Below are 56,736 nucleotides of genomic sequence, written 5' to 3'. Positions count from 1 at the left end.
TTCACTACCAGAGCTCGCGCCTCCGCCCCGTACACGGCCATGCTGCGCAGCTCCTCGAACGCGGCCAGGTACAGAGCGATCTCGCTGGGCTGGGTGACACGGACCTGAGCAGAGAGGAGCTCCACCGAGACGAGGGTGTCGTCGTACATGTGGAACAGCTCCTGCGGCCACAGCCGGCGCTCCTGGGTCGCGCTCGGGATGATGCCCAGCGACACTGCCGGAAGCGCACCAGCGGTCAGCAAGTGCCCGAGCTGGGCGGCCATCGCGTCGGAGTCGCCGAGTTGGAAGCGAAGTACGCCCTCTTCGATCAGCAGGACGAACCGGTGCCCGGGCTCATGGATGATCTTCGACCGTTCCAGTCGGGCCGCTGCAGCCTGCTCGGCGTCGTCGGGAATGTCGAGGAGCCGGGCGTTCGTGGACAGCAGGGCCCGCGCGTAGCCCTCGGTCTGGAGCAAGCCGGGGACGAGGGTGGGCGAGTAGACCCGGAACAGGCTGGTCGACTGGTACAGCTGCACGTAGCTGCCCTGGAGGCGAGCGAGCCCGGCACGGACCTTGCGTTGCCACTCAACGTACTGCGACTCGGCCTCGCGTGACTGCACGATGATGTCCGCGGCGTCACCCTCGGCATCGCAGGCACGGCACCAGCGGCGGACGTCCTCGGGCGTGGGCGGGGTGCGCGCATTCTCGATGCGCGAAGTCTTCGGGTGCGTCCACCCGCAGCGCTTGGCCAGCTCAGTGCCTGTGATGCCCGCGTCGGCGCGAAGGTCACGCAGCCGTGCTGCGACCCGCTCGCGCGCAGCCTGGGCGGAGGATGACGGGGAGATTGGCATGAGCTGGCCAGGGTGCCTTTCGTACTAGCTGATCTCGTAGTGCTCGTGCGGGATCGCCCGATCCCACACCGTCTCGAATGCGTCCGCGCACAGCTTCGCCGTGGCCGGATCACTGCTCATCTCGCCGCCGCCCGATGCTCCGGCTCCGGTGAAGTGGTTCCACCGGATGAGCTGTCCGTCGATGAGCCAGAAGTCGTTGCCGGGCAGCGCAATGTCCGAGGCTCGGCGGCGGGGCAGCCAGCGGACTTGTTCGCCGGCCTGGACGTTGACGTCGGTGGCGGCGTGCTCGTAGCGGATGTAGTCGTTGACGGGCTCGGACACGATGCGGGCCCGGCGGACCACGACTCCGCGGCCGACGGTCCGTCGGATGAGTTCCACCCAGGGCCCCCAGTAGGGCGAGGCCGGATCGGTGTCCCGCTCGCCCGTGCGCCGCCAGTGCTCGAGGTCGTCGGCCTCGCCCGCGACTCCGTACGCGTCACGCATCTCCAGGTGGACGGCGGTGCGCTCCGCGCTATCGAGTAGATCAGCGAAGCTCGGCACGCTCTGCGTCATCGCACGCCTTCCTCAGGATCGGCACCATGCGGGCCGGGATGCGGACTACTGCCTCATGCTCGGGGATGCCCACGGCATGACCCGGCATCTCGAACGCGGCGCATGTTGCCGCGAGTTCCGGACCGGCCGTCCATCCCTGGATGACCAGCTCGTTCTTGGTGTCGTCGACCCAGACGGTCGGGCTCTCGCCCGTTCCCGTGTTGGGGTCGATCCCGATGAACCGTAGTGTCATCGCTTCCTCCGGCGCTCTGGGTGTTCGCGGATGTTCACCACGGTCAGCCGTCTGAGGTAGTGGGTCAAGAGAGCGAATGCGCCACTGACCTGGGCGAGCAGATTGCTATGAACATCGGTGAACATTGCTGGCTGTGGCGTACATCGCGTCTCTAGCGTCGGGAGGCAGAGGAGAGCCCGGCGACCGCGAGAACGGTCCCGGGTATGGCCGACTGGTTGGAGTCGACATGCCGCAGCCTATGCAAGCCGCAGGCCCCACCGACAGCCCGCAGGTCCACCGCTGGTGCCACTGGCACAGGGGCCCGTCGGAGACCGCGGTTCTAGTGGACGCGATCGAGCGGAACAGTGCGCCGCCGATCGCTCTTTACGCGTGTGCTCCGTGTCGCGAGCAGCGTGGCCTGATCCCGCTGTCGGAGCTTTCGTGAAGACGGTCGAGACCATACCCGAGTGCAGCCTCGCCGAGCACGCGAGGTGCGACGGTCCCGGCGACGTCCGGCGCCCGGGCGCGCCAGCCTGGGAGGCGGCGCTCCTGACGATCCGGTGCGGTTGCTCGTGTCATGGCAACAGCCCCTGGACTGGCCGCGTTTCGCAGGCGTATCCGCCGGTCCAGGCCCGACGAGTTGGAGGTGTCCGGTGAGCACGAAGACCCTGCCTCACCACACGCTGTTCGCTCTCGGGGGCGTCTGCTGGGCTGAGCACAGCGTGACGTACGTCCACTGCACGCTGCCCACTGGGCACAGCGGCGGGCACTGGCACGCGTACAGCAAGACGAGCTGGTGAAGACTCCCGGGGCCGGCGGATCAACCCGCTTTCAAGGTCCGCTACCGGCGCGTCCCCCGTTGCCGCGTCTGACGGCCACGGCTTCTCATCGCCACGTCGCCTGCAACGTCGGGCCTTCTGCGTGATCCCGCACGCCCTCGTCGGCATCGCGCGCGGGCACCACCGTTGACCAGTCGCTGCGGTGCGTGCCTGCATGCCTGATCGTTTGAGAAGGAGACGTACAGGCTGGCCTATCAGTCGAGCCGTTGCAGGACTTGTGTGAACTCGCCGTTCTCGATCAGACCGGTGAGGACCTGGGTCATGTTGCTGATGCCGGGATCGCGGACGATGAGCCCGTCCGAGCACCAGAAGTAGCGGCCTGCGGGGGCTTCCCCGCTGGCAGCCCACCGCTTCATCAGGACCTCGACCTGGTCGAGGGTGATAAGCAGATCGCCGAGGCCCTCATGCTTCGCACTGGTGGATGCTGCGGCTGCAAGCTCTCAGCCACCTGCCGCGTGTGCCGACCGATGGCACGGGTCTTCTAGGAAGCGAAGGCACCACTCAAGAACTACTGCCAACACGGAATGAGGTAATCATGACTGCTGTCATGGTCGAGATCACGCCCGCCCCCGCCACCGTCGACCCGGAGGCGGTCGTCCTGGTCGCCGACGTCAGCGAACTCACCGCGAGCGTGGTGCCCGGCTGCGGCGACGACAACCCGTACAACTAGTTCAGCTCAGTTGGGGCCGCGCATCGCGCGCGGCTCCAACGCCCGTACTTCTGGAGACTTCATGCCCACTCCGCGTATCACCGAGGTGCCGGACGAAGTGCGCTCGCTGATCGAGAAGGCCAGCGGCCGGATTGCCACCGTCGGGACCGTCGACGGAGGCCTCAACAGTTCCATCGCTGTCACCGTGCGGACCAGCAGCCGCACCCTGTTCGTCAAGGGGCTGCCGCTCGATCACCCGCGCGTCTGGACGCAGCAACGTGAGGCGGACATCGCCCCGCACGTGCGCGGCGTCGCCCCTGAACTGCACTGGTTCGTCGAGGCCGACGGGTGGAGCCTCCTCGGATTCCAGCACGTCGAGGGACGGCACGCCGACTTCACGGCCAACTCTTCCGATCTGCCGGCCATCTCTGCAGCTATTACGCAGCTCGCCGAGGTCCCCGCCCCCCGCATCGAGCTGAAAGCGATGGCGCACCGGCTCCGCGACTACGTCGACGACCCCGCCGACCTGACGTGGTTCGAGGGGGACAGCCTCCTTCACACGGAGTGGAACCCGCAGAACATCCTCATCACGGATGCCGGCGCCCTGTTCGTCGACTGGGGATGGGCATCCACCGGCGCAGCATGGATCGACCCCGCGCTCTGGCTGCTGTGGCTCATCGCCCACGGCCACACTGCGGAGCAGGCCGAGGGTGTGGCGTCCGCACACCCCGCATGGAAACTCGCCCCGCCCGCCGGCCTCGACGTCCTCGCCGGCGCTCAACAGCGCTTGTGGGACTCCATTGCCGTCCAGAGCCCCGACGAATGGGCGCAGCCGATGCAGGCTGCCGCCCTGGCCTGGAACATGCACCGTCAACACCAGCGCTGACCCGATACATCCCGCTCGCCCGCACCCCGAGGGGGACGAGCGAGGCTTTGTGCTGCCTCAAAGGAACCAGCGGCGACGCTGGTAGAGCACAACTGGAAGCAGATCCTCTCAAGATCGTTCTTGCACAATTGTGCAAGAACGATCTTGAGGGTCATGTGCGGCGATCCTCACGCAGCTGCGGAACGCTACGGCGAGGTCGGCACCCGCGAACCGACGACCCGTCACCCTCGTTACAGAGCCGACAGTGGAGCATCCCAAATTTGGGAGAGGCTGATGGGGCACGTCTGCACCCTCGGCCTCACCACGAGGAGCAGGTGTTCCTCAGGCTCATCCTGTCCATGGCCGGCATCGGGAACACCCCGCTGTCCGCCGTGTGGGACTCGGCGGGCGCCGCCTGCATCATCCTCCAGGGCATCGCCCGCCTGGCCGGCAACGACACTCACGCGGTCGGCCGGCGGGACAGGCCACTCGCGAGTTCCGCCTTGTGATCCTGCTCGACGACGTGCGCTACGCGTCCGTCGGCCAGCTCTCCCTCGCCTACGCAGTGAACAGACCCCGCACCGCCCGACCGTCCTGAACATCGACTGATGGGCGGCGGCATCCGGGGGTCCGGCGCAGCGACGGAGCTGCCCGGCGTTGTCCAGACGGGGTCGTCACCCCTGCGCCCACTGCTCGTCTCCGCCCTGCTCCCCTTCTCTCTTCTTCAACCGGACTGTCAAAAAGCGGCTCTAGAGGGGATGTCGGCATTCCGACCACGGCCGAAAGAGGGGGTTGAGCTGCGCGGATCTCCGTACCGACTACTGGTCTCGCGCAAGAGATGTCGCAAGAGATGCTGCAGGAGATGGAGCAAGAGTTGCTGCAGGAGATGTGGTGCCCCGCCCGGCCCGTTGGGCGTGAGTCTCCGGTGGAACTGCAGTATGAACCTTCAGACGGTGCGGTCAGCGTCGATGCCCGGCGCCGGCCTTGGCGCCACCTCGTCGGTTGCTCCACCCTCATCGCCACGACCGAGTAAGAGGACAAAACTGCGGATTGCCACGGGAGATGGGTGCCCATTGCCGTGGTCGGGCTCATGGTCGGCCCCAACCATAGATGCGCACAGCGCACTCACGCCGCACTGCGCGACCCGATTGCGCACCACAAAACGGCCCTGTCCAACGACGGCGGTGCGCAACTGTTGCGCACCGGGCAGGCGGCCTCGGCCTGACCGTCCTTCGACTGCGCAGTGGCTCCGTCTCTCCCGGAACGTGTCGTGCGTCGCCGAGCAGCCTGGTGGGTCATGGTCGAGTCTGTGGTCGGGTCTGTGGTCGGGCCGACCACGGGATTCTTGCTCCCATCGAAACGGTGTTCGGTCTGGTGGTCGGTGTGGTCGGGGCCGCTCGGTGGACTTACTCCAAGGCATCAACAGCCCTTACGACCAGGGCGTTTGGATATGCAACTCGGCAGAGTGCTGTCGGACCTCGTGGCTGCGGGCATCACGCTGGAGAGACCGCGGCGGGCGCGCACTCCTCGCGTAACTGTCGGCGAGCCGCCATCGTCGCCGACCCACTCGACGTCTCTCGAACGCTTGTGGCATGACCACGGTCCGCGGGTCGGAGCCTTGCGCAGTGATGGGCACTGTTCATCGGTGCCTGACTGCGCAACGGCTCGTATGGCGCCACGATTGCGCACGCACGGCTTGCGCAGTCGATGACGACGGGTGCGCAGCGGTTGCCGGTGGAGTGTTCGGGCTGTCCGAGCGGCAGGCGCGTCTTGAGGGCGGACAGGTAGGCGTCATTGGCGTCCAGCGCCGTCTCCGCGTGCGGCGCCGGCCGGGTGAAGCTCGAGGCATGCTCAAAGTCGTCACTGATCTGAGGTTCGTCACTCAAGCAGGTGTGGACGGTCTCTCATCACGTCAAACTGGGCCTCATGTCTGCGCTGTTGAGCTTGCTTGCCGCCCCAACCGGAGCAGTCGCGACCACTCTGATCGGCGTCTTCGCGGGGAGCGTGGTCAGCAGGAGGGCGCAAGACAGGCACTGGGTCCGGGACCAAGTGGCAGCAACGTGCGCGCGCGTGCTTCGCGAATCATCAGGCGTGCTCGTGGACCTCAGCGAGATGGAAGCCGCTCGCCCCGACTTGGTTCCACAGGGCGTCGTGCTCCCCACCACCATCGACTGGCGCCCCTGGAACGAGGCCCTGAGCATGGTCAACCTCGTCGCCGAAAAGGACATCGCAGAAGCCGCCCACGCCCTCGACGAGCAGATATGGCGCCTCCACATCATTGTCAAACGTGGCCTGGCACCTGAGGAGAGCTGGCTCGATCTGCGGTTGCGTGTGGTATCAGCGCAGAACAACTTCATCACCACCGCGCGCCGTCAACTCTCTCTGGCCGGAGATCCGCTCCACCGCTTCTCGGGACGGCCTGCTCCGGACGACCCGATCTGGACTTCATGACCGGATTCAGGCCCTAAGGCTCCGCGTATGCAACGTCCCCGGATGGGCTCGGCGATCCCTCCGGCCCACGTTGTCCTCGCTCCGGCATGAGCGCGCCACGGGCGCTTCGTGCTGTCACAGGTCCGAGGCGTCCGCGGTGTTTGCGTAGTTCGATGGGGCGTGGGTTGGCCGGGCGTGACAGTGCGACGCCAGGCGCCGGTGCCCTCTGCCGCTGCCTCGTGGGTGGCCCGGAAGTCTCCCTCGACGGCCGGCGATAGGAACGTCGATGCCCCTCATGTTCGGTGGCGTTCGCCGTGAAGGTGGCGACCGCGTAGGCGGTGGTGCCATCCTCGCTGACCGCGCCGGTCGTGTACGGGTCCGGCACTGTCTGTGCGCCGCTCTACGCAGGCCACGATCAGTTCGCCCTACAGGACACTGGGAGACCCTCCTCCTGCGCGTGCCGGCAAACGGGTTCAGAGGATGTTGCGGAGGTCGATGAGTGAAGGGTCTTGTGTGAGGTATGTGCGGTAGCGGCCTTCGGCGAACATGTCTCGTAGATACATTCCGGGGAAGTCGAGGATCTCGCGCCGATTGGCCAGTGAGATCCGGACCCGGTAGCTGCTGTCGCCGTCGAGGACCAGCACGTCGCACCAGTCGGGTTCGGATGCTTCGATGCCGACGATGCTGATGCGGTCGTCGGCCATGGGGCCGACCCAGGACGCGAGGTCGTCCAGCAGCCATGCCATGTTCATCCAGGCGGGCGCGTCGGCTGCGGGCTGCCAGTCGTAGATGCGGCGTGCCTCGCGGTCGGTGGCGGGCGGCTCGCCTTCGAAGTAGAGGGGTGGTGCGGGTGGGCCGCTGGTTTGCGTGAACTCGATGGTGCGGGGCCGGAGTTTAAGGGTGGTGACGCGGAAGCTGTCACGGCCGAGGTCGAAGGCGGCTTCCGAGGCGTGGGTGAGGAATTTGCTGTCCAGATCCAGATCGGCCACGACGTTGTCTTCCTGGGCGCAGAGCCGTCCCCAACCGGGTGGTTGGGGACGGCCGGGTTGGATTGTGGCTTACCGAAGTTTGGTGTAGGACCCGATGTAACGGTATCGGTCTTCGGTGGTGGCTTCTGGGATTGCCCACGCGAGCGGGGTGTATGCGGCGGCCAGCTTCTCGCTGGCGGTGGCGGCGAGTTCGGTGGTGAGCCTCGAGGTGGACAGTGAGTTGGCCAAGGGCTCGTAGGAGCTCAGGCACGTCTCGGTGCCGTCGTCCGCGTCGCCGGGTTCTGGGGTGGCGGGGGTGTTCTCGTCCTCGGTGTCTTCCTTGTCCACGACTTCGCCCTCGGGTGCCTCGCTGTTGTCGGGAGCATCTTCTTCGGGGATGCTCCCGACGTCCGGGGTGGCAAGGGACCGGTTTTCCTTGGCCAGGGTGGTGCTGACCCAGTTGGGGCACCGGACGACGCCGACGCAGTACATGGTGATGACGCCCTTGTCTTGGCCGTCACGTTGTATTTTCTCGTTGACCGAGAGGATCATCTTGTACTGCTTGGCTTGACGAGGGTGCAGACCAGACCCCGTTTCGGCACCGGTATTTTCCGGCGTAGCCCGTCATGTGGTAGGTCGTCGAGTTTCCGAGGCGGTTTCGGAAGGGGGACTTGGCGATGTACTCGACGGCGGAGTACTTCGTGATGTTGTGCTTCTTCTTGACTTTGTTCCAGCCGAATCCCTTGTCTTCCGCACGGTTGTAGTAACCGACGCGTAGGGAGGCTTTGCCTGGCCCTGAGTAGTCGAGGTGCTTGAGGACCCTGTAGGCCGGGTTGGCTGCGGCCGCTTCGGCTCCGCTGCTGGTCATGGCAGCTGCCGGATTGGCGAAGGCGCCGAGTATGACGGTGGTTGCGATCCCGCCCACCGCGTTGTGCACTCGGTTCACTCTGATTTCCCCCCTAAAGATCTGCGCCGGATGTAAAAGTCGGCACAAATCGTGACTCCAGGCAGATCGCGATCAAGGGGCAAAGGCTTTCGATCCAAGACGGCCACTTCAAGACACCGGGCAAAACTAAACGGACCGGACTCGCTGCTGTGACGCGCTTGTCCGGTCCGGGCGGGCTCCTGCGAGCGGGCGACGCGCTCGTGCTGGCGCCGTGGCCGAATCGGTTCGTCTTGCGGGCGTGGACGGGCGGTTGGAGGTGGAGGGCCATCCACGGCCGCGGCGGATCACGTTCCCGGAAGCAGTGGCGCCATCGCAGGCTCGATGGGGCCGGTGGGAGTTCGGGAGGTCTCCGCCGTCAGGACAGTGCGGTTGGCCTGCGGGGCGGTGGGACCAGGGGCAGAAGGTCCCACAGGGGACGGTTTCCTGTGGCCCACTGGGCCAGGACTTGGCGGTCGACCAGGTGCAGGCGTTGCTGTCGGGCGAAGTCGCGTCCGGGTTGGGTGATCCGTCCGTTGGTCACCATGACGATGACGTCGCCTTGGTGGACGGGGCGTCCGGTCCCGTTGAGGACTTGCAGGTCGGGTGTGCCGACTGCTGATCCTTTGGTGCCGCTTCGGCGGTGCTTGCACTGGATGACCCAGCGTCGGCCGTGAGGATCGGTGGCTTTCACGTCGGCGCCGAGGTCTCCCCTGCCTCCCACGCGAAGCGCGTCGGAGCAGCCGTCGCGTCGCATCAGGTCGCGGACGGCGTCTTCGAATTGCTGGTGTGTGAGTGCGTCGAGCTGGGAGATTGCGTACCGCAGGGCGCGTTGTTGGACTCGCTCCCATTCTCTGCGCTGTGTGCGCTGCTGCCACCATCCGCCGCCGGCGAGCGCTGCCAGCAGGAGGGCTGCGATCAGGATCCACCAGTGGGTCAGCAGCCAGTTGACGATCATCACCAGGAGGCCGATGGCGGCTGCGACGGCGATGCCTGCGGTGGCGAGTTGGGTGTCGTGCTGTTTGTGTCGCCGGGTCGGGCGTCGTGCAGGTCGTCGCCGCGCGGGCGGGCGGCGGGTCACCGGTTGCCTTCGAGGGTGGAGAAGTCGATGGGGTAGGAGACGGTCGACGTCGGCCGCTTTGTCCTGGGCTTGGGGGTGTCGAACGTGATCGGGTAGGAGACGGTGGAGTGCGGTTGAGGTCCGCGGGGTGTGTCGCCGGTGCTCTGGTTGTAGAGGGCCGGGTACTGGCGGGGCGGTTCTTGCCGGCCGGTGTTTTGCGGGCTGTGGTCTCCGTTGTGGCCGAAGGCGATCGTGGCCAGGGCTACGACGGTGATGATCGTCATCTCTCGGCGTGCGCCTGGTGCCCATCGTGAGTGGCCGCGTACGGGCGTCCCGTCGGAGCGCACATAGGGTCGAATGAACGGCATCTGATCCCCCCACAGGTCAGTCGTCTTGTCGTGGGGACCATGCTGGCGGGGGGCACTGACAAACGATCAGCTGAGGGCGGGCCGACCTGCAGGCATGCGCTTGTTCAAGACATCTGCAGGTCAGCGCGTCCGTCAGGGTGTGTCTGGAAGTCTTCGAACGATGCTCGCGCCTGTGTTTTGGATGCGTCTCGTGCAACCTCAGATGCTGGGGATCCTGCATCCGGTTCGGCAGTGTGAGGTGTTGTCCGCGGACGACATCCTTGGACACTGACGAGCGTTGCAGGCAACCCGAGCCCTTCCCCTCCCCCGGCGGCGGAGCGTTGCCCGCCCGGACTGCCTCCGGCGCAGCCTTGTGAGCATGGCGGTGGTCGCACGTTCGCTAGGGCTTGGGAGGGACGTGAGGGGCGCGGCGTAGGGTTTGCCGTCCGGTGGCGTGATGCAGGGCAGGTGGTCGTGGGCGACCGCTGCTTCGAGCCAATGCAAGGGTGGCCGGGTAGTGTTGTCGAGTTTTTCGCGTAGGCAGTCCGTGACGGGTCACGGTGGTTGCCGGGGTGGCCCGGCATGCTTGGGGGCCTGTACGAACCCGCAAGCGGGGAGAGCGTAAACCGGGTGGCGACGGCGAGGCGGTCGTTCGCCACCATCCCAACGCTGCGTGAGCTATCGGGCCACCGGTTCCGGTGGCCCGATCACCCCGTTCCACGGCCGGTGGCAGCCCAGCAGCAGAACAGTTCAGCTCCGCAGGCCTGCGAGGGGTCAGGAGATGATGTCGACGCCGAAGTTGCCTGCCAATAGGCCTAGTTGGTGGTCGTAGCCCTGCCCGACGGCACGGACGCGCCATCCTGGACCGCGCCGGTAGATCTCGGCGAGCAGCAGCGTCTGCTCGGTGGTCGCGGCGTCCAGGGTGGCCTGCGCGAGGGCTTGGGCGCCTGTTTCCTGGGTGACGGTGATTTCGATGGCTCCGGCTTGGGCGAAGGTGCCGGTTCCGTCGATGGCGGCGGCGATGACGACTGTGCGGACGGCGTCGGGAAGGGTGTGCAGGTTGACGCTGACGGCTTGTTCGCTGGGGCCGTCGGTGGTCAGACGTACGCTCGCGTCGGGGCTTTCGGGAGCCCCGTAGAAGATGAAGTCCTCATCGCAGGAGACTTGTTCGTCCTCGTCCAGGAGGAAGGCGACCACGTCGATCTCGCAGCCGGTCTGATGGCCCCAGGACGCGGTGACCGTCCACGTTCCGGCGTTGTCGTGCGTGGTGGGCAGATCGAGAACACCGCCGCGGGGCAGGACGGGGGTAGCAGCCGGGGCGGTCGTCTGCGCCTGTGCGGCGGTGTCGGATGACGGTGTGATAGTGGTGAGCCAATGGGCGTCGTGCACCGGTAGCCCGCGGGCCGTGATGTGGGGCATGCGGCGGTCTGTGGTTCCGTCGGCCAGAAGGATCACGTCGGTGACGCCGGTCGAGAGATTGACGGCGGCGGCTCCACCCAGTTCCACAATGCGGGTGCGCAGCGCCGAGGCCTGGTCGTGGGGGCCGCCCAGGACCAGGATCCGGCGCCCAAGGAGTGGCTGTGTGGAATCCGGACGGCCGGTGCGCCGTTGGGCGGGTAGGGACGGCGTCGGTGTCGTGGGGCTCGTGTGGGTGGTTCCCGGCTGCACGGTGGTGAGCAGGCCGAGGAACGTCTCTTCGGTGATCATGGGTATGGCTGCGCTGTGTGCCGCACGATATTTGGCGCTGTCGGAGTCGGAGTCGTTGGTGATCAGCACGCTGGTGTGTCGGCTGACCGAGGTCATGACGTTCAGTCCTGCCGCGACGGAGCGGGCGATGAGTTCTTCGCGCGCGGTGTGGGTGTCACCGGTGAAAGCGACCTTCATGCCCTGCACCGGCGGGGCGCCCTGGGCGAGTCGGCCGGGGTTGCGGTGCGCGCAGCGGGTTTTGGGCACTCGGGGCGGATAGCCCGTCCCTTGCTTGGGCGGGCACGCCACCAGTGGCAGGGCGAGGCCGAGCTCCTGTGCTGCGGACAGCGAACCGCGCAGGATGCCGGCGAGGACCCGGGCGTCGTCCAGAGCATCGTGCGCCCGCTGCTGTGGGACTCCGTAGTGGGCGGCGAGTGAGCCCAGTTTCAGGTCATCGGTGGGCGGTGCGACCCGTCGGTTGAGTGCGAGCGTGCACATGCGTTGCGAGACCGGCAGCCAGGAACGGGCCCGGGCGAACTCGTGCGCGAGGAACTCATAGTCGAACTGAGCGTTGTGGGCGACCATCACACGGCCGGCCAGCAGTGTCCCGATGTGATCGGCAACCTCCTCGAACACGGGAGCGCCGCGCAGCCGTTGCGGTGTGAGGCCGTGGATGTGTACCGGCCCGGGATCGCAGCCCGGATCCAGCAGCGTGGAGAACTCCTCCACCAGTTCGCCGGATGGATCGAGTGTCAGGACAGCCACTGAGAGCACCCGGTGTTCATACGGCCTCAGGCCCGATGTTTCCACGTCCACGATGGCCCACCCGGTGGCTGCGGACCGGGTGTTGAACACGTCATCGGCTATAGACACCCCGTTCATGCTGGTCAGCATCTCCTGTTCCGGGCGTGCTCCTCAAATCTGCCGGCGTCTCGGACGGCAGGGACCGGCTCGCCGCTTTCCCATCGGTTTCCGCTCGAGTACGCGAGGGGTCACGGAAGGCAGTGTCCGTGTGTGACGCTGCGCACCGCGTTTCCGGGGCTTTGTTCCACGTGGACGTGCGACTGCCCTGCTGTGTGCGCTGGGCGGGCGCCGTCGTCGTCGATGACAGTGAAGTTGTTGCGGGTGCGCGCGCGTAGATGCTGACCGGGTGTCTCTGCGTGTCCGGACGCACTCGTAAGTAGGACGTTCCTGGGCATTGGCACGCCGCCCCCTGCCATTCCTCGCTACGCTACGTTCCGTCGTCACGTCGGCACGGTGAGCAGTGGGCGTGGCTTCGTTATGCGTCGGGGGGTAAGCGTTGGGGCAGCCGAAGATTTCCTTTGACACGGCGTGCGGGCTGACCGGCACGCAGATGGAGCGTGTCAAGGACGCGCTGCTGAATGTGGCGGTCAGCGACGACGCCGGTGCCGGGGAGGCACAGTGGCGGGAGCAGGGCCGGTGGCCGGCCGATTTGAAGTCGGTTTTGGTTCACGGCCGGCTGGCCGGGGGGCGCGGTGGAGCGGACGTCCTGGAGATCAGCGTTGCGCGTGCGGGCCGCCCTGCCTCCTTGCAGGCTGCCAAGTTGATGCCGTATGCGGAGGCAGTCAAGGAGTGGGAAGCCTACGGAGATCTGCGGGCGACGCTCGACTCTTCGCTCTACGTGCCGGTCGCTGCGGTCAGTCGGGCTGTCCACGACCGCCGCGGGGACGAAATGCCCTGCAGCGTGGTGGTGTACCGGCATGTCAGCGCTTGGGATCATGTGCCGGGTCGTCTGGAGTCGTTGGAAGATCTTGTCGCGGATGCGGTGGCCTCGCCGGAGCGGTTGGAGGAGTGCACGCAGGCCCTGGCCCGCGTGCTGCAGTCGCTGTCCGTGAATCTGTACGGTGCGGCGCGGTTGGAGGAAGTGGATCTGGAGGCAGAGAACCAGCGCCTCGGGGTCGATCTGCATCTCAGGGTCGACAAGGTCGAGGGCAGCGGTGCTTCTCTGCGGCTGGTGGACGGCAATCCACGGTCCGATGAGGTTTTCCATCGGCCGTCGTCCTCGGAAGTGTTGCGCAATGCGACCTCTCCTCCGGGCCCGGGCCGCTCCCTGAAGTTGGGAGACCGGGCCGAGATCATGCTGGAGAAGATCGTCACCGAAGGCCAGTCGGTGCGAGGCGAGTACCGTTCTTCGCGGGTTCGGGTGGAACTGGACGGGAAGGCGTCACAGCCTCAGCAGGCCAACAAGCTTCGCAACGGTCATACGGTTGTGGTCCAGGGGCGGCTGGCTGCACTGCGAGCGCAGGAGTGGTCGGACTTTCTCAGGAAGCACTTCGGCGGCTCGGACACATTCCACGAGGACGTCGCCGCGCAGACCCTGGAGTATGAGGGAGTGGTTCTTGGCCACCCTCTGGCAGCCCTGCACACTCTGCTCGTCGCTGACGCATCCGAGCGGATGCGCTCACCCGCGCACGGCGACCTCAACCCACGCAACGTGATCTTGTCGGGTGGCACTCCCTTCTTGATCGATTTCGCTACGTTCACGAAGGACGCGTTCACGTTCGAAGACATCTCCTGGCTGGAGATGTGCATTCTGCGCGACTGTGTCGCCAAGCACCTGACATTCCAGGACGTCGTCCTTCTGCAGCGCTATCTGGGCCTGTTGACCCTGCTGCGTCCGCACTGGGATGAACAGTCACTTCAGTCGGCAGCCACTTCGTTCGCCGACCTTTTGAGCGAGGACCGACCTGTCCTGGGACGCTGTCTGCTGATCTTGTGGCAGGTGCGATGCGCGATCTGGAAGACCGTCCCCGGTCCCTGCCGCACCCTGTGGCCGCAGCACTACCTCGAACATCTCGTGCTTTCGGCCTGTCGTACGTTCAAGTGGCCCTCTCCGGACTCCCCGGAACGGGTACAGGTGTCCGCGGCCGCTGCGGGCGTGGCATCGGAATTCCTCTCCCTTGACGCTCTGCTGCAGCACTGGAGCGATGAGGACAGGGAGACGGTCACCCGGGTCCTTGTCGCGTCCGACCACGGCGACCAGGTCACGGAGCGTCTGCTGGAAGCAGCCGTGGCCACGACCCGTGACGGCGTGCTGCGCGACCGGGTGCTGAAGCGATTATCGGAACGGCCTCTGCGCGAGGCCCTGGACAGCATCCGCCAGCGCGACGCGGATGTGCCGCCGGCGGATGACCTCGGCTGGGACGACAGCACCTATATCAGCCTGGAGGGCCGGCAGCTTGCCCCTGGGGAACCCTATGTGCAGCAGGGAGACGGCGCGCTGACCCTGCAGGCCCGCGGTTGCCTGGAGCTGCTGGGACAGCATCCTGCGGTGATCTTGCTGGCGGAGCCGGGGGGCGGGAAGTCGAGAATCGCCCGTGAACTGCGTACGCGCCACAGCAGCGTCCAGACTGTGACAGCGCCTACGAGTGCACTGCTTCCGCTGCAGGCCACAGCGTTGCAGATCATGGAATTTCTGCACCGGCAACAGGGGCAGGACCGAACCGTGGTGCGGTTCCTACTGCAGCTGGCTGATGTCGGGGAGGCGCTGTCGGAGCAATGGCTTGAGCGCTTGATCTCTCTGGGAGCCGTCCATCTGACCATCGATGATCTGCACGTCGTCTCGGAGCGCGACCAGCGGAGCATACTTGCCTGGATCAAGCGGCTGCGGACTCAACTGCCCGAGCTGCGGCTGCTGGTGTGCCAGCGGGTGGGAGACTTCCACCCGGACGTGCTCAGATGGCCGACGGTGGTGGTCCACAAGGTCCGTGAGAACGCTGCCCGCTCGTACGCTGCGGATGTTTTGCGCATACGCCGTGCTCGGGACTGGCGGCAGATGCTGGCCCGGTTGGAGAACCGTCTGTTCGCCGACCCGAAGGCCGCGGCCCTGCGGGACTTGGCGGGGAAGCCTCAGTTCCTGCGCCTGCTGGTTCAGCATTTCGTGGAGACGGGCGAGGTACCGGCCAACCTCGGCAGCCTGGTCCGTGAGTATCTCAACCGGCTGCTCGGCGCGCCGCCGGCGGACAGCTCTCCTGCCGACCGCCGTCTGTTGCTGCTGGGAGCTGTGGCGGAGGATCTCGGCTCCGCCGGTTCACTCAGTCGTAAGCGGGCCTTGCATGTACTGGGAAACGCCGCGCAGGACGCCGATCCCTGCGAGACGGCGCATCAGGTGCTGGCGTCCCTCCTCGCCACGAGCGTCGTCATCGAGTCCAGCGACCGCATCAGTTTTCGCTACCCGTTGGTGCAGTCCTACTGCGCGGCGATGGCTCTGCAGCGCTATCCCGACGATCAGCTCGCGCGCGTGCAGGAGCTGATCCTGCGGCACGGATGGCGCGAGACTGCTGTGCTGTTGGTTGCCGACGAACGTTCCCGTCCGCGGACCGTGGTCAACGTCGTCAAGGCCGGCGTGGAGGCCAGTCCCTGGTACGGGGCACTGCTGCTGCAGGCGGCACCGGAGGAGTACACGCAGGAGGTCCGGGTGCCTTTCCTGCGCGAGCAGCACGAGGTGCTGCGCTCGCCGTACAGCGGTGTCCCGGCGTGGAAGAGGTCGGCGTACGCGCTGGCAAAGTACGGGGTGCCGGAGGCCACCGACGTCCTGGTCAAGGTCGCGTCTGCCTCGGACAGTGCGGCGGAGGCGGCGCAGGCGGCTCTGGACGGACTGGTGATGATGCATCAGTGGTCCGTGCCCGGGGCCGTGCAACAGCTCACGCAGGTCACGGCGGGGCTGTTGGAGGAGACGGAGCAGCAGGCCGGCAACAGCCGGGATGCCCGTGTCGTGGTGGGAGCCCTGCGCAGCATTCAGGTGGCAGGGCTGAGCGAGCTGGCGGGTTACGTCTGGAGCCGGGTGTCCGCCGACCAGCCGTGGGAGGTTCTCTCCCATGCCTGGCAGGCGTTGAAGGCACTGCGGCTAAGACCCGACCATGTCAGATCGCTGGTCTATGCAGAAGCCTGCCAGGCGCGGCTGCGTACCTCCGACCGTGCGTTGCGTACGACGGCCGACACGGCGACGGCCGCTGCCTTGAACGAGGAGCGGCTCGGAATCCTGCAGGACCTGGCAGCACTGGGCGAGGTGGAGAGCCTGCTGGCCTACCGCTTTCGGGCCGGGCTCGCTGAGTGCCCTGCCTGGGGAGCAATGCTGCAGGAGGCACTGCGCGCGAGACGATTGGGTGCCCGTTCCACAGCGGTGCTGCCCGCCCTCCTCGAAGAGAGTGCCCTGCAGGCGGTCGGGATCGGCTGCGAGCAGTGGAAGCGGCTGCTGGCCCTAGGCGATGAGGACCTGGCCGCGCTGGCCGCTCACTACGTCCTGGCGGCCAAGGATGTGGTGAGCGTGGAGCTGCTGCGGGAGGTGGCCGCGCTGGGGACTGCCCGGTCGCTGTCGGTGGTGGCCGCGTTTGTGCACTGCTTGCCCTCCGACGGGCACAAGTCGCTGGAACAGTTGCTGGAGCCTTTCCTGACGGGCATGGATGCGGCCATGGTCGAGGCCGTGGCCAGTTTCGTCGGCGCCGCCGAAACCCTCCATCAGGACACCGGTCGGCGTCTGGCCCTGCACGTGCAGAATGCTCTGGCTGTGCAGGGGCTGGACCAGGAAGCCCTGCACTGGCCCTGGTGCACCACGTGGCGGCTTGCCCTGCCGCCTCGAGCGGAGATGCCGCTTTTCCTGGCGGAGCATCGCCGCGCCAGCGCCGGGTGGGACGAGGGTCCCGACCCCACTTTGCTGTCGTTGCTGGGGAGCGCGGATGTACTGCTTGATGCTCCCTATGTGAAACCGGTGGCACTGGCGCCGGAGCTGCGCAAGCGACTGGGGGATCTCAAGCCGTCCACGGCGGACGGGGTGGCGGCTCATCAGTTCGTCCTGCTGGCAGCCAGTGCCGGACTGCCCGACGAGCTGCGGTTCGTCAGGCAAGTCGCCGTCGACGAGTACAACGTGCAGACCGTCATCCGACACGCGCACGGCCGGCACGGCCTGGTCGAGGTGACTCTCGCGGCGCACGCTGTCACCGCTATCGGCTACCTGGGCATGCTGGCCGCTCTGGAGGACCCGGACCTGGACGTCGGTGTCACCACCGAGATGCTGCAGGAGATGGGCCGTCTCACCGGTGACATGCATCCCAGCATGGAAAGAGCGCGGCTGATCGCCCTGGGCTATTTCGGCCAGCTGGCTCCCCTGCTGGGTGCGCTGTGTGCCCGGGAGGATCCGATTCTGGCCGAGGCGGTCCGCAACATCGTCAATCACTGGCTGCCCGGTCCTCGAACAAGTACGGGCACGGATCCGTATTTCACCCAGGTGGCCACAACCCTGGCCGAGGAGCTGAATTCGAAACAATTGCCGCCGCAGACACGGGCACTGCTGACGGAGCTTCGTATCGGTATCGAGGACAGACTGGGGCGCTATGTCATCTGACGCATCACAAGCCCATCTCCTTCTTGGCGGCCGTCACCACCACCCGTCGACAGGCAGCGGCCTTGTCCAGGGCAGCCTCTCGCGCAGCTCCCGGCGCCGCGTCTTGGACGGCGCGCTGGCGGCGCAGCAACTCCTCACCGGAGCGCAGCACGTCGGGGGAGGCGAGCAATCGCAGCCGCGTCAGCTGCGAACGCATCTCCCGGTACAGGTGCTGCGCCTCCCCCGTGTCGGTGTCCGCAGTGCCCGGCAGCGAGTGCACGACATCGGAGTGGGCCCAGCTGGCTTCCAGGAAGGCGACGAACGCGTCGGTCAGCGCATCACGGGCCCACCGGTGGCGTTCTCTGCGCCCGCCCACGACGGTGGTCACCACGAGTGTCGCCAAACTTGTGGCCGCGGCAGCCCAGGCAGCCCAGCTACTTGCATCCCCCACCCCAGCATTCTCACAGATCTCTCCCCTGGCCTGCCCGGAGTATTAGTTGACGCAGCAAAATCAGCCGGTTTGTGTATTGGCTGGAACAGCCCGTTTTCGAGACAGTCGTACCAGGGGCGCAAATCTGTTGGCAGCAGGACGAAGCCGGCAACTCTCGGGGGAGGTGGGGGACATGGGTGCATCTGAGGTTTCCTGGCTTGTGCGTGCGTATTGGGACGCTGCCGCACCCAAGGCTCTGGAGAAAGCCATGGTCGAGGTACTGCGCAGCGCGCCGTCGTTGGCCGGCGCCCCCGCCCGCAGAGCTTTGGCCCGGATGCTGGCCCACGCCCTGAACCGGACCTTTTCCAGCGATGAGTCGGCCACCCAGCCAGCCGAAGATCATCTGTCATTCATTGTGGCCCGCTGCATGGCGCAGGGTGAACCGGCAGAGGCCACCGATGCCCTGGCAAGGGCAGTGGGCACCGTGACCGGTGATGCCGACGTCACGACACAGCTGCGGCTGCTGGCGGACTGGCAGCTGGCCCGCACCCGGCTCGGCAACGAAGACCTGGGCGAGCTCAGGAGTCTGCTGCAGGGCCTGGGGGACGTCGATGCACGGTCCATTGCGCGGGCCTGCCTGCACCCCTTCCCCGTCCATCTGCCCGCGCACTGCACCGACCCCTGGAGCGTGGTGCTGTATCTGTTGCGGCGCAACGCTCTGCCCAACGGGCTGCCGCTGTTTCTTGTGTTCCTGGAGCACCTGGCACCCGCTGTGGACGTCTCGCTGCGGGAAAGGCTTCACGGGTGGGCTGAGAAGCATGCCGGGCAGCAGGGTCTGTACGAGCAGTTGGCGGAGTGCCGCAGCCGTATTGCCGCTGCTCCTGTCGAGCACGGTGAGAGCCGCGAGAGCCGCGTAATGTTCGTCCTGTTGCCCGACGGGCTGGACGACGACTACTGCATCTTGCGGGTATGGCACCAGGACGGGCAGAACGGCCGGGTGCCCCTCTTGCGGGACGGCGATTCGCGCGTGCACCGGCACGACCTCGAGCCTCTTGTGCATGAACGACTTCAGCAAACGCTGACTCACATTGCTCAGCCGGTCGCTCTGACCGTTGAGTTCTGGCTCCCGGTCGACTTGGCGAATCTCCCGGTCACCCAGTGGTGCCGCCCCGGGCCCGACCCCGTCTGGCGCTCCCCCTACCAGGTGGTCGTGCGCAGCCTCGACCGGCCGCAGGCATCGCGGACGTCGTGGGAACTCTGGTGGGATCGGATGATCTCAAGTCGCCCCTGCGAGAACGAGGCTGCCCCCGCCGCCGAGCAGCCCAGTCCCCTTCGGAACGCTCCTGCGTCGTCGCAGTTGCTGGTGCTGGACACTCCGCCGGACAAAAAGGAGGGACGCCGACAGCTGCTGGAGGGCATTCGCTCCGGTGCACCGGCCATTTTGTGGCATCGCAGCGACTGCTCCTCCGACGCCTTTCGTCAGTCCGTTCAACATCTCGTCGAGAAGGGGTCGTTGGCAGACCTGCCGGCGCGTCTGAGGCAGCTGCAGCAATCGACCAGCAGTCTGGGCACACCGTCGCTGACCGACCTGACCTTGCTGTGGGACGACCCGACCCAGCCCCTGCCTGTTCTGAAGAACCTCACCTCGCCCGACGAGGTGGCAAGTCGGTGACCTTGTTCGACTCGCAGCCGTGGCTCATCACGGCGGCGCCAGTACCAGCGGTCGACCAGCAGTGGCGCACCACGCTGCCGTTTGAACCCGTCTTCCTCGAGCCGCCTCCCTCCTGGCCGACCGTCTCCCCCCTGGCCGCCGTGGAAGCCGCCACCTCAGCCCTGAGTCCGTTCAGCCAGCTGACAGGAGGCACTCCCCCTCGCCTGGCAGCCAGCATCTACGACCCCCCGGAAGGGCTTGCCGACAGCCCTGCAGCCCCCAACTGGGACCTCGTCCTGGTCATCGACACCAGCCCGTCCATGACCGCCTGGTACCCGGTGGCCAACGCCATCGTCGCCTACACCCGCGATCTGCCGCTCTTCCACAGCGTCCAGGTCGTCAAGATGAACAACCGCCGGCCCGCCGGCCCCAGCGACCTGTTCAACCAGACCGATCTCCCCATTCTGAACGCCACGTCCTTCGCAGCCGACCGCTCAAAGATCACTCTGCTGCTCACCGACGGCGTCGGAGCCTCGTGGCACAGGCGGCTGCTGTGGGGCGATCTGCACCGGTGGGCGACCTCTCACGCCGTCGCGATCCTGCACGTGCTGCCACACCATCACTGGTCGCTGTCGGGCATCTCCACCCGGCCCATACAACTGAGTGCCCCCCGTCAGTGCTGCCCCAACAAGGACCTGGAAACAACACCCGCCGACGACCGGTCGGCCACCGCGGAGCGGTGTGACACAGCCGTCTCCGCCGACGTGCTGATCCCCGTGCTGGAGATACGCAAGCGCTGGCTCGACCAGTGGACCCAACTGTTACTGACCAACAGACTCGTTCACCAGCAGGTTCTTCAGGTGAGCCCCGCCGCATCCCCCCTCCCGGTGGTTCCCTCCCCCGCAGCCGCCGGTGACGATGCACCTGGCCCCGACCGGCTCATCGCCGATTTCCACAGCGCCGCCTCGGAACACGCCTTCGCCCTGGCCGTCCTGCTCGCCACAGCACCGCTGAACCAGTTCGTGATGCAGCTCATCGCCGCCGAACTGGTTCCAGCAGCCACCACTCGAGACCTGTCCGCGATCTTGACCAGTGGTCTCCTGATCAGCCTGGACACCCCCGTCGGTGTGGCAGCCCCCTACGGCCGCATCGACTTCGACTTCCTGCCCGGCGTACGGCAGAGCCTGCTCGCTCTCGGCGAATCCAGCCAGACCCACCGAGCCACCGACCTGTTGGACGCTCGCCTCTCCCCTTTCGCTCCCGCCCTACAAGGTCTCGCCAGCCGCACCCGCACCCCCAGCATCGATCAACTCCCCTCCCACACCACGCAAAGTGCCCCCTACCTCGAAATCGAGCACTGTCTCCTGACTGCCCTCTCGGGAGAATCTGCGGCACACCGGGTTGTCGCCAAGACTCTGCGTGAACGCCTGGACGCTGCAACAGCACCGGGCTCACCGATCACCGTGCACGCGGCCGGCTGACAAGCAGGTCACCCCCTGGGCTGCCCGAGGCGCCATGACCTCGGCCACCGCGGGATGTGGCGTCGGGGACCTGCGACAGAGATCCCTCGGCCGGCGCGGGACGGTGAAGACACCGTCCTCCGCCTAGCGTCACGGGCGCACCTGCATGGATGGAGCCCCCGACGCCGTGCTGCGGGGGCACAGTTGGGTCCAGCCTGCACGCGCTCTTCAGAATGATCCACGTGTCACGCGTGAACGACCGTCACCTGGCTGCCCATGAATCTCCGGCTGGGCATGCGGGAGATCGTCGGCCTGCTACATACTTCCCTGGACACCACACTGGCCCCGTTGGTGATAAACAGGTGCACCACCGTGCCCAGTTTTCTCACATTCGAGAAATGATCAACTCGCTCGTCCATTGCCATCAGCCCGACACGCGTGTGATGCGCGTCACATTTGCAGAATTTTCTGGTGCGCCGGCTACGTCGAGGCATGCCGGAGGGCGGTTCGCGCGTGACGTTATTCGATGGGTTTGGCGCGCAAGCACCCTCAATACGCCTTCGATTCAGACGTCTCGGTGCGGCCATGAGGTGAATTGAGAACGAAGAGCGGCCCACCAGGTGCACCAGAGGCGTGAGGCTCCGCCCCTGGCGCACCGACACTGGGGAAGGTCCAGTCGGAGAGCGGTCTCATTTTTCGTTTCGCCGCCCGACAGTATTCGCTCCTTGCCGGACTCCAGCAATTTGAAACATTCAGTCGGCCGACTGTCTCATCTGGGGCGAATTGGCTGCCCTGCGACTCCGCCAAAGGCCATTGTCTTCAGGCCAGTTGGAGGGAACACTGGTCTGCACGCGGAGTCGATGCCGCATTCCCGTATTCCTCGAAACGGGGGCCGGCTCGCGTAGAGATGGAGGTGAAGTCAGATGGGCATGAAGATGACGATGACCACCCGCTGCTCGATCTCAGTGCGTTGGCAGCACGTGCGAGTGGCCATCATCGTCCTTGTCCTCGTGATCCTGAGTGTGACGACTCCTGGACACGGTGACACGACGTTGCTCGACGCGCTGTTGCCGCGCGTCTGAGGGAAGCGCTAATCCCTCCACTGGGGCGGCCTCCGGGAGACCGGGGGGCGCCCCTTTCACTTTGTCAGGCTAGCGCACAAAGCCCGGCCGATGAAGGGCAATCTGCTCTCATTCTCCGCAGCGCTCTTGAAACTATCCGGTAGCAAGAACTCCACGATGTCAGACGGGTGCAAATTGAACGGGGATCACGGACGACGCCCGTTCCGGGGTCCGGCCTGGCAGGGCGTGATCACACGGAGAGGACCGGGCGGAATTCAGCGTGTCCGTACTCGCCGGGCGACGTGATGGGAACTCCCTGCGCCTCCACCCAGGCGTGGAAGCGGTAGGGGTCATCGGCCGTGCCGATGCACCACACAGCACGCCGACCGGCGAATGCCAGCACGGCAATTGTGGCGAGTGACAGTTCAAGACATGCGGCACGACCGGGGTAGAGGTGAGTCGCTCGCCGCACCGCTCTGAGTGACGCTGTCGCCTGAAGTGGCGTCGCCTCGCGCCTGCACCACGTGCGGGTCGTCCAACTGACCGTGCGAAACACCGCTGCCATGGGAAGCCGGATCAGAAGGAGAGCAGCGAGGAGACCCAAGAGCCCAAGGGCCACCGCGAAGACAGCGCCGGCCACGCGGACGTCTTGCGCTTCTATGGGAGAAGCAGCCATGGTCTTCTGGCCTGCCGCGGGAAGGGCTGCGCCTTCGGGTGAACTGAGGGAACCGCGCTCTGGTGTCCTCGTGGGCGGCGTCTGCGGTGGGATCGCTGCATGAGCCGAAGATGCTCTCGCCGGGACTTCATGTTCCTGGCTCCGCGCCGCACCGGTCGTCGTCTTTGGCACCGAAGCGACAAGAAGCCCCCGGCTGATCAGCTCGTCGGCGAGCCTGCGAGCGTCACGACGGAGCTGGTCGCAGGACCAGGCTGGGTGGTGGCGTGCAAGCAGCAGGACCGCAGCGTCGAAGTCTCCGCTACGGCACCATTCCTGCCACAGCGCCTGGGCCATGGGATTCATGGCGAAGCAGTGCCCGGAACGCACGTCCAGGAGAACACCGCCGCCATGCGGTGAGGCACTCACGCGGACATGCTCAGGCTTGTGCAGTTGCGTCATGGCTGGCTCTTTCCGCTGTCACGGCTTGCCAGCCACATGTCCACGCCGAGCAGGCGGTTGAGTGCCGGGAACGGAATCGGGAGGCCGGCGGCCGCCCGGTCGAGCGAGGTGATCACTCGCGACGGCTCAATGATCCCCAGATCTGCCAGTGGCGATCGCGCGAGCCGTTCCTTGATTTGTGCCGCCGACCTGCGGGCTCCTCGATAGTCCTCGGCCGAGTAGTCGCCTTTGGTCTTCCGTTGCAGCACCGGTCCGGGGACCAGTTCGGTCAGCGCAGCTGCCAACAGGGGTTTGGCGGCGAACGGATCGGCCTTGCACGGCAGGGCAAGCCGTGTACAGGCCCGCACGACCTCGCTGTCCAGGAAGGGGGCCTGCGGCCAGATGCCAAATGGCCGCCCTGCCTCTGCGAACTGCGCCTGCACGGCAGCTGAGTTGCGAAGCTCGCACAGAGCCGCGCGATGGCCGGCTGTCGTGGGCGCGGACGCAGTGCCAGCCGAACGGGAGCACTCCTGGGCCTGTTCGGCCAAGTGTCGGCGGGCTTTGGTGGTCAGCCAGGCCGTCTCGGGTCCCGGGGCCGGCCACCAGGCCACCGCATCTGTCCATTGCGCCGGATGCTGCAGAGGCTCTTCCAGTTGCCCGGCCAGATCTCTCATCGCCTTCTGCACCGATGTGTGCGTCAGGCGCAGGGCTCGCAGGCCCACCTTCCAGGGAGACAGCTGGCGCATCCGGGCCAACGCACCTGCATCGCGCAGCAGTCGGCGCAGCCCGACAGTGGCTGCGACGTCACCGAGATACGAGGGCGGTGGTGCCAGCAGGGCATCGCCGCCTTCTCCCGTTAAGTGGATACTGCGGCCGCCTTGTGAGATGCGCTCGAGTCGCAGCCGTAGCCGCGCCCCGATCACCGCTGCCGGGTCGGGCTGGTCCGTGGGGCCCTGATGGTGCATGTCGCTGTAAGGCAGTGCGGTCTCGTTGCCCTGGACGACTGCCAGGCGAATCGAGGAGGCCTGTGCGGCGTAGGCCAGAGCATGTTCCAGGTCGCCCGCCGCACCATCGGGATAGTGGTAGACGAAGGCGTCCAGCGGACGCCCGGTCGTACGGGCCGTCAGGAAGGCCAGCGAAGTGGAATCCATTCCGCCGCTGAAGTCCGAGGTGATCCGCAGAGCGCCGCTGCTGCGCAGTCTCACAGCTCGGGTCAGCGCCGACCGCAGTTGCGCTGCGCTGTCCACAAACCGCGCATCAGGGTCGGGCTTGAGATCCTCGTACGTCCAACGCTGAAGAGCGCCCGAGGGTTCAACCCTCAGCGCCTGTCCGCCTCCGAGCTGCCGGACGCCGGCGAACGCCGTGCGCCCTTCGGTGAGTTCAGGAACCCCGGGGCAGACAATGTGCGCGGCGAGGACGGTCGAATCGGCCTGGCCGCTTGTACCCGACAGTGCCGCAGCGGTCCCGGCCCGGGTTGACAGAGCTGTGCGGCCGTCATACTGCGCGTAATAGAGGGGAAATTGTCCCGCCGGGTCGGTGTACGCGGTGAGACCGCCGTCGGGCGGAAGCACTATGAGCAGGTAGGCACCGGGCCAATACGTCAGCCGCTCCCAGCAACCGTCCTTCACCGTGCGCTGCAGGTCCTGACGCATCGTTGCATCGTCTGCCAGACACTGGCCGACCGCGACCACTCGCACCTGCGCGCACTGGGCGGTGCGCACTTCACCGGGGTGCCAAGTGCCCCAGGACCAAAGCAGCCGTTCATCTGGCCACACTCTGGTGGCCCAGTTAGGCGGCGGGGACGGGGCGGGTGATAAGACTGCGGCAATGGTGGGGCTCTGTGAATGCGGCGGGGCAGGAGGTGTGCAGACGTCCGCGAGCGCTGCGGGTGTCTCATAGCTGGGCATGACAACGGCCTGTGGTATCAGTAATAGTATTGGGCGTTGGCGTCGGCGTTTCCACTCGGCGAACTGCCCAATGTCACCTCACGGACGTGGCCCAGGTCGACCAGCATCGGAGGCTCATAGTCTGTTGAGCCACCCGGGGTCAGGTGTGTGCCATTCCCTGCCGACTGCGGTGTGTTTCCGCAACCCCCGTCCGGGGATACGACAGTAGGCTTGTAGGTCATGGGGGCCGCCTCGGGTCAGGGGCAGCAACTGCCCCGGAAAGAAGGACCCGAACGGAGGGCGCAAGGGCCGGCCGCTCAGGCACGTCGAGCCCCAAAGTGTGCCACCTCCGAGCCGCGCCTGGTGCCTAAATGGACCGCGCGCCGCCATTGCCCCGGCCTGCCATTTCGCGAGTCGGGAGCGTCACAGGGCGAAGATTCCCCGGGCTCACTGTCCTGTCCGCGCACCCCCTTTCCGGCACACTTGACGATCATTGATCACTCATTTGAAGGGGCATTGCAGCGGAACAGAGATCTTGTCGTCATATCGAAGGTGCGGCGGTCCGCTTCCGAGGTTGGACTATCGAGATGCTCTGCAGACTCTCCCCGCGGGCGGGCTGCACGCTCAAGAAAAGCAGGGTGCAGACCCTAGGTGCCACCGGAGTGCTCATGCCCGCGAAGTCCCAGAACGAGGGCACCTTGCGCTTCGGCTTGGGTACCCAGTTCGCTGAGGCCCAGGACGAACTTGGAACTTGCAGCGACTGCGCCGGGCAACGCGAAGCGTCGCAACGACTCGTTGCAGCCCTCCAACAGCAGTTGCGACTGCGCGAGCTGACCGCCGATGACGACGAGGTCAGGGTTGAGCAGGTTGCACAGTTGAGCGAGGGAGTGGCCAAGTCGTCTACCGGCGTCATGGATCACCCGCATGCACACCGCATCGTGCGCGTTGGCGGACACGATGACCTGCTCCAGCGTCTCCGGCGGGGGTGCACCATTCCTGGCGCGCGCGGCACGGACCTGCGCGATCAACGCATCGGCACCGATCACTGTTTCCAGACAGCCCCGTCCGCCGCACTGGCAGACCGCGCCGTCCGGATCCACGGTGAGATGGCCCATCTCTCCCGCCATCCCGCCATGGCCGCGCAGCACGTTGTTGTGCACGATGATCCCGGCCCCGATGCCGGTGGACGCCTTCACGTAAACAACCGTTTCGGCGTGCTCGCGTGTGCTGTAGGTCTGCTCTGCCAACGCGCCCAGGTTGGCGTCGTTGTCAATGAGTGCTCGTACCCCCAGCCAGGAGCCGAGATCTCCTGCCGGGTCGTCACCCTCGCGCCAGGGAGGCAAGATCGGCAGGGTGAACTCGGCAGTTTGCGGGTTGATCATCCGTGGTACGGCGATGCCGAGTGAGAGAACATGGGATCGCTGCTGTCCCGTTCCCTCGATTGCTTCCTCGATCATCTGCTTGACGTCGGGTAGCGCCCGCTGCCAGCCCCTGCTGACGCCTTCGGATCTGACCTGCGAAGTCACCTGATCGAACTCTTTGTCGAGTCTACGGGCGACCACGGTGGTGTGGTTGAAGCCGAGGTGAACGCCCACGCCGACGTCGTGCAGCGGTGACAGGCATACCTTGCCGCGGTCCTTGGCAGTGGATATCAAGCCGGCCGTCGCGAGCTCGCGGACAGCAGCGGACACCGTGGCCTGCGAGAGGAGAGTGCGGTGCGCGATGTCGGCCTGGGTACCCGACTTGATCGCCACGGCGAGCAGCACCTTTCTGCGATTGGCCCCTCGTGTGGGGCCGGCCGTCGGCAACCTTCCTAAAAGATCACGTGCGTCCGCCATTGGTCCCCCAGCCTAGGTATCCGCACTCCGTTTTTTAGGATCGAAACGGAAATAGTACCAGGTGGATCTTCAATTTGAACCATCCATGGATTCGAATCAATCGCGAGCCGCCAACGGCGCCACCACGGCATCTGTGATGCGGTTTCGATCTACCCGACAGCCTAAAATTGGCCGAAATTGTCATCCTGGAGTCGATAAGGTAGTTCTTTTTGCGTAGTTGTCTCGATGATTGATCAATACTGCGATTACAACTCGAGTCGGCCCCGGCGCAAAACTCACCTCAGGTCGCCTACTACTGCGCCGATCATCTGCTGCAGGGCCTGGCACGGCTCGTCCCTCAACGCACCGGCGTCGGACGGCTGCTATCGAATCGCTCATACGACCTCTCGGTCACTCAGCGATCTGGATCCGCGGGCTGCGGAGTCATGGTTTCCGGGACGAGGACCAGCCCGTCAGTGGCACCGGTCCGCACAAGCCCTGCGCCGCAGGAGCTGTTGCTTGGACCTGAACTCTCAGCACATCGGCCCGGAAGGTCCGTCACATCAGCGAGGTACCGGTGTCCGATACCCGGGCAGGTGTGGTGGTCAGGGCGCAACGCGGTCCGGAGTGGTCTTCGCTGGCCTCACTCGAGCGCGAAGCCCCCGACGGACTTCGGGGGGCCCAGCAGAGCAAGGACGTGTGCCGATCGGACGGGCACGGCCCCACCCGGGCCAGACCTGTGGCCGGGTGGGGCCTGCGAGCCGACCGCAGCTGTGGCCCGGCCTCGAGGATGGCCCGGGGTCGCCGAGCATCCCGGGCAGGCAGCACGGCTGTCGGGTCAGCCGGTGAGGTTGCGGGTGTAGAAGGAGAAGCGGGCCAGTTTGGGGCACCACTGCTGGTACACGGCGGTATCCATGAGCACGGGCCGACCGGTGGTCATCTCCTCGATCAGGTCGGCTACTTGGGCTCCTGCGGGTACATCGGCGGGGAGGTCGCGCAGCGCTTCGGTGATCTTGCTGGTGGGGGGTGCCTCCAGGATGTGCCGGAAGACGGTGGCGGCCTGGGCCGGGCTGCCCACGAGCAGGGCCAACAGTATCTGGACGGCCTGGTGCTCGCCCGGAATTGCTTCCGTTCCCACGAAGGCGGCCAAGTCGCCCGGATCGACCCCGATGCGTGCCAGGCGGTAGAGGTTCACCAGCTTCTTGGCCGCTCTGGGGGTGCGGGTCAGGCCGCCCATCTGGGACATGAACGCAATCTCCGTCTCTTCGAGCTGCAGTTGGACGGGGGTGGGGTCGGTGTCGGGGGCTGGTGTCGGGCCGTCGGCCGACTCCGGTTCGGGGGCGGGGACGGGGACGGGGACGTCCTGTGGTGCCGGTGATTCGGGCTCCTGCGCATCCGGCAGGTCCCCGGGGTCTGCCGGCTGTGCCGGGTCTTCGGGGCTGGGGAGGTCGGGGGTGGTCAGCAGCGCGCGGATGAGGCGTGCGGCCTTCTCCCGGGTGGTCGGCGGTACCGCGAAAGGGATCTGGAAGATCTTGTCCAGGTAGTCGAGCGGGGTGGCGGTGTCCTGGGTGTCGGCCCAGGGCGTGCTGTCGCGAGAAGTGAACAGTTCCCGGTAGTGGTGCTCGAGTGAAGTGAGCAGCCAGCGTGGGTCGACCGCCACGACCACGACGAACAGCGGCAGCGCGAGCATCAGATTCACGGCGGTCAGTACCTCCACCACGCGTTCAGGCGGGCACCGGTCGAGGTCGTCGATGTAGAGGACGATGCGTTCCAGAGGCGGCGGCTGCCGGGAGTGGGCGCCGGCCCATTCGGCGCGGGCCTCGCGCAGTCGCTCGTCGAGCTGGACCAGGTCGTGGTGGACCGTGCCCAGCAGTCCCCGGTAGTGCTCGTAGGTCTGGGGGGCGCTGCGTTCGGTGAGGAAGTCGGCCAGCCGGACGGCGGCATCCGCCTCGGCCAGCTGGGCACGGGCCGTGCTGACGTTCTCGGCCAGGGTGCGTTGGTGCTTCTCCAGCAGGGCACGGAGTCGGCCGGTGAGGGACGTGTGTCGCATGTGCGACGCTCTCAGGGCCTGCAACAGGGGCAGGACGGGGGCGACGAGGCCGGCGACGGCTCCCAGGAGCAGGGGCAGCCAGCTGGACAGCCACAGCCCGGCGCCGACGGTGCCGGCGAGGACCGCCAGCCAGGTGGCCAGGACCCACCGACCGTGCCCGAGGTCGCGCAGCACGAGGCGGCCGGCGGTGTACAGCAGTCGGGGTCCCTCCAGAGGGGAGCCCGTGAAGGACAGGAAGCCGATCGGCCGTTCCTGGGCGGTGCGGGCGAGTCGGGTGTCGAGTTGTTCCTGGTCGCTCTCCAGCCGCGCCAGGTGGGCAGCTCGACGCTCGCGTTCTTCGACGGTCGCCTCGGCGCCGGGAGTCGGCGTCTGCAGTTCGGGGGTGGGGGCCAGGGCGCGGAAGAGATGGTCGACCAGGCCTGACCACACCTGCTCGTCGCTGTAGTGCCAGGCGTTGAAATGGACTTGGCGGACGGTGGCGGTGAATGCGCTGTGCGTGGGGTCCTCGGCGGCGAGCGCGGCGAGTTGATCGACTCGGCTGCTCATCTGGCGGATGAAGCTCGACTTGCCTGCTCCCCATTCGCCCAGCAGCGCGACCGCCAAGGGCGGGGTGGTGACCGTGGCCGCCGCCAGTTGCGCGAGCATCTCCACGTCCGCCTCGTTGCTCAGGAGGTCCTCGCCGCTGGCGGTGTCGCTGTGCACGCCCGCCAGCACCGGCGGCCGCCCGGCAGGGTCGTGTCCACCCGAGGGCGGCGGGGTGTGCGGCTCCAGGGAGAAGTGCCGCTCGAGGACGTCGGCCTCGGCGGTGTTGACGGCCTGGAAGCGCATGATGTTGCGGGTCGCCTTCCAGCCCAGCAGGCTTCGCAGCTCCTCGACGGGGGTGTCGAAGTCGCGCAGGCCGGCCAGCGCGTACATGTACTCCCACGTACCGCTGTCGGGATCAGCGCCCCACAGCCGTTCGGCGAGCTGCGGGCTGCGCCAGGCCGCGGCGATGGTGGCACCCAGATACAGGCGCTTGTCGCCGCTGAAGAACACCCAGGATCCGGGCTCCATCTTGCGGATCTCGGGAAGATTGGCGCCGTTCTTGCCCGGCATCACCCCCCACATCGGGGCGCTGCCACCCGGGAAGAGCTGCCGCAGCCTCTGCAGGGTCGCGGGGTCCAAGAGGTCGGCGTGCTCCTCGAAGATGACCGGTCGGACGATGGTGTCCTGGTAGTGCCGCTCGACAATGCGGTCCGACCGCCGCGCGGGCTGCATGAAGATCCGCACGTCCGCTACTCCCCCAGATTCGTGTACTTCTCGGCACACCCGTAGGCCAAGACAACGGGATAGCGGTGCCGGTTCAGCTCGATCCTCTCGGCCAGCGCCTCCTCAAGGTCGATGCCGGTCACATCCGCCAGGCCCAGCAGGTAGGCGAAGACGTCGGCCGACTCATGACGCAGGGCCCTAGCCCCCTCGGGCTGACTGGTGAGGGCATTGGACTGTTCGGGGGTGAGCCACCGGAAGAGTTCGAGGACTTCACCGGTTTCGCCGGTGAGCGCCATGGCGAGGTTTTTAGGGGTGTGGAACTGCACCCGGTCGCGCTCGCGGGCGAAGTGCGCCAGCGTGTCCTGGAGTTCGCGGATCGTCATGCCCCATCCCTATCAGCCGCCTCAGACATGAGCCGACCGAGTCCGTCGGACTAGGTGAACTTGATTGCCAGTAATGCCCGTTGGAGCACTTTCGGTCCGGCGGACTTGACGACATTGAGTGACGCCTTGATATGCCGGTCCAGGAACACTGCGCACGCCTCACACGTCCAGGCGCGGACGCGGAGGGCTTGGGGGCCATCCTTGGCACGACAGCCTGAGCACGCCTGGAAGGCGGGCCCGAAACAGCCGATCCGGTGGAAGGAGCGCCCATATCCGCCTCAGATCGCCGCCTGGACTGCCTGCAGGAACTGCGCCCAGGAGGCTGCACCTTGGCGGGGTAGGTGGCTCTTCAGGCTGAGTTGCAGAGTGCGGCGCAACGGATGGGGCGAGTTCATGATGGCCTCGTTCCGGGCGGCCAGGCCGGCGAGTTCTGCCTGAGTGGGCAGCCGGTCGCTTTTGGCTCCGTTGCAGACGGCGTGTGCGGGGGCAAGGTTCCACAGGGCGTCCAGATCCGGGCCGTGCCAGGACCCGACACCAGCGAATCGGCGCATGAGGGAGAAGGGAAAGACGTGGTCGACCGCGATGGCCTCGCTCGTGGTCAGGAGATCTCGGCAGATCAGGCAGCGGCCGTGCTGAAACCCGGCCGTGGCCTCGACGATGCCGGTCACCGAGCGGCGGCGGCGCTTGTCGGTGATCTTCAGTGTGTCCCAGTCGACGGCGACTCCCTCCTCCAGCAGGCTCCGTCCGACACCGGCGGCGAAGGAGCTTTCCACGATGCTCCAGCGGGCCTCCAACTCCGCCGTCAGGCCAACCGCGTGCTCCGACTGCGCCAGCCCGAGCACGTCGGGGGTCAGGCGCACCATGCGCTGCCTTCCTCTCCCGGTCAGCTCGTAGAAGGTGTGAGGTACGGCCGTATCGCCGCGCAGGTTGTGGAATTTCTGCATCACCATCCCCGGCATCGAGTGCACCGCGGCCGCCAGCAGCCGATCGGTGGGGTGGCCCGATTCCAGAGTGGCGGCACTTTCCTGTTCAGCGACGGTCAGGAAGTCCTTCTCTCCCCGCTCCTGTGCGTGGGGCGCCTGGGGGTCCCGGGCCAGATGGCGGACCAGGCCGAGACTGTAGGCGCCCGCGAACTCGGCGACGGGCACGGCCTTTCGGCCCGCCCGCCCGAACTCCAGCAAGGCCTGGCCGAGGGCGAACTTGTAGGTGCGCGAGTTGGCGCCCATCAGCACCGCCAGCCGCCACGACGCGCGCACCGAGGCGTCCTGGGCGTAGAACTCGCGCCCGCTCACGCGTCCTCCTTGTGCAGAACGACCGTCTGCCACCACACCTCGGCGCGGCCGAGCTGGTCCGTGCCCTCCTCCACGACACGCACTGCCCGCAATCCCGCCTGCGCTGCCTCCCGCAGGATCTCTTCGGCCGGTACGTCGAACATCACCCGGTCCGTGGGCGGGTCCCCGCGGCGCAGCGACACCACCAGCAAGCCTGACGCGGACAGCAGCCCAGCCAGGCGCTCCATGGCCTGCTCCCGCTCCGTTGGCGGCAGATGCATCCATACTGCCGACAGCAGCACCAGATCGAAGGTTCCTTCCAGGCGGGACAGTGCAGGCAGTGCATCCGCCATCCAGCGGATGCCCGCGTCCGGGTGCAGGCGCTGCGCGACCTGGCGCAGCTCGCTGACCGGCTCAGCCGCCACTACCTCATACCCGCGCCGGGCCAGCGCGGCGGCATCCCGCCCGGTGCCGGCACCGACGTCCAGCACCCTGGCCGGGGCCTGCGGCAGGAGATCCAACACCCCGCCGTGCACGTCCTCGAAGGAGACGCTGCCGTACCGCTGTCCCAGGGCTGCGGCGTTGAGCGTGTAGTAGGGCTGGATGCCTGCAGCGAAAGCGCTGGGTGTCGAAGGCCCGCTGGGGTTCTCACCTGTACCGACCATGACCTCACGCTACGGGACCTCACTGACACCAGCCGATGGCCTCAGAGCGGGAGCTCCCAGTGATGAGGATGTGACCTGGGCCTCGGTCGACTCCAGCTGGAAGAGCATGTCCAGGCTGCCGTCTCGACTCCGAAACCCGTTTTGCCGAAGGTCAGTTGCCCAACGGATCTGGCATTGCCGCCATTACAACTGCGCGGTGCCGGTGAGCGACCGCGGGGATGGACCGCCTGGGTGCGCCGCGGTGCGCAGGGCATGGACGGCGGGCACGTCCCGCATCGCCGGGAGCCAGGCGAGGCAGGACACCGAGTTGCCCAGTTCGGGTGCATCCACGTAGGTCAGGCCCGGTCGCGGGTACAAACGGCGCGCGGCGGCCGGTAAGAAGGTGATCGCACGCTTTTGCAAGACCGCGAGGACCATGGCCTCGGTGTCCCGGACCACCGGGCCGTAACGCACGCCGGTTCCGTCGGGGCGTGGATTGATCGTGAGGTGGTCCCACCACAGGCGCGGTACTTCGGGCGGCATGTCGACGATCGTGCGGTCCGCGATCTGGGCCAGGGTGAGTTCGCTTTCGTGAGCCAGTGGGTCGTCTGCTGGGAGGCAGACCACGCGTGGCTCAGTGGCGAGTTCGATGCTTTGGAAGCCGGAGGGCAGTGGTGCACGCAGGAAGGCGGCGTCGACGGTGCCGTCTGCGAGGGCGTCGAACTGCTCGACGAAGTTCAGGTTGCGGACTTCGATCTCGAGGTGGGGGTGGCGGTTGCGCAGGCGGTCCAGGACTGTCGTCGCGTGCGGCATGGCCGCTTCCGCGCCGAGGGATCCGATGCGCAGTCTGCCTCGTACGGTACCGGCGTGGGTGTCGGAGACTCGGAGGAGCTTTGCCATCGCCGCGAGTACCTCTCCGGCTTGCTCGACGAGGGCTTCGCCCGCAGGTGTGAGGGCCAGTCTGCCGCTGCGGCGCTCGAGCAGGGGGACGCCCAAACGCTGTTCCAGTGCACGCATCTGTTGGCTGAGCGCCGGTTGGGAGATGAACATGCGCGCCGCTGCTCGCCCGAAGTGCAGTTCCTCCGCCAGCACGAGGAAGAGACGCAATTGGTGCAGGCTCGGCTCTCGGACGTCTCGGCGACGTGTGACTCCGGCGGCCATAGAGTGCAGGCTATCGAATTGCGGAGTGTTTCTCCCTTCGCTTCTCGGCCGTTTTGTTGCCTGGTACTTGGCCGCATGGGTCGAGGCATCCGTGCTGCCTTGCGAACGAAGCCGATGGTCCCCGGGTTGGGCTCGCCCGGTGCCCGGCGCGGCTTTCGCCGCCACGTGAACTGCGTTTGGTCGTGCTCTCGTTGGCCGCCTGAGTGTTTGGTGCACATGGTCGGCGGCCGCAGGACTGTCTTGTTCCTGAGGGCTTCCTGAAGTGGGCCGGCGGTATCCGCTTCGTTCTTCTTGAAGCAGAGGATCCGATTCCGCTAAAGGGAAGCTCTCCCATTTCGACAGGTGGCGGAAGTCGGCCTGCCGGTCAGGGCCTTGATGCCCCTGGGGTTTATCCGAGGGGAAATATTACAGGTTGTCTAAGTATTCGTTCTGCTGTGTCATGTTGTCTGCCGTCTATCCGAGGGAGGAGGTGCCGAAGATGGAGGACATCGAGGTTGTTGACCACGCAGTTGATCTGCAGTGGGGCCCCAACATCATCTGACGGGTGCAGGGGTTCAGTATCCACTGACACCTGGTGAGCCCATTGGTGGTGGGTGCACGGCATTTCCCGGCTCCCACCACCAGTGGCGCAAAATCACGCAGTGACGTGAATCTTCTGTCGAGCACCAATCGACCGATTGAGGTAATCGCGTATGTACACACCAACGTTTGAGGATCTCGTCGGCGATGAGCGCCAGTTCTTTTCCGAGTACTTCAACCGGCAGTTGATGTACAGGCCTCGCTCACTGCCCGTCGATCCCCGCAAGATTCTGAGCATCGCCGAACTCGACGAGTTGCTGCATCTTCAAGCAATTCGTAGGCCGTATTTGCGGCTTGCGAAGGACGGTGTCCTTGTCCTGCCGGAGTCGTACACGCATACTGAGCGGATTCAGGGCGAGATGCTCACCGACGCGATTACCCCGAGCAACGTGTACGAACATTTCCGTGCCGGGGCGTCGATCACCTGGCCGACGATGAACCACTATCGTCCGAATCTGCGCGAGCTGTGCAGCCAACTGGGCACACGCTTCGCTACCCGCAGCGATGCAGTGGCGTTCCTGACCCCTGCCGGCCAGCAGGGATTCAATCCTCATTACGACCCCGGTGACCTCTTCATCATACAACTCGAGGGGCGTAAACACTGGAAGCTTTGGGCGCCGCCGGAGATCCGAAAAGGAGACTCACGCCAGTACAAAATGGCAGAACTCGGCGAGCCATCGTTCGAGATCGATCTTGAACCGGGCGACGTCCTTTACCTGCCGTACAACACCCCGCATGTCGCGCCGGCTCTCGACAGCGTTTCGCTCCATCTGACCATCCAAGTAGCACCGAGGCGGTGGAGCGACCTCCTGGCTTCCGTGGTCCAGCACCTCGCGGCCAACGATTCGGACTTCTGGTCCTACCCCTACATGCACGAGTCGTCGATGGGTTCGCTCACCGGCGATTTGAAACGCAATATCGAAATGCTGACGGAGAAGTTAGCGGGAGTCGACGGCGAACGAGAGCTACAGCGACTCATCGGCATCGGCCGTGAGGACGGCGGCACGGCGCCCGCTGGGGGCGTTCTTCAAGAACTGTCGTCGATCGATCAGATCGAGGCCGACACCGCACTGACCCGCAAGGCATCAATCAACATCCACTTCGGGGAGACCGAAAATGGAAAAACGCTGGTCAGCGTCAGTGGCATGACGCTGAGGTCCGAGTCTGCCAGGACTGCTGCCAAAACGACTCTGAAGCTCCCCGAAGTCATCGCCAGCACACTGCAACGTATGGACGCCGATACTCTCGTCCGCGCCGGCGACGTTTATCCGGGCACCGATACGCATCGATCGGTGGAAGCAGCGAAGACGCTGGCACGTCTCGGCATCCTGACGCCCAAGCCCTGACACCTGCCGAGCGCTCCACGGAACTCCGAGGCCGATGCTCTCCGAGCCTGTGTACAGGCTTCATCAGCGCCCAGTCGAGTTGTGCGGCTGGGCGCTGGGGGGTCCACCCACCGCACGGGTGGGCAATGGATAGCACGGAGACGGCCGCTAGTTGGGAGAAATGTGTTGTTCCCAGCCTTGAAGGTAAAAGACTTCCGGATTATTTTGGCGACTCTGTCTCTTTCGATGGTAGGAGACGCCGCCCTTCAGGTTGTCTTCGGAATCGCTCTTGTCGATTTGACTGGAAGCTACACCGCGGCCGGACTTGGTTATGTGGGAATCGCCCTGCCCGCCCTTCTTGCGCCGGCGGGTGGTGTCATCGTTGACCGGGTACGAAGGCAACCATTCCTTATTTGCCTGTTCATCGTGACAGCACTACTGGTATTGACGTTGGTCTTCGTAAACAGCACGGAAGATGTCTGGATCATCTACGCGGTTACCGTGGTGTGCGGCCTGTGCCACTTCCTCAAGGACGCAGCCCTCCTCGGCCTCCTGAAGGGCATGCTCTCCGAGTACCTTCTTGGTTCGGCGAACAGCCTGATACAGACCATCTTTCAGAGCATGCGCCTGGTGGGCCCTGTGGTCGGAGCCGGCCTGTACGGGCTGGGCGGCCTGAAAACCGTAGCCGTGTTCAACGCAATCACGTTCATCCCGCTCGTACTTGCGCTGCTGCTGATGCACATCAACGAACCAGAGGCGCCGCTGGATGAGTCGACAGGACACCTCACATCGGCGTTCCTCGGGGCGTCCCACCTTTGGCGCGATCGTCCGCTACGCAACATGACCGCAGCACTCGCTGGCAGTCTGCTGTTTATGGGAATTCCCACCACCAACATCTATGCGCTGGTCAGGGATGGACTGCATCGTCCGATTTCGTTCGTAGCAATTCTCATATCAGTGCAGGGCGTGGGCGCCGTCCTTGGGGGACTGGTCTGCAACTTCATCGTTTCTCGTTGGAGTATTACTCGGACCATGTGCATCGGGCTTGCACTGTTTGCGACGGGCCAGCTGGGACTCATCATCCCGAGCCTCCCGTTCACAATGGGCTGCATGATGGTTTCATATTGCGGACTGACCTGGCTGTTCGTGGCTTCGGCGACACAACTGCAACTGCGGACACCATCCGAATCGATGGGTCGAGTCAGTACCGCGTTCGACGTGATAACCAGCACCCCGCAAGCCATCTCGATTGCCGGAGGCGCGCTCCTCATCGCACTCGTAGATTTCAAGGCCATGCAAGTTGTTATTGCAGCTGGAGTTTTCATCACTGCCACGCTGCTCTTCATTTTTCCGGGCCTTTCGCCTGGCACCCAGAACGACAAGCGATCCGCACCCGATACGGCAGAAGCCACGGATGCGAGTCTGTGACGGATGATTCTGCAGTCCCCGATGGGCCGCGCGTCAGGTGCTCCAAGCACTCTCCCGGGACCAGCAACCACGATGAGAGGTTTTATTTTCCAAGCGCTTCAGCATATTGGCGGAGCGCCCAGTCGTATCGTTGGAGCTCCTCGCCAGGTATACGGTCCAGGGCCAGCACGATCAGATTCGCTACGGCTTCCCGTTCCCGCTTCGCGCTGGTGAGAGCCAATGCCAGGAACACCTTCACGGCAGCGTCTCCAGGGAAAAGATCATCAGCTTTCCGTAAGGCGGCGACGGCGTCGTGGACGCGCCCGAGATTACGTAGGGTACTGCCGTATTGGAGTAACCCGCGGCGGAGTTGGTCTCCTTCAAGGCCGGCGGCAAATGCTTGTTCGTAAGCCAAAGCGGCTTCGCCTTCGCATCCGGCGTAATCGAGTGCGCTGGCGTAGGCAAACAATGCCTGCGGGCTGTCAGGATGGCTGGTGAGCAGAGCACGGAAGTAGGCGACCGTCGGCTGGGGATCCTCACGCCGGGCAACAGCCCAGCCTTTTGTGATGGCATCTTCTATCTCAGCCATAAATGATCCTCTCTGGGGCGGAATCGGGTGCGGTTGCATGCCGGAGCACATCACAGGATTCGAAGCAGGCCCAGGGCAACGGCTTTGGCAACTGCATGCGCACGGCTTGAACTCTGCAGTTTCCTCCTAGCCCCCTCCATATGAAACTCGACACTCTTCTCCGATATGTTGAGCTCGCCAGATATCCTCGAAGTTGTCATACCATTCGCGGTACCCTCGAGAACCTCTGTTTCTCTCGGCGAAAGCAATGACTGCCTACGGCCGGGTGTAGTCATGGCCACCTCATACAACGGTCGGCGTGCCGCGAGATGAAGGTAGTAGGCCAGCAGATGGAGCATCTGGTCATCTTCGACCTCACCGAGCACGCTTTCGGGCACTACCGTTAAGGCGGCCGTTTCGTGCGGCAGATGGATAGGAAAGGTCACGGCTCCGCGAATTCCGTGCCGCTCAGCTTCGGCAAAGAATCGAACATCTCGGTCCCCTATCCTCACAGATTCCGAGAGCTCGGACCAGCTGAAGGGAAGTTTCCTGTCTATTGATTCATATACAACAGGATTATGGTGACCGAAGCCATTTTCGCCGCACCAGATACGCCACTCCTGCGGAAAACTGGACAGCATGACAGTGGATACACCTTCGAAGGCTGCGGCGTCGACTGCAGGCTGATCGATTACATAGTGAAAGTAGCGCATTCCCGCGCGCTCCAACAATGCTGACAGGTGCGTCTTAATAAGTTCCAGCTGCTTCGCCCAATTTTCCTGTTCGATGTCGTTGGTCGCATGGATAAATCGACGTAGTTCAGCCTGTACTGCAAGGCTGCGGGATCCTGTTCCCACCGTGTCCATCAATGCCATGTACCTCTCACGGACGAGTTGGGCGAACATACCCACTGTTGCGGTTGTTCTTCTGCCAGGAGTGAGGAGGGCCCGCAGTGCTTCCTTCCGGTGTCCCGCTCCTTCTCCATCGGGCCGACGCGCCGAGCAAGCAGCTCACGCCGTTGCTGCGGTGGACCCCTTGGTGTCTCACCGTAGGTTCTGCCGCAGGGCAATCACCCACGTTTCGAGGCCCGTCGAAGAGTGACGAGGATCCGGAAGCCGGGGTCGTCCTGCCGGACGAGGGGCTGCTTCTGGTCCTCCGCTGCCACGCCACTGACGTGATCGTGCTCAAAGACCACCCTGCCCTCGCGCGGGGCGCTGAGTGCCGTTTCCGACTTCGGTGCAGAGGTGCCTCACAGGGCCTGGCTCGGTGGGCCTGACAGCGGCTCGAGGTTCGTTCCTGTTCGGCGGGGGCGTTGCACGCACTGGCACCAAGACGGGCGAGGCAGCGGGTCGGCAGGGCTTTGCCGATTTCCCTTGTCCGGGGCGCGGTTGCCCCGGGGAGAAAGCCGGCGGGGATGCTCCGCTGCGCCCTGAGGTACCGGGCCTGATGACAGAAACAGGATGCGTCCGGACGTTGCTCCTGTCTCATCCGCTTCGAGCTTTGCGGAGTTGCCGTCACACGTTGTTGACGATCTCAGAACAGGCGGACGCCGGGAGCATGGAGCAGCAGGTCTGTGCGCGGCCCTGAGCGCCGCAGTCGCCCTGTCAAAAGGGATGGTGATCACCATGCCCAGGAACGTTGGTCAGGTCACTCGGAGCAGGCTGCCCGCGACCAGCTCTCTGAGCCTCTCGGCGACGCGGACCCGTTGGCTCATAGAGTCCAGGTTATCGAATCGCTGAGTATTCCCTTCAGTCCTCGGTCGCCCCCGATGTCCGGTGCTCCACCAGAATGGATCAAGGGGTCTGCGCTGCCGTGGGGATGGACGCAGCGGCCTTTGTCGTGCGCGGCAAGCGGCTCCCCCCGTGCCTGATACGCCCAGGGGGAAGAGAGCGATGCTCCGTCTGCATTTCACCGACGATGACTTGAGGAACGTCCGGGTATTGCGTAGCTCGGATCCCATGTGGGAGATCGTCTGCAGTCTGTGCCGATTAAAGACGGACGATGGACGGGCGGAGTTCGGCATGTGGCGGGATAGGACACGTGACAGGATCCGTCGCGACGAAAGGCTGCGCGTGGCGTTGGCTCCGCTGCGCGGCCTCGTGCCGAGCTCCGGCTACATTCCTGACCTTCTCACCCCTGGCGCCTCCGGTGATCTGGCGGCCGGGCTGGACGCGATCGGAGCGACGCCTGCGCGCGTGCTGGCAAGCCAGGTGGGACGGCTGAACGCCGGACAGACCGCGTTGCGCGGGCCGGTCGTGAGTCCGCGAGTGGCCTCCGTCGATCTTCCGAGAGTCGTCCGGGCGCTTCGCACGTACTTCGACACTCTGCTGCGGCCTCATCTGGCGCGCATTCGCGGCCCGGTGGGAGTCGACGTCGATCTGCGCTCGCAGTCCCTGCTCGGCGGCGGTGTGCAGGGTCTTCTGGAGAGCCTGGCTCCGTATGCGCGATGGCGCGACCCGGTCCTTGAGGTGGACTATCCGGTGAGCCGTGATGTCTGTCTGCGGGGGCGCGGCCTGCTTCTCGTGCCGTCCTTCTTCTGCTGGCGGCGTCCGACCGCCTTGGCCGATCCGGATCTGACACCCACCCTGGTGTATCCGGTGGCCAAGCCTGCCTGGCACCTGGCCCCGGACAGTGGGAAGGGCGCTTCACGGCTACTCGGCCGGACACGTGCCGCCATCCTGCAGGCTGTTGCCGGCCGTGATTCCTGCGGCGGATACACGTCGACGGATCTCGCTCGTGTCGTGGGCATCGCGCAGTCCAGCCTCACCTACCAGATGAACGCATTGCGCGATGGAGGTCTGGTCAGCAGCCGCCGTTGCGGGAAGAACGTCGTTCACGCTGTCACGCCGCTCGGTCTCAGGATTCTCGACGGTGCATGACAGGCCCGCGCATGAGTCCGCCCTGCCTGCGCCGTGCCCGGCCTGCCAGCCAGCCAGGTGGGGCGGGGGGTGGCCTCGCTTTTCACGCCTGAGTGTCGCGTGCTGCGCCTTGGACGGTCTGCTGGACGTCGAACCGGTTGAGGCCTTGGGAGGTGGCGTATCGCGTGATGGCGGCTTGCGCGCGCTGGGCAGCTTCGAGCAGGACGTGCTGTTGGCGTTCACGCTCTTGGCGATCGCTCAGCCCTTGAAGGGCGTTCCGTGCCGCGTTGGCTGCACGCTGAAGTTCAACGAGCGTTTCCAGTAACTCGGGACCCGCGTCGGCGCTCCGTCCAGGGCCGGCCAGCACGGACTCCCCGATGGTCTGAGGGGCGGTCGTTTCCGGGGCCGGCCCGGTGAGCTGGACGGCCAAGAGGCCGGAGGAAGTCGGCGTGGGCATCTGGGGCGTCGTCGGTGTGGCCGTCGCAGACGACGTGATTGTGAGGTCGGGGCGGCAGGTTGGGGGGTTGTGACTGGCCCTTGACGGTGTTCGCACGTCCTCAGTGACGGCGGGGAGCTGGTCGTCGTTGCTGAGAAGGTCGTTGTAGCGGTCGTGGTCTGCGCAGGTGGCCCAGAACCGGTGGGTCTTGTTGAGCGTGCGGAACTGGACCGGCACGACGGCGCCGGCTGCGGTGTTGCGGACCAGATCGTCGAAGAGAATGTCCTTGGGGACGGGCGTGGCGTGGAATTTGCCGCAGCGGCGGACACCGTAGGGGCATGGGTGGTCGGCGTGGAGGTCGCAGTGCCAGAAGTCCAGCTTGCGGAAGCCTGAGACGACGCGAAGGTCGCCGGTCTTGGCGATGACGTGAGCGGGGAGGTTGTTGCTGCGGGTCCATTGCGTGTCGTGGCGGTGGGCGTAGTCATTGCGGTCGGTGTGCCAGGCCGGGGTGATGCCGTTCCTCTGTGCCTTGGCTGCGCGGGCGCGGACACTGCGGGGCCCGTCGATGCCGGCGGTTGACAGTTGGACTTCCCAGCCGACGCGGAGGCCGTCGGCACCTTCGATGAGCGTGTCGGTCTGGATCCAGCTGCGGCCCACCCGGGTGCGTACTTCACTGTCGCCACGGAATCCGCCTGCTTCCGCAGCCCGCAGGATCCGCTCCTGGTAGGCCTTGTGCTCGTCGCTGATCGTGACGGTGTGGCGGTCTTCGTCCTCGCGTCGTTCATGGACGGCTTCGCGACGTTCGTTGCGCATGCGCAGGTACATGGGTGCCACCACGCCGGCTTCCTGGCACACGCCTCCGCACTGCAGGTCCCGCTCCGCGACGGGCACAGCGCGGGCCGCGTACATGCGGTCCATGCCGTAGACCATGTCCCATAGGCCTTCGTGTTCCCCGTGCCCGAGGTCATCGAGTGTCAGGTCGAGATGGATGCGCAGCTTTGTGTGCCAGACGATGTTCGCCACCCGCTACCGCCTTTTTTGAAGCGACGTGCCCTCTCCGCCACGGTAGGACGCGACACTGACAAGCGGCAGAGAGCGGAGTGCTGGGCACGAAGCATTCGGCCACGGTGATCACGGGGTTTCCCGGTACGTCGCGTGCTTGCCGCCGGTGCTTGCGCATGGCCGCCTGGGATCTTGAGCACGCACTTGATCTGGCCGGGCACCCCTCCAGCGAGAGGGCCTTGGGACGGCCAGATGTTCCACAGCGGCCCTGACCTGATGAAGAACATTGCCGAGGTGTTCAAGGCGGCTGGGGCCAGGCGAACCGCGCACATACCGAGTTTCCTCGCAGCGCCGGAGAGGCGTTGCGAGGAACTCATCAAACACCTGTCTTTGCAGGTCAGCGACAGTCTCATCAAGAGTTGGCATTGGTGGGACTTCCTGCCGGTGCGTGGACTGATCTGCCATGCGTTCAACGGCTAATCGTCCCAGTGCCGTGACACTGAACCTCACCTGACGGACCCAATTGAGTTTCCATGTGCGTACTATCACTACTGCGTCGCACCCACACGTGTTGTGCTGGCGTTTACCGCTCAGCGCAGACACATCTTCCCCCCTTTCACATTCCTGGGACACGAACTGCGTGCCGAGCCCTCGTGCCAGCACGCCACAGAAAGGCCCATGCCATGACCGAAGTCCAGTCCCCCACAACCGAATTGGCCGCGCAGTACGGTACGCAGGTTGCGTCCGACCTTGAGCGCAATGCCACGGAGCAGGCACGTATCAGTGCCGACCTCGAGGCGTTGCAGGAGCAGTTGCACGCTCTGCAGCGCGACCACGGCGTACTGGTGAACATCCAGCAGGCGCTCGGTTCGAGCCCTGTTGCCGTCACGGCGCCAGCCGTTCCGCACCAGGCGTCCACCACCTCGCAGCGGGGCAAGTCGAAGAAGACGGCTGCTGTCGCGGCGAAGAAGGCGGCCCCGAAGAAGACGCCGGCGAAGGTCTCGGCTGCTAAGGCTGCCAAGCCCGCTTCCGGATCAGCTGCTCAGCCCAGTCTGGTCGACCTGGTGCGAGACCTTCTGGAGCAGACGGGCGAGCCGCGTTCTGCCGCCGAGATCACCACGGCCCTGACCAAGGCCCACCCCGACCGCAGCATCAAGACGACCGTCGTGCGCACCACGGTGGAAAACCTTGTGGCCAAGAGCCAGGCCCAGCGCGCCAAGCAGGGCTCGTCCGTCTTCTACACCGCGGCCGCTTCTTCGCAGCCGAAGGCTGTCTCAGCCAGCTGAACACGTCGTGGCAGAGCCTCGGTGCTGCCCGGTGCGGGCAGGACTCCCGTTAAGGGCTCTCGTGTGACGGCGCTCTTGGTCTGTTCGCGCGGGGCCTGGGCGTGTGGATCGTGGGCCGGCGGCCGTGCATCGGAGTGATCACTGCGGATGTCCCGTGACGCCTTCTGGCATCGGTGGTTGTCCGGGCATGATGCGAGGAATCATGACCTCCTTGGCTGCCGCGGCGGTCTTTGTGTCCATGCCCGCCGCTACAGCTTCGGCGGTGGCTCTGACATCTGAGCCGCCGGCGGTGGCAAAGGCCCGGTGCGCGACGAAGTACAGAGTCACGGGTGAGGTGGTCGCTGTGCGGCGGCCTGCTTGGAATGACGGCCCGGTGGCCAAGCCGGACAGCCCGGTCGACCACTACGTACACCGCGGCGATGTCCTGGTCTCGTGCGTCGAGACGATGGCGCGGACGGAGCGGGGCCCGGCGTACCGCAAGTGCGGCCGTGCTGGATCGGTGTGGCGTGTAGTGCGGGGCGGGCAGGTCCCGGCCACGTGTCTGCGGCGGATCTGAGCGCCCTCGCCGAGCTCCCCCGCCGGTAGGGCTGGAGGGTTTTGCAGTGTCGGGGCGCAGACGGCCACGGCCGCGCACAACGGCCGTGGCGTGAGGAGTCGCTGCAGGCCGCCCGATGGTTCGCGGCCTTGCCAAGGGTCGTCCGGTCTCAGTTGGTGCAGGTGTCGATCATCAAGGACAGGGCGGTCTTCTCGTCGTCGGTGGTGGTGAGCTTCCAGATCGACTTGATGTGCGTGTAGTCCTTGCCGTAGGTGCACCAGAAGGCGTGGTTGGTGGGCTTCCAGTCGGCGGGGCCGCTGTCGGACTTGGAAGAGTTGGAGGACTCCGAGGCGATCAGGAGCTGGGGGTCTTTGAGGTCGTTGCCGAAGGCTTTGCGCTGATCCGCTGTCCAGGTGTCGGCGCCGGAGCGCCAGGCTTCGGCGAGGGGCACCATGTGGTCGATGGTCGCGTCGGCGACAACGGTGACGGTGGTGTCGTCGTAGGCGGAGTACCAGGAGCCGCTGGACGGCTGGCAGCTGTCGGCCTGGTCCTGGACGTTGTTGCCGTCGCGGGCGAGGACGTCCTGGCGGGTGGTGCAGCCGTCGGGCTGGGCGGCCCAGATGGCGAACTTGTCGCGCGCGTAGCCGTCCATCGAGTGCGGTGCGGCGACCGTCAGGGCGGCGAGTTCACTGCGTGCGGTCGTGGTCGAGGGGGGTGCGGGAGGCTCGGCCAGGGCCGTTCCTGCGCACACGCCGAGGATGACGAGGGAGGCGGTGGGCAGGCCGAACGCCGTGCGACGGAACATGAACTCTCCAAAAAAGGGTGGGGGGTTGGAGATGCGTTTTTGAGGAAACCGCACCACACGCCGATGCGCTACGCGCGTCAATCCGGTGTTTCAACCCCTCCACGCCGCCTTCACCCAGCCCTCATTGCGCTTGCAGTCGCCGGGCCGTTGCTCCCCACGGTTCGGCGGTGCCCTGCCGGTTGCTCCCCTACGGTCGTTGCCCCAGGGCGGTTGTCCCGCGTCGGAGCGCTGACGCCGAACCGGCCTCGCGTAAGGCGCTGGCGGCCCGGGGCGTGGCATGCCGCGGGCCGGCGGTGTCGGGAAGGTCTGGTCCGAGCAAGTGTGCGTCTGGGTCGAACACTCGGTGACGGCCCGGGTACGAGTGTCACGGCCTGACGATCAGGGGCTGGTGGACCGCCGGCGGGGCCGGCGGGCGGTGCATGATCGCCTCTCCGGATCACTGAGGGGGCTTTATGTTGACGACATTCCGAGGCGCTGTGGCTGCTGCCGTTATGGCGGGTGCGCTGTTGGCGCCTGTGGCTGTTGCCACCGACGCTGCGGCCGCGTCATGCGCCCGGCACACGACGGGTGTCTGCAAGGCGAACTCGTCCCACCCGCGCGGGGCGACGGCCAAGTGCAAGGACGGCACCTACTCCTACAGCGCCAGCTTCCGAGGCACCTGTTCGCACCACCGGGGAGTCAAGTACTGGTACCGGTAGGTGTCAGGCAGGCCCCCCTCCCCCGCGGCGCCGGGAGCGTGCCGCCAGGGCCTGCGCAGAGGTGACGGCGAAGATCCCGTCGGCACCCGCTCGGGTCACGCCGGCCCGGATGAGGACGGGTGCGGCCCGAGCGGGGCGAGCGGGGTGGCCGGTCCGAGATCAGCACCTGCCTCGACGCGGATGCCCTCGCGTGGCTGGTCTCCCTGCCTGCCTATCGGGCATGCGGGGAGACCAAGGCGTGGAGAAAGGCCTGCGTCGCGGGGTCTGTTGAGTAGATGCGCGTGCCGCGGGTGCCGCGGGTGGCCAGCACGCGGTAGGTGTTCAGTGCGTAGGTCAGGTAGCGGTGCGGTGGAAGACGGCGGAGCTGTCCGTCGTGGCTTTCTTCGGGGTGGGCGATCCACTCGTCGCCTCGCCGGACCAGGTCGGCGCCCATGATGACGGCGTTGTAGGTGTACTCCATTCCCTGGGCTGTGTAGATGCAGCCGACCTGGTCATGACCGCCGGTGTCGGTGGCCCAGAAGGGGCGTGCGGGGACGTCGGGGTGCTCGAAAGCGGGTTCGTCGGCGCGGGAGTTCCATGGGCGTGCCCAGGTGGTTGGTCCATCGGGCCCGTTCCAGGTGATGGCTACTTCCGGCTTCAGGGGTGGCGTGGAGGGGGAGTCCCAGGGCCAGCAGAAGCCGGCCGTCACGCGTGCGGTCTGCCCGTGGCGGATGTGGTCGGCGACCCACTGCTCGAGCTGTTCGGGGTTGGCCGCGATGTCGAGGTCGTAGTCGCTGCCCTCCCACAGCGGGGCGGTGCCGCCAGGCTGGTAGAGGTCGTCGGCCCATTGCTGGTAGGCGCGTGAGCCGTTGCAGCGGAACTGGCTGACCAGGTCGATGTGGGCGAAGCCGAATCCGGCGTGCTGTGCGTGCTGTTGGAGCTGTGTGAGGGTGAGGCCTTCTGTGGGCCGTACGATCTGGCGTTCGTCGAGGAAGAGGACGGTCACGGCGGCCCGCTGGAGGAGCTTGCCCAGGATCAGCGGGAAGGCGCCTTGTTGGTGGTCGGGGTAGGTGCGGGCGCGGTGGGCCTCGTCCAGGAGGACGACGCTGTCGTCGGTGATCCCGGAGGGCATCTTGTCGGTGAATGTGCTGAGCAGGCCGCGGAAGTCGTCGCCGACCGTCCTGCGCAGTTGTCGTGTGAGGGTCCCGGACGGGGACAGCAGTCGCGGGTTGGCGTGGGGTTGGTTGCACAGGTCGCCCAGCAGGCGGCAGGCGATGACGGTTTTGCCGGTGCCCGGTCCGCCGGTCACGACGACGATGGTCTTCCTCCCCCGCTCGCGTGCGGCATCCACGGCGTGCAGGACCTCCTGCCGGGCCCGGTCCTGCTCGCCGATGAGAGTGAAGGCGTCGCGGCCTTCGATGACTTCGCCCGCTCGTTCCAAAAGCGATGGTGAAGGGCGGTGTTCGACCTGAAGGAAGCGTTCGATGTCCTCTGCGCTGGCGGGGCTCAGTTCGGCGCAGCCCAGCCTCTGGGCCAGGGCGTGCGGTGAGGGCTGCGGGGTGAGGTCGTCGCGCCCCAGGATCGGGTAGGCGGCGGCTGGGCCACGAGCTGCCGGGGCGCGCAGGTCGGTGACCAGGTCGGCGGGAGCGTCGTGGAGGACGACCGTGCCGCGGGCGGTCAGGGGGAAGTCGTCGCGGTTGACCCACTGCTGCAGGTAGTGCACGTAGCCGCCGACCTGGCGGGCGGGGTGCTGCACGACACGCTCTGCGATGCGGACCATGCCGGGCCGGGCGGGACTGAGTTGGGCACGTGTCCACTGCTTCAGTTCGATCGCGACGGCGCACAGACGTCCGTCGGCGTCCCTGCCGAGGAGCAGGGCATCGACCCGCTCGCCCGTTGCGGGCAGGGAGTACTCCAGCAGCAGGTGCAGGGTCTCCAGGCCGGCAGAGCAGAGGATCTTTGTCAGGGCGGGCCAGCTGCGGCGCCAGCTGCGGACCTCTTCCTCGCTGGGGGCTTGGCCGAACACTTGCTTGAAGCGGTGTTCGGCTGCGGCGATGAACGTCTCCTGGCCCGCGCCGCGGGCCGCCTCGGCCACCGTGGCCCCGTAGAGATGCATACGCGATCTATATCAACCCCAACTGACATACGGCCAAGGCGCTTTGCGGGTTGGGGCGGTGGTGGTGGCGTCTGATACAGCTGTCGCCATGACATGGACGTCTCTGCAGCAGGCCCTGGCCCAGTTCGCCACCGAACGCGAGTGGGAGCAGTTCCACACCCCGAAGAACCTGGCGATGGCGCTGGCCGGGGAGAGCGGGGAGTTGCTGGAGATCTTCCAGTGGCTGACGCCGGAGCAGTCAGCGCAGGTGATGCAGGACGACGCGCGGGCGGTGCAGGTACGCGAGGAGATGGCGGACGTTCTGGCCTACCTGTTGAGGCTGGCGGATGTCCTGGATGTGGATCTCGAGCAGGCGCTGGCTGAGAAGATCGAGAAGAATCGTGCCAAGTACCCGGTGCATCTGGCGCGGGGCCGGGCCGACAAGTACACACAGTTGGGGGGATGATCCACGTCATGCGGATCGTGATGCAGCCGGCCCGCCGGTCGGAGAAGGACGTCAACCAGCACTACCAGGACACGATCGTTGACCCCGTGGTCTTCGACGAGCACGCGGACCTCCTGGACGCGACGACCATCGACCGGCTCAAGCAGCTCTTTCCCGACGGTCACGCCCAGATGTGGGGCGTCGTACCGGGCAAGAACGACGCCAACCTGTCGCGGATCAAGAAGATGCACCCCGGAGACTGGGTGTTCTTCAGCGGTGACAAGCGGATCTATTTCGGCGGCACCATCGCCCTGATGTGGCGCAACAAGGAGCTGGCCACTCGGCTGTGGGGAACCGACCCGGCCGGCAGCACCTGGGAGTACATGTACGCGCTGTCCGGGACCCGCGGCTTCGACATTTCCATCGAGGAGATCCGCACGCTCCTCAGCTGGAACCCCAAGCGCAACATCATGGGCATTTCCGTGCTCCACGAGGGCGAGAGCGACGCCCTGCAGACCCTGCTGACGCTCGACGCCTCGGCCGCGGCACTCGAACCGGTGGACACGGCTCAGGAAGAGGCCGCCGTGGCCGCTTTCGACGGGGAGCTGGAGCGCACGGCCCAGCGCGCCCAGCGGGGCGAGCAGTCCGCATTGAAAAGGCGCCTCCTGCAAGGGGCGACGGGGCAGTGCGCCCTGTGCGGACGCGCCCTGCCGGGCACGTTCCTGATCGCCGCGCACATCAAGAAGCGCGCCATGTGCAGCGATGAGGAAAAGCGGGATCTGGCCAACATCGCCATGCTGGCCTGCACGTTCGGATGCGACGCCGTGTACGAGCACGGATACGTATGCGTCGGCACCGACGGTGCGATACAGGCCAGTTCGCTGGCCGCGGAGATTCCTGAGGTCGAGGCCTACATCCAGCAAAAGCTTGTGGGCCGGACCGTCACCTGGTGGACGCCGAGCCGGGAGCCCTACTACCAGTGGCATCGCATCCACACGTTCAAGGACGTTCCACCGGTATGACCTTCGATCCTGACGCAGGCGCCGCCACTGCCGAGGAGGGCCGCCCCCCGACGGCAGGGCCGGACAGCAGCCCAGCGGAGCACGGGGTCGAGGAGTTGTACCTCGCCTGGCAGGAGGGCCTGCGTGCCTTGACTGCGGATGCCTCCCTCCTCGCCCGCTGGCAGGAGCATCGATACCGGTTCGCTCACCGAGTCCGCGTGGCCCTGTTGGGCGGTCGGCGCCTTGTGGGCGGACTTGGTGTGCCCCGGTGCTGAGCCGCATCCGACTCCGGTCGTGTCGGGCCTGATGCGGCGCCTGCCAAGGCTCGGAGCGCTGCAGAGGCTCGCGGGGGCCCGGCATGCGGATCGCCCGTCTGCCGGCGCTTTCGGCGCAGGGCACGAGGGCGCAGTCCCGGCGGGCTCCTTCTACCAGGCCGGACGGAGAGTGCCCAGCCCCTGATCGAGCCGGTGCAGCAGGGGGGTTGAGGTCGGGCGTGGATCGGAAGGCGGCCTCCCTGAGGGCACAGGCGCCCCCTGCGGCGCGGCAGTTGCCTCCGGGTGGGGGTGCCGTGGGGCGGCCGGGTCGGTGCTGCAGCAAAGAGGCGGAAGGGATTTGTGTCCGAGACGGCCAGCTTTACGCTGGTCGGCAATCGGGTATTTCCCACTTGGTGATGCCACAATCAGCGGTGTAGCAGACAGGGGGACGGCATGGCGACACCGCGTCCAGGAAATCCCGCGATTCAGCGACTTCAATTGCGCAGTGAGTTGCGTAAGGCGCGTAGTGCAGCCGCTCTGACGCAGCGTGAGGTTGCCGCGAGAATGGAGTGGTCACCGAGCAAGCTGCTGCGTATTGAAGCGGGTGAGGTGGGAATCTCCGTTCATGATCTTCGCCCGCTGCTGAGTCTCTACGCGATCAGTGACAGTGCGGTGGTCGAGCGGCTCCTGGACCTGGCGCGTGGCAGCAGGAAGATGCCGTTCACGGAGTACCGCGACATCTACGGTCAGCATTTCCTGAATTTCCTGGCCATGGAGTCCGCGGCGTTCGTGACGCGGGCCTTCCAGCCGCTCGTGGTGCCTGGCCTGCTCCAGACGGCTGAGTACGCCTCGGAGATGATCCGCGCCTACAGTGCCAACCGTTTCTCCGCGCCCCAGTTGCAGCGCCTGCTCGAAGGGCGTCTGCAGCGTCAGGAAGTGCTGGATCGCGACGACGGCGAGACCTACTTCATCCTGGACGAGGCGGTGCTGCGCCGGCAGGTGGGCGGGCCGAGCGTGATGCGCCGTCAGCTGCGCCGACTGGCGGAACTGGCGGCGCATCCCCGCCGGCAGATCATGATCTTTCCGTTCAGCAGTGGGACCGCCTCCGCGCTGGGGCCCTTCACTCTCTTCGAGTTCGAGAACGATCTGCAGAGGTTCGTCTACCTGGAGAACTTGCGCACTCCTGCGGACATCAGCACGGCGGAGGCGGACTTCGTCAAGCATCTGGAGGTGTTCTGGGAGTTGGAGGAACGTTCCATCAAGGGAGAGCGGGTACCGGCGGTCCTGCTGCAGATGGCCGAGGACATCGACAACGGCCGGGACGGGCCGTCCCCTTCACCGGCGTCCTCGCCGCCGGAGGACTGAGGGATCCGGCGGCTTGCTTCGGGTGTGCACGCCCGGGTGCAGGGCAGGAGCCGGGGGCGCATGCAAGCACAGAGGGGCTCACGGTGACCTTGGCCGGACATGACTGTGGCTCCGCTTCAGCGAAGCCACAGCCGGGAGCGGATCCGCTGCAACGGATGCGCCCCGGGGGCTGATCGCCCGGGCCACCGGAGACCAGCGTATGCACAACGGTCGCGCATCACCGGCGCGTTGGCAATCGTTCCAGGTGGGCAATGCGGTCGCGTGCCGGGCCGGTGAACCGTCCGTAGGAGATGTGCTCTGCCCGGCGGGGCCATAAACCATCAATCTGCTATGCAGCTTCCCGCGACACGGCCATCAGAAGTGCATCGCCGTTTTCGCGCTGCCCGGTCACCGAATGGATTGGACCAGCCGATTCCATTTCGGGCCGCCGTCGGCAAGCGGATGATCAAGGGGCTGGCAGGGCATTGGCCCGGCAGGCAGTGCACCGTCTGCAAGCGGTGGCACTGCAGTTCACGAAGTCCCGGGCCATCTGGAGTAGAGCCTTGTCCGAGAAAGACCGCGTTCCGGAGCAACGACCGGACGTCAGCCACCGCGCCGTTCACTCACCGCAGACCCACTATGTCGCAGCCGTCACGATCGCAATGGCATCACTGGCCATGGCGGTCGTCCTGCTCGTCCTGGCCCCCGGCGAGACGGGCATCACCGCCTCGGCGGCCGTCGCAACTGCCGGACTCACGCTCGCCGGGCGGCTCGCCAACCCGCCCCGCTGACCGCAGTCCCTCACCTGTTGTGGGTGCCGCTGGCGAGCCCGGCACCCACAACACCGTCGACGACTCGTCAGCCGCCGGCAACAGGTCGGCCGCGGTCATCCCACGCGGCCGACAGGAACAGACCCCAGGACTGGTCCGAGAATGCCAGCCTCCGCCTGGACGTGTCCTTGGTGTCGCGCACCAGGACATCGGTCCCGGTCCATGCCACCTCTACGCACTCATCCCCCTGCATGTCAGAGAAGGAGGATTTACGCCACGACCAAGACGGACCCATGCACGCGCCTAACTCTCACGGCCGCCGCACGGCACCGCGCATCGGCCACCTGACAACAAAAGACCGATTTGCCGGATTTGGCATCTTTGAGTGTACCTGCTGGAGACGCCTCTTCCCGCCACTCGCGAGGCACGCGTCACAGGGCTCCATCCCTACCAAACGGCTTACAGAGCCGAGAGGTTACCCCACCCCCGAACTCCAGGCGCCGTACCCTGCAAACCTCCTGACGCAGGTGCGACAACCGCACCCCATCAGGCTCCGCGGGACGCTCGCCGGCTGCGGGAACAACCGGCCGGACGGCCCGCGCTTCGACTTGCCACACGGCCCCATATCAGCGCCGGTGAGTGTGCAGTTGCGCCGCACAGGGCGGCCCGTTCAGGTGGGGATTCGGCAGGCAACCGGGGCGCACCGCTGCCCCTCCCTGACCCTCCAGTTACCTGCAAGAAGTCGCTCACACGCAGGGATGAAGACACCCACCCAGGCAGCACCAGACGCCGCTCATCAGCCGGGCAGTGACCGCCTCATTGCCTCGGCTCCACCACGTCACGCGCCGTGGGCGCCCTTCCCATTCACCACGCGGAGCCTGATTGCGCTTTCTCGTCTCGGGCGGTCTCAGGCGGAACACCGATCGAATCGGCTGAGGCAGCAGCCGAGATGCCGCCGCAACCTCGGGCGGCGGGCGTCGTAGCGCCCGATCTCGAAGCTGCATTTGATCAGCCGGGTGCGGGTGCATGCTGTCAGCACCATTGAAAGGACCCGCCAGTCACCTGCCGCGGCACCAGCCCCTGATCCCAGGTCGCCGCGTTCCCTTCGCCGGGGCACTGGGCGCCCCTTGGTGATATTCACGTCCGCGGAAAGCAGGCAGTCCATCCGGGCGGCCCTGCTTTCCGCGGACGTGACGCGAAAGGCCGTGTGGTACTTCAGGGCAGGCGGCATTAACTGACCCGTATGCCAAAATACCCTCAACAGCTTCATCTCCGTCCGTAAACGGACAGGAGTAACGCGGGAACGCAATGGGCGTGCGGTCAGTGGGCGTTGCGGTACGCCTCGTGAATAGCCGCAGGCACGCGCCCTCGCTCGTTGACCTGGTAGTTGTTCTCCCGAGCCCAGGCCCGGAGTTCCTCGGAACTGGGTCCCTCGGCCTGCACCTTGCGCGCCCGGCCTGCCCCACTCGTCCGGCCGGTCTTGCGGCCCTTGCCGATGAACGGGGCAAGCGCCTCGAACAGCTTGTCATAGTTGTCCGAGATCAGGTCGATCTCATAATTTACGCCGTCCAAGGAGAAGGTGTGCGTTCGCACCTCTTCGGATTCCGCACCCGTAAGGTCATCCGTGTAAATGGTAACAATCTTCTGCGCCATACGGGGATGGTACCCGCTTTTCTCCAGGTGTCCACTTCAGGGTTGCTCGGGAAGCAATCTCCGCCTCGCGAGCTCGAAGTCCTTCTTCTATTGCGGGTCGGGCAGTTCAACAGCAGATGGGGCTCTTCGCCTAATCACCGGATTCCTGCGCCCTCACCTCGCCCCTCTGTTCCCGAAGAGCTCTGGCGGCACCTCGGCGAATGCGCAGGCCGTGCAGGCGCTGTGACCCGTCGTCAGGCGGTGATCCCGTAAGGGCAAGCCGGGAGCGCTCATGCGACGGTTTCTGGTGAGCAGCAGCACCCTGACTTGTCGCTTCCGGCTGGCAGCCTCCTGCAGTTGACGAGCGATTGCTTCAACCGGAGGAGAACTCGTCATGCCGAACCTGTCCGGGCACGCCGCCACACCACCCTCCTGAAGACACCCCTCAGAGATCTTCATCTGATCGTCCAGTGCCCATCCCCTCTTGCCCTTCTCACCGCCCATGCCGGACCCGCGCGGTCCGGCCGCTGACGAACCGTCCCGGCGAGCGCACACGGTGTCCGACTCACCACGGGTCTGGCGGTGCGCTGCGGCGCTGACCACGCCAACTCGCATACGACGTCCGTGTACTCCGTCAACCTGGGGCGATCTCTTCGGCGCGTGCGGAGTGCTCTGAGCCAACAAGCCGAGGACGCCACACCCTGCAGGGCGGCGCTTGCGCACCGGTCCCTCCCTCAGCCATACCCCGCACATCGACAACGCCTTCTGGGTCGTTGAGTACAGGTGAACTCATCTGTCTCCATGCCGCCGACGCACCTAAGCGGTGCTTCGTCGGTCTGCCGTCTCTGTTCCGATGAAGCCGTCCCCGGCATGAGTCCTCTCCCCGTCGCCGGGCTCGAAGAGCAGGTCGTGCTGTGCGCGCCGTGCAACAGCCGTCGGCCCAGCCGCGGCACCAGCCGGCTGAGCCCCGCCGACTTCCACTGGGCGGCCCTGGAACGCCATGCCGCCCTGCTGCTCACCGCGTTCAAGGACGGGCAGTGGGTGCCCTACGTCCAAGAGCTGGTGTTCGCCGAGAACCTCGCCTGGTTCGTCTGGACCGAGGAAACCCTGCGGGCCGCAGTGCGCGCCGCGGACCCGTGGACCGCTGCGGGCCGCCTGGTCCGTGTCCTGGACAGCAACGCCTTCTTCCTCCTGCGTGACGTCCCTGCAACCGACCCCGCCCTGCACACCCTGCGCCGCCTCATCGACGCCCTGGCCACGGCCGCCGCGTAATCCGGTACCCGTACACAACAGGCCCGGTCCGGGAGGAAACCCGGACCGGGCCTGCGACGAAAAGCGTGGTCGTGAAGGGGCGGTCGCCTACGCGGCGAAAGGCTCCATAAGGCTTCAGCCGAACGATCTTCCTCATGGGCTATAGGTGAGGCCCGGGGACACTGTCCCCTTCGCAACCACGCCCTTCACAACACAGACCAGCCCGCCGTCATTCCCGCCGTCGACGGGGCCCGCCTCCGGCGCGGGCCACGGCGCCCGGCGGGGGGGTCAGGCGGCACGGCAAAGCATCGCTGGAACGGACGGTGCTGCCATGTCCGCCGCCGACGCCTGTACGGGCCAGGCAGCGCGGCCGGCGGCGGTCGCCTGGGGGCGGCTGCCGCGGGCGAAGACCACCAGGCGCAGCACCGCGAAGCGAGCAAGGCCAGCGGACGCGGACGCGGCCAGGTAGACGGTCTGCTCGAGCATTGCGCCCGGGGTGGCGACCAGTTGATGCAAGACGAACATGGCCGCACAGGTGAGGGCGAAGGCAGCGGCCGCGGAGCCGGCGGACTGGGCGTGCTGGCGCCAGGTCGCGTGTTCGCCTGCCCCGAAGGAGAAGCGGGCGTGCAGGTCGGTGGCCAGGAGTGTGGACACGACAGTGACGACAGCGTTGGCCGCGCCCCAGGGGATGTGGGTGGCGAGGGCGGCAACGGTAAAGCTGGAGGCCAGCCCCACGGTGCCGCCGAGGAGCGTGAAGCGGGCAAAGGCCGTGAAGGCGCCGGGCACGGTCTGCTGCCGGCTCTGTGTTGTCGTCATGGCCTGCCCCCTTTGGTCGCTCGTGCGTGGACGCGCCGCCAGACCGGCAAGGCCTCCCTACAGATCATTTCTTACATCAGAAACGCTACGTTGCATTCGCTGTTTTAGCAACGTAATTACGGTGCCAAATCTAAGTTTACGCAGGTAGAACGCATAAAAGCGTTGCAATGATTACCGAAGAAGGCAACGCGCGCCGTCGTCAGCCATTGCAATAGATTGAGCGTGAACGCTATGCCGCAGCGGTCGGCCGCCTTCACTCGGGCGCAGCCTCGCCTGCCGGCGCGGAGTGTGACTCTGTTCCTCGCGCACGCAGCACAAGCCCGCGAACTCCAATGTCCGCTATGAACCTGCGCGTTCGAGGGACGAGGAGTGCAACGCGGCGTGGGCGAAGCTATATGCCGCACGCACCGCTCATCTCGGCGCGATGCGCAGCGGCCCCAGCGATGATCGTGAGTGCGTTCCGGTTGCCCACCCCCGCCACGCCAGCGATCCGTTCACTGCCAGGCTCTCCCGCATGCGCAGGAACGGCGCACTCCGGCAGGTTGCCGGGATGCGCCGCCCTGGGGTGGAACGGTTCGCGGAGCCGGGGTCCGCAGCGCCATGACGCTATCGGGGATCGGCGTTGTACTGGGCCTGCGACCAGCGCCAGCCGAGGATGCTCAGGGCCGCGCACCAGGCCAGGGCGATCCACCAGTTGTTGCCGATCTCCGTGCCCAGCAGGAGGCCTCGCAGGGTTTCGATGGCGGGGGTGAAGGGCTGGTAGTGGGCGATCGGCTGGAACCAGCCCGGCATCGAGTCCAGGGGGACGAAGGCGCTGGAGATCAGCGGCAGCAGGATCAGTGGCATCGCGTTGTTGCTGGCCGCTTCGGCGTTCGGGCTGCCGAGGCCCATGCCGACCGCGATCCAGGTGAATGCCAGGGCGAAGAAGGCGAGGAGGCCGAGGGCGGCGAGCCATTCCAGGACGCTGGCGTCGGTGGAGCGGAAGCCCATCGCCACGCCGACCGCGCCGACCAGGATCACGCTCAGAATGGCCTGCAGGACGCTTCCGACGACGTGGCCGAACAGGACCGAGCCGCGGTGGATGGCCATGGTGCGGAAGCGGGCGATGATGCCCTCGTTCATGTCGGTGGCGACCGAGACGGCGGTTCCGACGACGGTGGAGCCGATCGTCATGAGCAGGATGCCGGGGACGATGTAGGCGATGTAGGCAGAGCGGCCCGCACCTCCGCTCATCGTGTCGCCGAAGATATAGACGAACAGCAGCAACAGCATCACCGGAGTGAGCAGCAGGTTGAGGGTGAGGGAGGGGTAGCGGCGCGCGTGGAGGAGGTTGCGGCGCAGCATGGTGGAGGAGTCGCGCACGGCGAGGGAGAGGGAGCTCATCGGACGGTCTCCTTGGGCTGGGTGGGGAGGGTGGTGTTGCCGGTGAGGGCGAAGAAGACGTCGTCGAGGTCGGGTGTGTGGACGGTGAGTTCGTCGGCTTCGATGCCGGCGATGTCGAGGCGGTCGAGGATGGTGCGCAGGTCGCGCTGGCTTCCGTCGCTGGGGAGTTGGAGGGCGAGGGCTTCGTCGTCGCGGGCGCTGTCGGCCAGGGCGCGGGCGGCGCTCTGGTAGGCGGTGGGGTCGGTGAAGCGCAGGCGGATGTGTCCGCCGGGGATGAGGCGCTTGAGTTCCTCGGCGCTGCCTTCGGCGGCGATCTTTCCGTCGTTCAGGACGGCGATGCGGTCGGCGAGTTCGTCGGCCTCCTCCAGGTACTGCGTGGTGAGGAAGACCGTGGTGCCGCCGGTGACGAGCTC

Annotated in this window: 50 protein-coding genes and 2 pseudogenes (1 of these 52 only partly in view); 20 read left to right on the top strand and 32 right to left on the bottom strand. The window is 66.2% G+C overall.

Annotated elements, in window-relative coordinates; all coding sequences use genetic code 11:
* The 3 genes in view from AB0C62_RS34975 to AB0C62_RS34965 are tightly spaced (at most 24 nt apart) and all read right to left on the bottom strand, a layout consistent with a single transcriptional unit that may run on beyond the window.
* Positions 1-830, bottom strand: the 5' portion of a protein-coding gene (locus AB0C62_RS34975) for a helix-turn-helix transcriptional regulator (RefSeq protein WP_362980192.1). Its footprint begins 22 nt before the window's first position; 830 of the gene's 852 nt are visible here — the first part of the coding sequence; its start codon is at positions 828-830; its stop codon lies off the left edge, out of view.
* 24 nt (positions 831-854) lie between these two features.
* Positions 855-1,382, bottom strand: a complete 528-nt coding sequence (locus AB0C62_RS34970) for a DUF6879 family protein (protein ID WP_362980190.1) — start codon at positions 1,380-1,382, stop codon at positions 855-857.
* Complete coding sequence (locus tag AB0C62_RS34965) at positions 1,354-1,614, bottom strand: hypothetical protein (RefSeq protein ID WP_362980188.1); 261 nt, start codon at positions 1,612-1,614, stop codon at positions 1,354-1,356. Before AB0C62_RS34965 ends, AB0C62_RS34970 begins: the two co-directional genes overlap by 29 nt.
* A gap of 632 nt (positions 1,615-2,246) precedes the next feature.
* On the opposite strand from AB0C62_RS34965, the gene AB0C62_RS34960 reads away from it, so the two are divergent.
* Positions 2,247-2,393 carry a hypothetical protein gene (locus AB0C62_RS34960; protein ID WP_362980186.1) on the top strand — a complete coding sequence of 49 codons (147 nt, stop codon included), beginning with the start codon at positions 2,247-2,249 and terminating at the stop codon, positions 2,391-2,393.
* A 233-nt stretch (positions 2,394-2,626) separates the two neighbouring features.
* On the opposite strand, the pseudogene AB0C62_RS34955 reads toward AB0C62_RS34960, so the two are convergent.
* A pseudogene (locus tag AB0C62_RS34955) lies at positions 2,627-2,818 on the bottom strand (hypothetical protein); the annotation flags it as partial.
* Positions 2,819-2,967: 149 nt separating this feature from the next.
* On the opposite strand from AB0C62_RS34955, the gene AB0C62_RS34950 reads away from it, so the two are divergent.
* From AB0C62_RS34950 to AB0C62_RS34935, 4 genes are all read left to right on the top strand, one after another.
* Positions 2,968-3,102: a hypothetical protein gene (locus AB0C62_RS34950; RefSeq protein WP_362980184.1), complete on the top strand. Its 135-nt coding sequence runs from the start codon at positions 2,968-2,970 to the stop codon at positions 3,100-3,102.
* A 61-nt stretch (positions 3,103-3,163) separates the two neighbouring features.
* Positions 3,164-3,967: an aminoglycoside phosphotransferase gene (locus tag AB0C62_RS34945; protein WP_362980182.1), complete on the top strand. Its 804-nt coding sequence runs from the start codon at positions 3,164-3,166 to the stop codon at positions 3,965-3,967.
* Positions 3,968-4,281: 314 nt separating this feature from the next.
* Positions 4,282-4,455, top strand: a complete 174-nt coding sequence (locus AB0C62_RS34940; protein WP_362980180.1) for a hypothetical protein — start codon at positions 4,282-4,284, stop codon at positions 4,453-4,455.
* A gap of 1,417 nt (positions 4,456-5,872) precedes the next feature.
* Entirely contained in the window at positions 5,873-6,397 is a 525-nt protein-coding gene (locus AB0C62_RS34935) for a hypothetical protein (RefSeq protein ID WP_362980178.1), read from the top strand.
* Between the two features lie 452 nt (positions 6,398-6,849).
* Here the strand turns inward: AB0C62_RS34935 and AB0C62_RS34930 are convergent, their stop codons facing one another.
* The 6 genes from AB0C62_RS34930 to AB0C62_RS34905 form a co-directional block, all read right to left on the bottom strand.
* Complete coding sequence (locus AB0C62_RS34930; RefSeq protein ID WP_362980176.1) at positions 6,850-7,365, bottom strand: hypothetical protein; 516 nt, start codon at positions 7,363-7,365, stop codon at positions 6,850-6,852.
* A gap of 69 nt (positions 7,366-7,434) precedes the next feature.
* Positions 7,435-7,896, bottom strand: coding sequence for a hypothetical protein (locus AB0C62_RS34925; protein ID WP_362980174.1), 462 nt, complete (start codon positions 7,894-7,896; stop codon positions 7,435-7,437).
* On the bottom strand, positions 7,862-8,281 hold the full coding sequence (locus AB0C62_RS34920; RefSeq protein ID WP_362980172.1) for a hypothetical protein: 420 nt from the start codon (positions 8,279-8,281) through the stop codon (positions 7,862-7,864). Before AB0C62_RS34920 ends, AB0C62_RS34925 begins: the two co-directional genes overlap by 35 nt.
* Before the next feature lie 364 nt (positions 8,282-8,645).
* Positions 8,646-9,347, bottom strand: a complete 702-nt coding sequence (locus AB0C62_RS34915) for a restriction endonuclease (RefSeq protein WP_362980170.1) — start codon at positions 9,345-9,347, stop codon at positions 8,646-8,648.
* Entirely contained in the window at positions 9,344-9,610 is a 267-nt protein-coding gene (locus AB0C62_RS34910; protein WP_362980168.1) for a hypothetical protein, read from the bottom strand. Before AB0C62_RS34910 ends, AB0C62_RS34915 begins: the two co-directional genes overlap by 4 nt.
* An 837-nt stretch (positions 9,611-10,447) precedes the next feature.
* Complete coding sequence (locus tag AB0C62_RS34905) at positions 10,448-12,241, bottom strand: DEDDh family exonuclease (RefSeq protein WP_362980200.1); 1,794 nt, start codon at positions 12,239-12,241, stop codon at positions 10,448-10,450.
* A gap of 418 nt (positions 12,242-12,659) precedes the next feature.
* Here AB0C62_RS34905 and AB0C62_RS34900 point away from each other — a divergent pair, with 418 nt between their 5' ends.
* On the top strand, positions 12,660-17,720 hold the full coding sequence (locus tag AB0C62_RS34900; protein WP_362980166.1) for a hypothetical protein: 5,061 nt from the start codon (positions 12,660-12,662) through the stop codon (positions 17,718-17,720).
* A gap of 4 nt (positions 17,721-17,724) precedes the next feature.
* On the opposite strand, the gene AB0C62_RS34895 is transcribed toward AB0C62_RS34900, so the two are convergent.
* A complete protein-coding gene (locus AB0C62_RS34895; RefSeq protein WP_362980164.1) occupies positions 17,725-18,087 on the bottom strand; it encodes a hypothetical protein in 363 nt (120 codons plus the stop codon).
* Between the two features lie 235 nt (positions 18,088-18,322).
* On the opposite strand from AB0C62_RS34895, the gene AB0C62_RS34890 reads away from it, so the two are divergent.
* The 3 genes from AB0C62_RS34890 to AB0C62_RS34880 all read left to right on the top strand — a co-directional run bounded on the left by AB0C62_RS34890 (position 18,323) and on the right by AB0C62_RS34880 (position 22,322).
* Complete coding sequence (locus AB0C62_RS34890; RefSeq protein ID WP_362980162.1) at positions 18,323-19,801, top strand: hypothetical protein; 1,479 nt, start codon at positions 18,323-18,325, stop codon at positions 19,799-19,801.
* The gene (locus AB0C62_RS34885) at positions 19,798-21,261 is read left to right on the top strand and encodes an SAV_2336 N-terminal domain-related protein (protein WP_362980160.1); all 1,464 of its coding nucleotides are present in this window, start codon (positions 19,798-19,800) and stop codon (positions 21,259-21,261) included. Before AB0C62_RS34890 ends, AB0C62_RS34885 begins: the two co-directional genes overlap by 4 nt.
* A 902-nt stretch (positions 21,262-22,163) precedes the next feature.
* Positions 22,164-22,322, top strand: a complete 159-nt coding sequence (locus tag AB0C62_RS34880; RefSeq protein ID WP_362980158.1) for a hypothetical protein — start codon at positions 22,164-22,166, stop codon at positions 22,320-22,322.
* 229 nt (positions 22,323-22,551) lie between these two features.
* Here AB0C62_RS34880 and AB0C62_RS34875 read toward each other — a convergent pair whose 3' ends face one another.
* The 10 genes from AB0C62_RS34875 to AB0C62_RS34830 all read right to left on the bottom strand — a co-directional run bounded on the left by AB0C62_RS34875 (position 22,552) and on the right by AB0C62_RS34830 (position 33,854).
* Entirely contained in the window at positions 22,552-23,415 is an 864-nt protein-coding gene (locus AB0C62_RS34875) for a lasso peptide biosynthesis B2 protein (RefSeq protein ID WP_362980156.1), read from the bottom strand.
* Complete coding sequence (locus tag AB0C62_RS34870) at positions 23,412-25,301, bottom strand: albusnodin/ikarugamycin family macrolactam cyclase (protein WP_362980154.1); 1,890 nt, start codon at positions 25,299-25,301, stop codon at positions 23,412-23,414. Before AB0C62_RS34870 ends, AB0C62_RS34875 begins: the two co-directional genes overlap by 4 nt.
* Positions 25,302-25,318: 17 nt before the next feature.
* Positions 25,319-25,522, bottom strand: a complete 204-nt coding sequence (locus AB0C62_RS34865; protein WP_362980152.1) for a lasso RiPP family leader peptide-containing protein — start codon at positions 25,520-25,522, stop codon at positions 25,319-25,321.
* A gap of 405 nt (positions 25,523-25,927) precedes the next feature.
* On the bottom strand, positions 25,928-27,034 hold the full coding sequence (locus AB0C62_RS34860; RefSeq protein ID WP_362980150.1) for an ROK family transcriptional regulator: 1,107 nt from the start codon (positions 27,032-27,034) through the stop codon (positions 25,928-25,930).
* Positions 27,035-27,935: 901 nt separating this feature from the next.
* Positions 27,936-30,416, bottom strand: coding sequence for a P-loop NTPase fold protein (locus AB0C62_RS34855; protein ID WP_362980148.1), 2,481 nt, complete (start codon positions 30,414-30,416; stop codon positions 27,936-27,938).
* Between the two features lie 5 nt (positions 30,417-30,421).
* Positions 30,422-30,778, bottom strand: a complete 357-nt coding sequence (locus AB0C62_RS34850) for a nucleotide pyrophosphohydrolase (protein WP_362980146.1) — start codon at positions 30,776-30,778, stop codon at positions 30,422-30,424.
* 50 nt (positions 30,779-30,828) lie between these two features.
* Positions 30,829-31,029, bottom strand: a complete 201-nt coding sequence (locus tag AB0C62_RS34845; protein ID WP_362980198.1) for a zinc ribbon domain-containing protein — start codon at positions 31,027-31,029, stop codon at positions 30,829-30,831.
* A 27-nt stretch (positions 31,030-31,056) separates the two neighbouring features.
* A complete protein-coding gene (locus AB0C62_RS34840; RefSeq protein WP_362980145.1) occupies positions 31,057-32,070 on the bottom strand; it encodes an HNH endonuclease in 1,014 nt (337 codons plus the stop codon).
* The gene (locus tag AB0C62_RS34835; protein WP_362980143.1) at positions 32,067-32,714 is read right to left on the bottom strand and encodes a class I SAM-dependent methyltransferase; all 648 of its coding nucleotides are present in this window, start codon (positions 32,712-32,714) and stop codon (positions 32,067-32,069) included. The genes AB0C62_RS34840 and AB0C62_RS34835 overlap by 4 nt, the downstream gene beginning before the upstream one ends.
* Before the next feature lie 183 nt (positions 32,715-32,897).
* Positions 32,898-33,854: a LysR family transcriptional regulator gene (locus AB0C62_RS34830; protein WP_362980141.1), complete on the bottom strand. Its 957-nt coding sequence runs from the start codon at positions 33,852-33,854 to the stop codon at positions 32,898-32,900.
* A gap of 692 nt (positions 33,855-34,546) precedes the next feature.
* Here AB0C62_RS34830 and AB0C62_RS34825 point away from each other — a divergent pair.
* Both AB0C62_RS34825 and AB0C62_RS34820 read left to right on the top strand, forming a co-directional pair.
* Positions 34,547-35,779: a cupin domain-containing protein gene (locus AB0C62_RS34825; protein ID WP_362980139.1), complete on the top strand. Its 1,233-nt coding sequence runs from the start codon at positions 34,547-34,549 to the stop codon at positions 35,777-35,779.
* 162 nt (positions 35,780-35,941) lie between these two features.
* Complete coding sequence (locus AB0C62_RS34820) at positions 35,942-37,186, top strand: MFS transporter (RefSeq protein ID WP_362980137.1); 1,245 nt, start codon at positions 35,942-35,944, stop codon at positions 37,184-37,186.
* 82 nt (positions 37,187-37,268) lie between these two features.
* Here the strand turns inward: AB0C62_RS34820 and AB0C62_RS34815 are convergent, their stop codons facing one another.
* Positions 37,269-37,754: a tetratricopeptide repeat protein gene (locus tag AB0C62_RS34815; protein ID WP_362980135.1), complete on the bottom strand. Its 486-nt coding sequence runs from the start codon at positions 37,752-37,754 to the stop codon at positions 37,269-37,271.
* A 50-nt stretch (positions 37,755-37,804) separates the two neighbouring features.
* Positions 37,805-38,608: an autoinducer binding domain-containing protein gene (locus AB0C62_RS34810; RefSeq protein ID WP_362980133.1), complete on the bottom strand. Its 804-nt coding sequence runs from the start codon at positions 38,606-38,608 to the stop codon at positions 37,805-37,807.
* Positions 38,609-39,625: 1,017 nt separating this feature from the next.
* On the opposite strand from AB0C62_RS34810, the gene AB0C62_RS34805 reads away from it, so the two are divergent.
* Entirely contained in the window at positions 39,626-40,612 is a 987-nt protein-coding gene (locus tag AB0C62_RS34805; protein WP_362980131.1) for a helix-turn-helix domain-containing protein, read from the top strand.
* Positions 40,613-40,694: 82 nt separating this feature from the next.
* Here the strand turns inward: AB0C62_RS34805 and AB0C62_RS34800 are convergent, their stop codons facing one another.
* Positions 40,695-42,050, bottom strand: coding sequence for a hypothetical protein (locus AB0C62_RS34800; RefSeq protein ID WP_362980129.1), 1,356 nt, complete (start codon positions 42,048-42,050; stop codon positions 40,695-40,697).
* Positions 42,051-42,281: 231 nt separating this feature from the next.
* Between AB0C62_RS34800 and AB0C62_RS34795 the strand changes: the two genes are divergently transcribed.
* Positions 42,282-42,509, top strand: coding sequence for a hypothetical protein (locus AB0C62_RS34795; protein WP_362980127.1), 228 nt, complete (start codon positions 42,282-42,284; stop codon positions 42,507-42,509).
* Positions 42,510-42,712: 203 nt separating this feature from the next.
* Entirely contained in the window at positions 42,713-43,315 is a 603-nt protein-coding gene (locus AB0C62_RS34790; RefSeq protein WP_362980125.1) for a hypothetical protein, read from the top strand.
* Between the two features lie 138 nt (positions 43,316-43,453).
* Here AB0C62_RS34790 and AB0C62_RS34785 read toward each other — a convergent pair whose 3' ends face one another.
* The gene (locus AB0C62_RS34785; protein ID WP_362980123.1) at positions 43,454-43,642 is read right to left on the bottom strand and encodes a hypothetical protein; all 189 of its coding nucleotides are present in this window, start codon (positions 43,640-43,642) and stop codon (positions 43,454-43,456) included.
* Between the two features lie 377 nt (positions 43,643-44,019).
* Complete coding sequence (locus AB0C62_RS34780; protein ID WP_362980121.1) at positions 44,020-44,655, bottom strand: DUF1524 domain-containing protein; 636 nt, start codon at positions 44,653-44,655, stop codon at positions 44,020-44,022.
* 452 nt (positions 44,656-45,107) lie between these two features.
* On the opposite strand from AB0C62_RS34780, the gene AB0C62_RS34775 reads away from it, so the two are divergent.
* The gene (locus tag AB0C62_RS34775; protein WP_323186488.1) at positions 45,108-45,353 is read left to right on the top strand and encodes a DUF3761 domain-containing protein; all 246 of its coding nucleotides are present in this window, start codon (positions 45,108-45,110) and stop codon (positions 45,351-45,353) included.
* Positions 45,354-45,564: 211 nt separating this feature from the next.
* Here the strand turns inward: AB0C62_RS34775 and AB0C62_RS34770 are convergent, their stop codons facing one another.
* Positions 45,565-47,448 carry a DNA/RNA helicase domain-containing protein gene (locus tag AB0C62_RS34770; protein ID WP_362980119.1) on the bottom strand — a complete coding sequence of 628 codons (1,884 nt, stop codon included), beginning with the start codon at positions 47,446-47,448 and terminating at the stop codon, positions 45,565-45,567.
* An 88-nt stretch (positions 47,449-47,536) separates the two neighbouring features.
* Between AB0C62_RS34770 and AB0C62_RS34765 the strand changes: the two genes are divergently transcribed.
* The 4 genes from AB0C62_RS34765 to AB0C62_RS34750 all read left to right on the top strand — a co-directional run bounded on the left by AB0C62_RS34765 (position 47,537) and on the right by AB0C62_RS34750 (position 51,262).
* Positions 47,537-47,893, top strand: a complete 357-nt coding sequence (locus AB0C62_RS34765) for a nucleotide pyrophosphohydrolase (RefSeq protein ID WP_266621123.1) — start codon at positions 47,537-47,539, stop codon at positions 47,891-47,893.
* Positions 47,890-48,894 carry a hypothetical protein gene (locus tag AB0C62_RS34760; protein ID WP_362980117.1) on the top strand — a complete coding sequence of 335 codons (1,005 nt, stop codon included), beginning with the start codon at positions 47,890-47,892 and terminating at the stop codon, positions 48,892-48,894. Before AB0C62_RS34765 ends, AB0C62_RS34760 begins: the two co-directional genes overlap by 4 nt.
* 686 nt (positions 48,895-49,580) lie before the next feature.
* On the top strand, positions 49,581-50,492 hold the full coding sequence (locus AB0C62_RS34755) for a helix-turn-helix transcriptional regulator (protein ID WP_362980115.1): 912 nt from the start codon (positions 49,581-49,583) through the stop codon (positions 50,490-50,492).
* A gap of 641 nt (positions 50,493-51,133) precedes the next feature.
* A complete protein-coding gene (locus AB0C62_RS34750) occupies positions 51,134-51,262 on the top strand; it encodes a hypothetical protein (protein WP_362980113.1) in 129 nt (42 codons plus the stop codon).
* A 67-nt stretch (positions 51,263-51,329) separates the two neighbouring features.
* Here AB0C62_RS34750 and AB0C62_RS34745 read toward each other — a convergent pair whose 3' ends face one another.
* Both AB0C62_RS34745 and AB0C62_RS34740 read right to left on the bottom strand, forming a co-directional pair.
* Complete coding sequence (locus AB0C62_RS34745; protein ID WP_362980111.1) at positions 51,330-51,536, bottom strand: DUF397 domain-containing protein; 207 nt, start codon at positions 51,534-51,536, stop codon at positions 51,330-51,332.
* A gap of 1,025 nt (positions 51,537-52,561) precedes the next feature.
* On the bottom strand, positions 52,562-52,894 hold the full coding sequence (locus AB0C62_RS34740) for an Lsr2 family protein (RefSeq protein ID WP_362980109.1): 333 nt from the start codon (positions 52,892-52,894) through the stop codon (positions 52,562-52,564).
* 849 nt (positions 52,895-53,743) lie between these two features.
* Here AB0C62_RS34740 and AB0C62_RS34735 point away from each other — a divergent pair.
* The gene (locus AB0C62_RS34735; protein ID WP_362980107.1) at positions 53,744-54,145 is read left to right on the top strand and encodes a hypothetical protein; all 402 of its coding nucleotides are present in this window, start codon (positions 53,744-53,746) and stop codon (positions 54,143-54,145) included.
* A gap of 267 nt (positions 54,146-54,412) precedes the next feature.
* Here AB0C62_RS34735 and AB0C62_RS34730 read toward each other — a convergent pair whose 3' ends face one another.
* The 3 genes and pseudogenes from AB0C62_RS34730 to AB0C62_RS34720 all read right to left on the bottom strand — a co-directional run.
* Positions 54,413-54,940, bottom strand: coding sequence for a hypothetical protein (locus tag AB0C62_RS34730; RefSeq protein WP_362980105.1), 528 nt, complete (start codon positions 54,938-54,940; stop codon positions 54,413-54,415).
* A gap of 606 nt (positions 54,941-55,546) precedes the next feature.
* Positions 55,547-56,323, bottom strand: coding sequence for an ABC transporter permease (locus AB0C62_RS34725; RefSeq protein ID WP_362980103.1), 777 nt, complete (start codon positions 56,321-56,323; stop codon positions 55,547-55,549).
* Positions 56,320-56,736 (bottom strand): annotated as a pseudogene (locus tag AB0C62_RS34720) (ABC transporter); the annotation flags it as partial. The gene AB0C62_RS34725 and the pseudogene AB0C62_RS34720, both read right to left, overlap by 4 nt.

Source organism: Streptomyces sp. NPDC048643, from assembly GCF_040650615.1.
Lineage (GTDB): Bacteria > Actinomycetota > Actinomycetes > Streptomycetales > Streptomycetaceae > Streptomyces.
This window is presented reverse-complemented; position numbering and strand designations above follow the sequence as displayed.

What these genes read in the sequence shown, in the direction of transcription:
- AB0C62_RS34760 (WP_362980117.1), top strand. Translation starts at nt 47,890, where the DNA reads ATGATCCACGTCATGCGGATCGTGATGCAGCCGGCCCGCCGGTCGGAG.
- AB0C62_RS34770 (WP_362980119.1), bottom strand. Translation starts at nt 47,448, where the DNA reads ATGCATCTCTACGGGGCCACGGTGGCCGAGGCGGCCCGCGGCGCGGGC.
- AB0C62_RS34850 (WP_362980146.1), bottom strand. Translation starts at nt 30,778, where the DNA reads ATGACGATCCGCGAACTCCAGGACACGCTGGCGCACTTCGCCCGCGAG.
- AB0C62_RS34725 (WP_362980103.1), bottom strand. Translation starts at nt 56,323, where the DNA reads ATGAGCTCCCTCTCCCTCGCCGTGCGCGACTCCTCCACCATGCTGCGC.
- AB0C62_RS34880 (WP_362980158.1), top strand. Translation starts at nt 22,164, where the DNA reads ATGGGCATGAAGATGACGATGACCACCCGCTGCTCGATCTCAGTGCGT.
- AB0C62_RS34815 (WP_362980135.1), bottom strand. Translation starts at nt 37,754, where the DNA reads ATGGCTGAGATAGAAGATGCCATCACAAAAGGCTGGGCTGTTGCCCGG.
- AB0C62_RS34965 (WP_362980188.1), bottom strand. Translation starts at nt 1,614, where the DNA reads ATGACACTACGGTTCATCGGGATCGACCCCAACACGGGAACGGGCGAG.
- AB0C62_RS34935 (WP_362980178.1), top strand. Translation starts at nt 5,873, where the DNA reads ATGTCTGCGCTGTTGAGCTTGCTTGCCGCCCCAACCGGAGCAGTCGCG.
- AB0C62_RS34790 (WP_362980125.1), top strand. Translation starts at nt 42,713, where the DNA reads ATGACCGAAGTCCAGTCCCCCACAACCGAATTGGCCGCGCAGTACGGT.
- AB0C62_RS34775 (WP_323186488.1), top strand. Translation starts at nt 45,108, where the DNA reads ATGTTGACGACATTCCGAGGCGCTGTGGCTGCTGCCGTTATGGCGGGT.
- AB0C62_RS34970 (WP_362980190.1), bottom strand. Translation starts at nt 1,382, where the DNA reads ATGACGCAGAGCGTGCCGAGCTTCGCTGATCTACTCGATAGCGCGGAG.
- AB0C62_RS34910 (WP_362980168.1), bottom strand. Translation starts at nt 9,610, where the DNA reads ATGACGATCATCACCGTCGTAGCCCTGGCCACGATCGCCTTCGGCCAC.
- AB0C62_RS34750 (WP_362980113.1), top strand. Translation starts at nt 51,134, where the DNA reads ATGGCATCACTGGCCATGGCGGTCGTCCTGCTCGTCCTGGCCCCCGGC.
- AB0C62_RS34780 (WP_362980121.1), bottom strand. Translation starts at nt 44,655, where the DNA reads ATGTTCCGTCGCACGGCGTTCGGCCTGCCCACCGCCTCCCTCGTCATC.
- AB0C62_RS34825 (WP_362980139.1), top strand. Translation starts at nt 34,547, where the DNA reads ATGTACACACCAACGTTTGAGGATCTCGTCGGCGATGAGCGCCAGTTC.
- AB0C62_RS34870 (WP_362980154.1), bottom strand. Translation starts at nt 25,301, where the DNA reads ATGCCCAGCTATGAGACACCCGCAGCGCTCGCGGACGTCTGCACACCT.
- AB0C62_RS34925 (WP_362980174.1), bottom strand. Translation starts at nt 7,896, where the DNA reads ATGATCCTCTCGGTCAACGAGAAAATACAACGTGACGGCCAAGACAAG.
- AB0C62_RS34835 (WP_362980143.1), bottom strand. Translation starts at nt 32,714, where the DNA reads ATGGTCGGTACAGGTGAGAACCCCAGCGGGCCTTCGACACCCAGCGCT.
- AB0C62_RS34865 (WP_362980152.1), bottom strand. Translation starts at nt 25,522, where the DNA reads ATGACCTACAAGCCTACTGTCGTATCCCCGGACGGGGGTTGCGGAAAC.
- AB0C62_RS34740 (WP_362980109.1), bottom strand. Translation starts at nt 52,894, where the DNA reads ATGGCGCAGAAGATTGTTACCATTTACACGGATGACCTTACGGGTGCG.
- AB0C62_RS34735 (WP_362980107.1), top strand. Translation starts at nt 53,744, where the DNA reads ATGAGTCCTCTCCCCGTCGCCGGGCTCGAAGAGCAGGTCGTGCTGTGC.
- AB0C62_RS34810 (WP_362980133.1), bottom strand. Translation starts at nt 38,608, where the DNA reads ATGGCATTGATGGACACGGTGGGAACAGGATCCCGCAGCCTTGCAGTA.
- AB0C62_RS34745 (WP_362980111.1), bottom strand. Translation starts at nt 51,536, where the DNA reads ATGGGTCCGTCTTGGTCGTGGCGTAAATCCTCCTTCTCTGACATGCAG.
- AB0C62_RS34950 (WP_362980184.1), top strand. Translation starts at nt 2,968, where the DNA reads ATGACTGCTGTCATGGTCGAGATCACGCCCGCCCCCGCCACCGTCGAC.
- AB0C62_RS34730 (WP_362980105.1), bottom strand. Translation starts at nt 54,940, where the DNA reads ATGACGACAACACAGAGCCGGCAGCAGACCGTGCCCGGCGCCTTCACG.
- AB0C62_RS34945 (WP_362980182.1), top strand. Translation starts at nt 3,164, where the DNA reads ATGCCCACTCCGCGTATCACCGAGGTGCCGGACGAAGTGCGCTCGCTG.
- AB0C62_RS34805 (WP_362980131.1), top strand. Translation starts at nt 39,626, where the DNA reads ATGCTCCGTCTGCATTTCACCGACGATGACTTGAGGAACGTCCGGGTA.
- AB0C62_RS34830 (WP_362980141.1), bottom strand. Translation starts at nt 33,854, where the DNA reads ATGGCCGCCGGAGTCACACGTCGCCGAGACGTCCGAGAGCCGAGCCTG.
- AB0C62_RS34905 (WP_362980200.1), bottom strand. Translation starts at nt 12,241, where the DNA reads ATGAACGGGGTGTCTATAGCCGATGACGTGTTCAACACCCGGTCCGCA.
- AB0C62_RS34890 (WP_362980162.1), top strand. Translation starts at nt 18,323, where the DNA reads ATGGGTGCATCTGAGGTTTCCTGGCTTGTGCGTGCGTATTGGGACGCT.
- AB0C62_RS34755 (WP_362980115.1), top strand. Translation starts at nt 49,581, where the DNA reads ATGGCGACACCGCGTCCAGGAAATCCCGCGATTCAGCGACTTCAATTG.
- AB0C62_RS34795 (WP_362980127.1), top strand. Translation starts at nt 42,282, where the DNA reads ATGTTCCACAGCGGCCCTGACCTGATGAAGAACATTGCCGAGGTGTTC.
- AB0C62_RS34875 (WP_362980156.1), bottom strand. Translation starts at nt 23,415, where the DNA reads ATGACGCAACTGCACAAGCCTGAGCATGTCCGCGTGAGTGCCTCACCG.
- AB0C62_RS34765 (WP_266621123.1), top strand. Translation starts at nt 47,537, where the DNA reads ATGACATGGACGTCTCTGCAGCAGGCCCTGGCCCAGTTCGCCACCGAA.